Here is a 57,054-nt window from a genome sequence, read left to right on the forward strand (position 1 = left end):
GCTACGTCTGCCGCCGACGCCCCCGATGCACGGCTCAAGGACTGGGAGGCACAAAATGCCGAGCAGCTGGGCAGGGCAAAGAGCATGTTCGACGAGGTGAATGCACTCGAGGCCGACGACATGGCCTCGCTGTCGGTAGCATTGAGGCTCTTGAGGTCAATCGTCCGACGCTAGCAATCCGGCGTCGCAAATGGAGGTGCAGTGGCAATCTTTACGGACCCTATCAGGGAACATGCTGATTTCGGGCCGGGCGATGCCGAATGGCTGCACCTCCTGGTGGGGGACTGGCAGATGGTCGCGGACTTGGCGTTCGCCGACCTGGCGCTCTGGTTCCCCCACCCGGAGCTTGGCTACATCGCTTTGGCGCACGTACGCCCGTCCACCACGCACACGGCGTTCCACAGCGACTTCGTCGGCGAGGGAATCCGGTCAGACCTGCAACCGCTCGTGGACAAAGCCTGGAACTCCCGGTCCATTGAGCGCTCCAGCGAGACGAACTGGAACAGCGAGATGGCGCTGCGGGTGGAGGCCGTCCCCATGGTCCGCAACGGCCGGACCCTTGCGGTAGTCACCACTCATATGGACCTCTCCAGTTCACGCATGCCGTCACGGCTGGAGTTGACCTACCGCCAGTGCGCCTACGACCTCCTGCGGATGGGCACGCTTGGGTTGTGGCCCGACTTCGCCTCACCTACCGGCTCCCGCCGGGGCGCGCCCCGCGTAGGGGACGGCCTCATCCGGCTGGATGCCGATGGCGTGGTCCAGTACGCCAGTCCCAACGGAGTGTCGGCCTTCCGGCGCCTGGGTGACGGCGAATCCCTGGAAGGGCGCTCGCTCGCCGAAGTCACCGCCGGCCTGCTCAAGGACCGGCGCATGGTCGATGAGACCCTGCCGCTGGTTGTCACCGGACGCATGCCATGGCGCAGCGAGATCGAGTCCCGCGGGGTCAGCCTGTCCCTGCGGGCCATTCCGCTCCGGGACGAACAGCAGCGGTTCGGCGCCCTGGTTCTCTGCCGTGACGTCTCCGAGTTGCGCCGACGCGAAATGGAGCTGGTGACCAAGGACGCCACCATCCGGGAGATCCACCACCGGGTCAAGAACAATCTCCAGACCGTGGCTGCGCTCTTGCGGATGCAGTCCAGGCGCATGGTCAGCGATGAGGCGAAGCAGGGCCTGGAGCAGGCGATGCGGCGCGTTGCCACGATCGCGCTGGTCCACGAGACATTGTCGCAGGGCCTGACGCAAAGTGTTGATTTCGACGAACTGATCGGGCGCCAGTTCCGGCTGTCTGCTGAGGTGGCCTCCCCGTCGCAGCAGGTCCGGACCGAACGGTCAGGGACCTTCGGTGAACTTCCCAGCGATCTTGCCACCCCGCTGGCCCTCGTCATCAACGAACTGGTGACCAACGCTGTGGAGCATGGCCTTGAAGGAAGGGCAGGAACAGTCTGGCTTGTTGCCGACCGGTCCGAAGGGGACGACGGCGAAGAACTGACTGTGACCATCGCCGATGACGGGGTGGGGCTTCCGCAGACTCCGCACGTTGAGGGGCTCGGGCTTCAGATCGTGCGCACGCTTGTCACCAGCGAGTTGGGCGGGACCATCACGTGGGAGCGCCGCGAGGGCGGCGGGACTGAGGTCAAGATCCGGCTCAGCCTGGCCGGGAAGTAGGGGGTGCCGGTCCGGCCACAGATCCAAGGCCGGACGGTGAGTAATACAGACACCGTAGAACAGACAGAGGCCCCTGGACGATCCATGTGGATTGTCCAGGGGCCTCTATTCTGCGGTTGCTAGGTCAGATGCTGACAGGCCTGCGGTGCCGTGCCTTCCTAGGAGGCGCGACGTGCGCGGGCGGCGCGCCGTTTAAGCGCGCGGCGCTCGTCTTCGCTCATGCCGCCCCATACGCCGGCGTCCTGGCCGGACTCGAGGGCCCACTGCAGGCAGGTGTCTACGACAGGGCACCGGCGGCAGACGCTCTTGGCTTCCTCGATCTGCAGGAGGGCAGGTCCTGTGTTCCCAACGGGGAAAAACAGTTCCGGGTCCTTGTCAAGGCACGCTGCGCGGTTACGCCAATCCATGCTGATCAGTTGCTCCATTTCTGGGAAATGCCTTTGTGAAATTATTCACTAGTGGCTACAAAGGAAAGGGGCCCTCAGGGCCCCCTTGGTCATCTGCATCAAGCCTGTCATGTTAACGCTGTGTAAACAAGGGGTAAGAACGCTTGATATCCGCTGAAACCTGAGCGATGCATCACAGTGTCGGCTCCCGCCCTCACCAGTGTCCGACTATGTCCGGTAGGGTGCCAGTGTGTCAAGACCCCCGGTAAACCCAGCAGGCGCCCCCTCTTCTCCTGATGAGCCCCGTGACGGTGCTGACCCTTCGGCCGGCGATCGTCCGGCAACCGTGCCGGCCGCGGCCAAGGTGGTGGCCATTGTGACTGCTGCAGAGGCGACGGCTTTGCTGGCAGCCGCCGGGTGGTACGCCTACGAGCTGCTCAGCGGGAGCCCCGTGCTGTCCTTCTGGGGTGCCGTCTTCACCTTGGGGCTCCTGCTTGCTTTCTCCGCGTGGCTGTTTGCCGTGTCCGTCTTTTTGTACAGGGGCTACCGCTGGACCCGGGCGGCCGCATTGGTGGCCCAACTGTTCGTCCTGACCATAGGCGTACCTGCCATAACCAGCGGCCTGGTCCTTGCCGGGTTGGCGATGCTGGTACCCGCTCTTATCGCCATCGTCCTCCTGTTCTCCAACAACGTGATCAACCATGCCTCCCGAACCGGAAGTGCTCCGCCCGCACTTTGACCTGCAGCGCGGGGCCTGGCCGCCTCTCCGCGGGACGGCGTTCGACGGGCAACCGGCATGCTCAGCCTGTCGCGCCCGCCCAGGCCACCTGAACGGGGCAGGACCGCCCGCCGGAGATGAGGACGCCACGCCCCGGCGGAGCGTTGGACTCAACTTCGAACCTGATCCCAAACAGGTCGCCATCCGCCAGGGAACGTGGCCCCAGCAGAAGTCCGGCGCCGGCGCCCCTTGCGTTCATGACCAGCGGAACGCGTTGGAAAAGCAGTGGGCTGAAGGCAGCAGTGACCATCAGGGAGTGGCCCAAAGCGGCCAGCTGCTCCAGAGCCCTCAACGCCGGAAGGGCCAGCAGATCAACGTCGTCAACCAGCAGTACGGTCTCCCGCGAAAGCCCCCCGCTCTCCGCCTGCATAAGCACGTCCCGCCAAAAATCTTCTGCGCCTTCTGCCGGTACCGGACACGTGCACCACTGCTGTCCCGGGTTGAGTGCTGCCAGCGCGAGCAGGGTATTGCTTTTGCCGCTTCCCGGGTTGCCAAGAATGGCGGTGACTCCGCTGCCAGGCATCCGCAAGGACGCCGGAGCGGGTTCGTCTCCGGCTACGCCCAGGATGACGTTGCGTGACCGGCGGGGCGGTTCCGATAGTTCGGAGCAGTGCGTACCGCCAGGCGGGTCCTGGTCTGGGGACCGCAGGGCTCGCTGGGGTGTCCCCGCCGCCGACATGACCGCTGCGACCTGCCGGACCGTGATTTTCGCGGGGAGGGGTTCAATGCGGAATGGAGTCGATGCGGCTGGCGGATATCCGGCGCCTCTCCGGCCTGTGCCAGCCTGCAGATCGGGGGTGCGGTAGAACTGGCAGGCAACGGGGTTGCCGCCCGAGACAGGGCCGAAGGCTACAGCCCTGCCCTTGACGGCCGGAACGGCAGGCATCCGCGGCCACAGGGCGCGGTTCTCCCCGGTGGAGCAGGCTGGAAAAAAGAAACGATTGGGAAGCGCACCAAAGAACCTGGCGGTGACAAGCTCCCGCTCCCCATGGACCAGGAGCGTTATCCCTGCCCTGGCGCCGTCGCGCACGAGGTCCAGAACCAGATCTTCCGCCCAGGCCAGCGGTCCGGACCGGAATGCCGAAACCCAGGATCCCCAGCCGATGATGACGAGGACGAGAGGTACCGGATTGGAGGCGGGTTGACTCAACCGCTGCCCCAGTTCACGGACGAGCCGCTCCAGGATGCGCACTCCACGCCGCAGATCGTGCAAGGCGGCGTGGGCGCCCACCCGTGCTTCACCTGCCAGCGGGCAAAGACTCCCGTCCGCGTCCAGGACATAGAAATGGGCTCCATCAGGACTGGCCATTAGTTCATGGACAGTCAATTCCAGTGCCGATCCGGCCCCGGAAGTTGGACTGCCAATGAAGGCTGCGTGACCGTGCTTGGCATGGCTCCACAGAAGGGGCTGAAGTTCTTGTTGCTCGGGAACATCCATCAGGCCGAGGCAGATCTGGCCCGCCACAGCCACGGGTTCCAGGGCCAGTGAGTCAGCGGTTCCCGAATCCGAGGATGGCGCGTTCGGGTCGGGCTTTTCCAGTTCAGTCGGCAGTGGAGGTGCGACAGGCCTTCTCGGTGCTGGTTTCTGCTGGGCAGCGCACAGGCTCCTCACCAAGGCTGCCAGCGGTTCCACTGCCTGTGCGGGGGTGGGTGCAGGGGCTCGTCTGTCGCCTGGTTCGGCTGCCTGGCAGGCGAGATAGTCCATTGTCCGCTGGACAGACACGGCACTTGGCTGTTTGCGATCGGAGACTGACGACAGGGACGCGGCCTGGAACTCCTCGGCCGGCTCCGTTCCGCGCGCCAGGAAGGCGCGGCCGGGGGTATTAACACTGATGGCCGAAGCGTCCCTGGAATTGACGATGTCGACAGATTCCATGTCGGACTGCACGCGAAGTGCAATGTTCGAGGTGACGTTTGCACGGATGTCAGCTGTCAACGCTCCCTGCGGCCTCTGAGTGGCCATGATCAAGTGGATGCCCAGTGACCGTCCGATCGATGCTATCCGCAGCAGCTCACGAAGAACTTCCGGCGCGTCGTCAACCAGCATCCTGAACTCATCGATGACGATGACGAGGTGGGGGAGCACAAAATCCTTGGCCGCCGGTGCGGAGCGGTACGTGGAGACGTCAGGGACGCGGGCCGCGGCGAGGCAGCTCTCCCGCAGCCTCACTTCGGCGCGAAGCGATGTCAGTGTCCGCTCCATCTCGGAATCGGAAAGATCCGTCTGCAGTCCCACGCAATGAAAGAGCCCGCTGAGCGGACCAAGACCTGAACCGCCCTTGAAATCGATGAAGAAGAAGTTGACCCGGTCCGGCGGATAGGACAAGGCCAGCGCCAGGGCCATGCTCCGGAGCAGTTCCGACTTCCCTGAGCCTGTGGTGCCTGCCACCACGAGGTGCGGACCGTCGGCCAGGAGGTCGAAGGTCTTCGTTCCCGACCTGCAAACGCCCAAGGGTACGGGCAATCCGATGTTTCGGGCGCTGCAGTCCCATCTGCTTGCGGTAGCCGCGAGCGTCAGTGGCAGGACTTCGTCAAGGCTGCAGGAAGCGGGAACGGTCTTGGCCTGTTCCTTGTCACGAATCAGGGCACCGGCGAGGTGCCGGCAGAAAGCGGTAAAGACTTCGTCCGGGACCAGGTCAGGGACAAACACAGTACCGCGGTGGTTCTGCACCACGGTTGATGCGCGCTCGGACAGGAGGACGTCAGGTGCAGGCCAATCGCCGTCGTCAGGCAGGAAGTGAAGAACCTGCCACCCCCGCTGGAGCGCTGCTTCCCGGAGCGACTTTTCCACCACCGCTCCGGAGTTATCCCCCCGGATCAAAAGGACTCCCCGCCCGCAGCCCTGTTGCTCGCTGCCGTCCACTGCATTAAGGGCGGCGGACAGTGTTGCAGTGAGCGTCACTCTGCTGAGATACCGGGCTGCGAGGGGTAGGGCTTCCGGCAGCCCGTGGACGACGACATTCATCGTGCCCGTGCGCGGGTATGCCGCAAGTTGCATGAGAAGGGAGCGGAGGGTGCCATCGGTGGCAAAGCGCGGGCCGCCCAGGGTGGTGAGCGGGACGTCCGGGTCCAGAACGACGGGGACGATTCCTGCCCGTGGGATGGTCGCGGCAGCACCGGGCGGTTCAATCCTGACATTGGCCGGCTGTTCTGCCTGTCCCAGCCGCAGCCACACCCCGTCGCCGGGGGAATCCGGGCTGGACGTCCCTTCAGTCCGCCGGGCCGCAAGAGCAACGATGGACAGGGAAGGGGCGCACCGTCGTCGGCGTTCCCTGTCATCTTCAACAGCCGACTTCAGGGCCGCGGACAGGTCCCGCCTGTGCCGCCGTCCGCTGACCGCGGGCACCAGGACCGAAAACACCGAAACCGCGGAAAAGGCCAGAAACATCCACATGCCGGTGAGAAAGGCCAGCAGTACCCCAAGTGCCAGTGGGAGAATCGCGGTCAGAAGGAGTGCCGCGCGGTTTCCTGGATCAGGACGGCGGGACACCACGATAGGTTCCGCCACCGACTTTCCTGCTTCCGAGAGGACTCTATGGGGCACATCTGCAAACACCAGCGATAGGTTCGATTGACCGCACCTGATGGTTGAGTCCGTTGAGATAACCGTGTTCCGTATCCTTTGGCCGTCGACATACGTCCCGTTGGCGCTGTCCAGGTCAACCAATATGATCTCCGTGTCAGTGACCACCACACTGGCATGTTCACGGGACAACTCCGGGTCCGGGATGACAATCCGTGTGCCGCTTCGACCGATGGTGTAGGTGCCACGCCGTAATGGCACAACGGTTCCCGCTGCTGCTCCGCTGTCGATGGCGAGGACCAGGGGAGGGACGGCATCGGCAATTGGCGGGCGCCGTGGCCGCCTGCTCGAAGGTGGGGTGCCGCCGTCGACAAGGATTGCCGCCTCTACGAGCGGCGGCACGCCGAGGACCAGGGAACGCAGATCCTGCCCGTCCACTCTGACTGAGCCCGCACCGTACTTCCGGACCAACTGTTCGTGAATGACGTACCCTGCCGTGCCGGCCGGTGCATCAATGGACAGTTCCACGGGTGGCTGGGGACGCGGTGATCCCGGTCCGCCCACCAGAGTGCAATTAAGCGTCATGGGTAGTTGGTCCCTCGTGCATGGACCCACGCTAGCCACCGGGCTCAGTGCGGGGCATTGGCTTCTGCGCCTATGTGGATAAACCGCACTGGGATAACGGGGTCCTTCGCCTGCCCACCGGGACTCCGTGTGCCGGGTCACAGCGGGAATGCTGATTCGACGGGCCCTGCAGTCACTCGGGTAGGCTAGAGCAGCAGACACTGCGCACCATTGCGCTGCCCGCATTCGAACCAGGAGATTTTGTGACCGCTGACCTCGTCATCGTAGGGTCCGGCTTTTTTGGCCTGACAATCGCAGAACAGGCCGCCACTGAGCTCGGCCTGAAGGTCGTTGTCATCGACCGCCGCCACCACATCGGCGGAAACGCGTACAGCGAAAAGGAAGAGCAGACCGGGATCGAGATCCACCGGTACGGCGCCCACCTCTTCCATACCTCGAACGAGCGGGTGTGGGAGTACGTCAACCGGTTCACCACCTTCACTGACTATGTGCACAAGGTCTATGGCGTCCACAAGGGCGAGGTCTATTCGCTTCCCATCAACCTGGCCACCATCAACCAGTTCTTCCGGGCCAATCTCACCCCCGGCCAGGCCCGCGACCTCATCCAGGAACAGGCAGGGGAACTGGCGGGAACTGACCCCCAGAACCTGAACGACAAGGGCATCCAGCTGATCGGCCGCCCCTTGTACGAGGCCTTCATCAAGCACTACACCGGCAAGCAGTGGCAGACAGATCCCAAGGACCTGCCGGCCGGTATCATTTCGCGGCTGCCTGTGCGCTACAACTATGACAACCGGTACTTCAATGACAAGTACGAGGGCCTGCCGACCAACGGCTACACCGCCTGGATCGAAAAGATGGCAGAGCACCCCAACATCGAGGTGCGGCTCAATACCGACTTCTTCGACGAGTCCCACGAGTACAGCAAGAACAAGGTCGTGGGCAACATTCCTGTCGTCTACACCGGCCCGGTGGATCGGTACTTCGACTATGCCGAGGGCGACCTGTCCTGGCGCACCATCGACTTCGAGGAAGAAGTCCTTGAGATGGGCGACTTCCAGGGCACGTCGGTTGTGAACTACAACGACGCAGACGTCCCCTACACCCGCATCATCGAACCGCGCCACTTCCACCCGGAGCGCGACTACCAGACCGAAAAGACGGTCATCATGCGCGAATTCTCGCGCTTTGCCGAAAAGGGCGATGAGCCTTACTACCCGGTCAACACCTCCGCGGACAGGGAACGCCTCCTGAAGTACCGAGACCTCGCTGCGGCCGAAAAGGACGTATTGTTCGGCGGCAGGCTGGGCACCTACAAGTACCTCGACATGCACATGGCCATCGGCGCCGCTCTCAGCATGTTTGACAACAAGATCCGGCCGCACTTCGAAAGCGGCGTACAGCTTGAAAGCGGGGGAGTCGACGCATGAGCGTCCCTACCGACAACAAGACGAAGAACACCGTGAGGGCCGACGCTGTGAAGGACCGGGGAGCGTGGCAGACGCTTCAGCGTGTGATCCTGCCCAGTGCCAGCCAGATGGACACGGTGCCCCTCTATATGGACATGGGCACCGCGACGGGCATTCAGTTGCCCACCGCCGGCGACCGCGACGGTAAGACCGCGAAGCCCCGGACCATCAGCAGCCCCACCAAAGAAGCGCACGTTGAAGACTTCCTTTCGCGGCACTCAACGTCTGTCCGTTCCGGCGAACGGGTGTCTTTCGGCACCTACTTCAACGCTTTCCCCGCCAGCTACTGGCGTCGGTGGACGACAGTAGACAAGATTCGGCTCCAGGTCCGGACCCAGGGCGCGGGCTCGGTTATCGTCTACAAGTCAAACGCCCGCGGTTCCCTGCAGCGGGTGGACACCCGCCGGGTTGAAGGCAACGCGGAGAGCACGTTTGAACTTTCACTGGCGCCCTTCGGCGACGGCGGATGGTACTGGTTCGACCTGCTGGCCGGAACCGAGCCCTTGATCATGCTCGACGCGGAATGGCAGGGTCCGGCGGTCGAAACAACGCCGGGGTCCGTCACGCTCCAGATCACCACCCTGAACAAAACGGATTTCTGCCTCAACAACCTGCGGCTCCTTGCGGACAGCGAAGAAGCGCTGGCCCACGTGCAGGAAATCCTGATTGTTGACCAGGGCACACAGAAACTCTCCGACGCTGAGGGGTTCGACGACGTCAGGCGTTCCCTCAGGGGCAAGCTCCGCATCATCAACCAGTCCAACCTGGGCGGTTCGGGCGGGTTTGCGCGGGGCATGTTCGAGGCTGTCGAGAACGGCAGCGACTACGCCCTGTTGATGGACGATGACGTCGTTGTTGAGCCTGAGAGCATCATTCGCCTTCTGACGTTCGCGGACCGGTGCAAGACTCCGACCCTCGTCGGAGGGCACATGTTCGACCTCTACAACCGGACGGTCCTGCACACCTTCGGCGAAGTGGTAAACCCTTACCGGTTCCAGCCTTCGCTTCCCAGCGAGGACATGATCCTGGGCCACGACTTCCTGTCGTCCAACCTTCGCCAAACCCCGTGGCTGCATCGGCGTTGCGACGTCGATTACAACGGCTGGTGGATGTGCCTGATCCCCACCCAGGTGATCCGGGAGATCGGACTCTCACTCCCGCTGTTCATCAAGTGGGACGATTCCGAATATGGGCTGCGGGCCAAGGCGGCCGGATACCCCACGGTGTCGCTGCCGGGCTCAGCTGTTTGGCACGTGTCCTGGATTGACAAGGACGACCTCGTTGGCTGGCAGGCCTACTTCCACGCCCGCAACAGGGTGGTGGCCGCCCTCCTTCACAGCCCCTACGAGTTCGGCGGCAGGGTCATCAAGGAGTCGCAATACGCTGACGTCAAGCATCTGGTGTCCATGCAGTACGCCACGGCCCAGGGCCGGCAATGGGCCCTGGAGGATGTGTTGAAGGGGCCGGAATCACTGCCCGGGCTGCTGCCAGCCAAGCTGCCACAGATCCGCGAGATGATGGCCGCACATTCGGATGCAGTCTTCCGTCCTGATCCGGAAGACTTTCCGGCGCCTAAGATGGACAAACCGCCGCGGCGGGGCCACGGCCCGTCGCAGCCTGGCAAGCTGACCCTTCTTCCGTGGGCGGCCAAGACTGTCGTTCGGCAGTTGGCAAGCCCGGTCAAGGGCACCAGTGCAGAGCGTCCTCAGACAACGATTGCGCACCAGGACAACCGGTGGTGGCGCATGGCCCAGTACGACAGCGCTGTGGTGTCCAACGCTGAAGGCACCGGAGCCTCCTGGTACCGCCGGGATCCCAAGCAGTTGCGGAAGATGCTGGCAGAGAGCGCGCGGCTTCACTCTGCCCTGCTCAAGGAGTGGCCCGCGCTCAGCAGGAAATACAAAGCTGCCGTGTCGGACCTCACTTCTATGGAGTCCTGGAGGAAGACGTTCGAGCAGCATACCCAGAACGAGATCAAGTGAGTGAAGTCGCATCCGGGGAGTTGACCACGCCCGGACTGGGTGGTGGTCTCCGGGATATAAGGCAGTCAGGCTTCCTTCTTAAGCTGCTGGTACGGAAAGAGCTCAAGGTACGCTACCGAGGGTCTGTCCTGGGCCTGCTCTGGTCGTATGTGAAGCCTGGAGTGCAGTTCATCGTCTTCTACGTGGCTCTCGGGGTTTTTCTGGGCCTGGAACGAAGCGCACGGAACCCCGAAGGGTTGGCCAACTACGCCGTCTACCTGTTTTCGGGCATTGTGCTAATCAACTTCTTTTCCGAAGCACTGGGAAATGCAGCCAGGTCCATCGTCAACAACGGAAACCTCATCAAGAAGATCTATCTTCCGCGCGAACTCTTTCCTGTGGCGTCCGTTTGGGTTTCGGCTGTGCACTTCTTCCCGCAGCTGGTGGTGCTCGTCGTCGGGTGTCTCTTCGCCGGATGGCATCCCAACCTTTTTCAGCTGCTCGCGGCGGTGGCCGGCTTTGCTATCGTTGCCCTCCTTGCCACGGGCCTGGGTCTTCTGTTCGGCGCCGCCAACGTCTACTTCCGTGACTCCGAGAACCTGGTGGACATGCTCCTGATGGTCGCCACCTGGGCTTCCCCCGTGATGTATGCATGGTCCATGGTTCAGGAGAAGCTGGGGTCGGAATGGTTTGCCGTCTACCAGGCGAATCCGATCACGATCGGCGTGGAGCTCTTTCATTACGCGTTCTGGTTCCCGACGACTGACGGTTCCGTCGCCATGCCCCCCAATCTTTTTAGTCTTTGGCTGGTGGTTGGGATCGGCGTTGCCTTGGCGATCCTCGTCCTGGGCCAATTCACTTTCCGGCGCCTCGAGGGCCGTTTCGCGCAGGAGCTCTAAGTGGTCAACGCAATTGAAGTCTCTGACATCAGCAAGCAATTCGTCCTCCGCCATACGCGATCCATCAAGGAAGCCGTCGTTTGGCTCGTCAAGGGGCGCAAAGGGGATCTTTCGGAGAAGTTCCACGCGCTAAAGAACGTTTCTCTCAACGTCGAGGCGGGGGAAACAGTGGCGCTGCTGGGCCTGAACGGTTCCGGCAAGTCCACTCTGCTCAAGCATATTTCCGGGGTCATGCTTCCTGATTCAGGAACAGTAAAAACAAGGGGCAGGGTGGCGGGACTGATCGAAGTCGGCGCGGGCTTCCACCCGGACCTCTCCGGACGCGACAACGTGTTCCTTAACGGCGCCATCCTGGGAATGACCGAGCAGCAGATCAAGGACCGGTTCGACGACATTGTCGAGTTTTCCGAGATTGGCCAGTTCATAGATACCGAGGTCAAGTTCTACTCGTCCGGAATGTACCTGCGGCTCGCCTTTTCCGTTGCTGTGCACACAGACCCTGAGGTTTTCCTGATCGATGAGATCCTCGCAGTAGGAGATGAGCCTTTCCAACGGAAGTGCATCGACAAGATCCAGGAATTGGCGCAGGACGGCAAGACCTTGGTCGTGGTGAGCCATGACTTGGATCTTGTGTCGAGGATCTGCAAACGGGGTGTTCTCCTCAAACACGGAGAAATGATTTACGACGGGCCGATACATGAGGCTGTCGGCCTGTTGCGCAATTGACCTAATTTAACCTTTCGTCGCGGGCCTTACCAGGCCGTCCGTGACGTTTTCACACAGGCAGCCGCGGCAGGCAGAACATACCCGCGCTCCAGTAGCCGTACGGAGGACTTCTTGTCTTGGTTTGACGCAGTACCACAGTTTGTCCTCGCGGTGGCCCTGCTGATGATCCCCGGATTCACCGTCGGCATGGCCGCGCGACTGGGTGCCACCCGGGCCGCCGCCGCTGCTCCCTCTTTGAGCGTCTCAATAATTGCTGTGGCTGCAATCCTGGCACCCTTCGCTGGAATTGCCTGGTCGCTCCTGCCGGTCGTCGCCGTAACCATTGGGGTGGCCGCCGTAGCTCTTGCGGTGTCCCTCCTGCTCAGGAAGCGGGCCGGAGCGGTTGATGAAGGGTTGAAGGACAATCCGGGCCACTGGATCCTTGCCTCTTTGGCGGCATTGGCCATCGCAGCCATCCTGATTGGTCGTCGGCTGTTGAACGCCGCCGGTTCCCCGGAGTCGTTTTCCCAAACCTTCGACAATGTGTTCCACCTGAACGCTGTGCGGTACATTCTCGACACCGGCTCCGGCTCGTCCCTCACGCTTAATGCGATGACGGGGGCCGGTTCCTATCCCGCCGCCTGGCACGACCTGGTCTCCCTGCTCGTCGGCATTGGGGGAGGGGACATCACGGCATCCGTAAACGTCATGAATATTGTCGTGGCCTCCTTCGTCTGGCCGCTTGGGTGCATTTATCTCGCACAGGCCATTTGGGGGCGCCGTCCGGCCGTCAGCATCACTGCAGGCATTGCATCTGCTGCATTCGGCGCTTTTCCAATTTCCCTCTTGGACTTCGGTGTCCTGTACCCGAATTTTCTTGCGCTTGCCCTCCTGCCTATGGTGATTGCCTTGGGACTGGACGCACTTGGCCTGTCTGCCGTATCCAGCCGATCCAGGCTCCTGAGCCTGTTCCTGCTGCTTGCGGCTCTTCCGGGTATGGCACTTGCCCACCCAAGCGCCGCCATGGCGTGGCTGGCACTGATGTTGCCCCCGGCCCTCTACGTGTACACCCGCATTTTCACGACTACGGTTGCAACCCGGCGGGGCAAGGAACGAATCATCGTTTCAACGGCCCTGGCACTCGGCTTCGTTGTCGCCGTCGTACTGCTCCGAGTCTTGTGGGACGCGGTGCGTCCTCCAGCCGAGGCTGCCTTCTGGCCACCGGTAGAGTCGACGGGGCAGGCAATTGGAGAGGTGATCTCCAGCTCAGCAATTGGCCGTCCAGTTGCGTGGGGCATCATGCTCCTGACGCTGATCGGCATTTACTTGACTTTCCGGTCCGGGCGGCAGCTGTGGCTGCTGGGAACCTATGCGGTGGCTGCTTTTCTCTTCGTTGTGGTCAGCTCCTTTCCGGCTGACGACTTCCGGCTTTTCCTCACTGGCATCTGGTATAACGACCCTCCCCGGCTGGCGGCTCTCCTGCCCGTGGTGACGATTCCGCTTGCGTGCAGGGGTGCCGTCGCGGTGTGGAATCAGCTGTCCATCCTCGTGGCAAAGGGCGCCGGCCTGATAAGGGGCCGTTCTGTCCGGCCCACCGCGCCTGTGACGGGCGGGAAGACTTGGCGGCCGGAGATGTTGGGCGCCGTGGCGGCTACCGTCATGGTTTTGGCTTTGATTGTGGCGACTCAACGCGGCAATGTCAGCCAAGCCGAAGCGTCAATGGCAGGGTCTTACCGGTTGTCCGAGAACTCACCGCTGATCTCCAGCGACGAGATGGCGCTCATCAAGCGCTTGCCAGGCGAAGTGCCCCAGGACGCCCTTATGGTGGGCAATCCATGGAACGGAAGTTCCCTCGCGTACGCCTTTGCCGACCGGAAGCTCGTCCAACTCCACATCCTCAGCGCCGTTCCCCAAGGTGCAACTCCTTTGCTTAACGGTCCTGCTCCGGCCAAGGACGATCCCGCCGTATGCCCGACAGTTGAAAGCCTGAAGATCGAATACATCCTCGACTTCGGGCACCGGGAAGTCCATGGAAGGGACAGTGGCTATAAAGGACTGGACGCCCTCATAGCTGCAGGCATGGCCACACTCGAAGACTCCCAGGGTGAGGCGAAGCTCTACAAACTCGACCTGTGCCCTTCCCCTCCTGCGTAGAGGCTAAACCCGGCCTCTTAATTCAGCCCCGGAACGGTTGGTATCCGCTTTGCGGGAACTATGACCCCTGCTTAGCCCCGCATGTGTCGACGGAGTACCACAAGCTGGTAAGCCGCAACAAGGGCTTCGGATATGGCGACGGCCCAGGCCACCCCCACCACACCAAGGCTGATTGCTCCCGCTACGATCATCGGGGCACCTGCCAGGGCGCCGATGAGTGTCGATCTCGCTAGGTCCCGTGCCCGTCCAACTGCTACAAGGCAAGCCAGTCCCAGCACCTGTGATAGCGCCACCGCTGCAAAAGCCACTCCGATCGGTACGCTGAGGCTTGTGCCGAATGGGATGGGATCTTTGACAAGAACTTGAGCCGCAAACGGGCCAAGGATCGCCAGGGCCAGACCGCCTGCCACCCCAATCAAGGGCGCGGCCTGGGCTGCACGCCGGATTCTATGCTTCTGGTCCCGTACGCCACCTTCCGGTATCCAACCCTGAATAAATTGGAGAACGGGCGAGAAAGCTACGGCGCCGTATCGGAACAGCCGGTCCGCGAAGGCGTACACGTCCAAATGGGACGGAATCAGGATTGTGACGGCAAGAATCGGCAAATTCACGTAGAGGCTCCCAGTCGCCGCAGTGATGACGCCGTGCCGTTGCAACTGCATGCGCGACCAGGACCCACGGATGGAGAAGTCGAAGCTCAGGGTCGACTTAGCCGAGCCCAGCACCACGACTGCGCTGATCGCTACGGCAAACAGGCTGAACAGCAGTTGCGTCAGCACCATGAGAGTCAAATCTCTCGTGTTCGTAAGAACGAAAAGTCCAGCAACCGTACCGGCCAACTGCGGCAGCGCGTCAGCCAGAAAGAGGCGTGTTGGCTTTGCCTCGCCGATAAAGTACCAAGAGGCCCCAAGGAAGGGGAGAAGATACGTCAGGGAGGCCAGGAAGACAAAGGCGGCATGGGCCGGCTGCAAAGCAATCATGACACAGCCCATGATTGGTGCCGTCAACAAGTAGAGATAGCAGCGCGTTACGAGTGAGTCCGCGAAAAGTTGCGGACGTTCGGCCGCTGGCAGCGACGCGACCATCGACGGTCCGACGGTTCCCCATCCAAAGGCGACCAGTACACCGAACAGGGTGGCCAGCGATTGCACCAGCGCAAGGATGGCCCACAGCCCGGACCCGACAACGTCGGTGATGACAGGAATAGCTATTAGTCCGACGACGGTGCCGAGGCCAACGGTCAGGGCAAACTTCGCCAACCTGGCCAGCGCTGCGGCAATTGCTTTCATGCGGTTCTGTTCCTTCGACGTGCCTTTGTAAGCGTTGAGCGCCAAAGTATCCAGCTTAGAGTAGCCGGCGCCCCTCGCCGGACAAGGGGATTGTGCCCCAGGTCGACTACGATGTACCGGGAAGTTGATCTAAAAAGTCAGGAAATTTCATGTCCGTAGCTGCTGTCGTCGTCTCTTACAACCGTCTTGACTACCTGAAGAAGTGCCTGGCGGCTCTGGAACAGCAGACGAGGCCGCTCGATGAAATCATCGTCATTGAGAACGGATCCACCGACGGAAGCGCAGAGTACATACGCGACTCACACCCGACTGTCACGATGTTTGAGACAGGTGCCAATCTCGGTGGAGCCGGGGGCTTCGCCTGGGGAGTGGAGATTGCTCTTGCCCACGGCCATGATGCAGCGTGGCTCATGGACGACGACGCTGAACCCGAATTGGACGCACTGGCGCCGTTGATGGAAAAGTTCGAGTCCATGGCGCCCCGTCCCGCGTTCCTTGCGTCACTCGTGACGGCGGGCCGGGGGGAGTTCAATCCCAGGAATCCCCCCGTAGTGAGCCGGGACGCTCAAAAGCAGGTACGGGCCAGCGAACTGGGCGGTATCGCCATTGATGCCGCGACCTTCGTGGGCGTGCTGATCAACCTTCAGGTTGCCGCCGCCACGCATCTGCCGTTCAAGGACTTCTTTATCTGGATTGATGACTCCGAATACACCCATCGACTGTCCAAGATGGGCTTCGCGATGACCGTCAAGGAGAGCCAAGTCAACCACCCGGTTGCCAAGGGCATTGGAGAGGACATGGGATCACGGCTGTTCTTCCATGTCAGAAACAGCCTTTGGTACATCCGGGAACGGGGATTCCCGCTGGGTACCAATGTGTTCGATGTTCTGTTGTTGATCCAGCATTCTCTGCACCAGGGACTGGCCGCCCGGAGTAAGAAGGACTGGTTTGTGGCGGTTGCCAAGGGTTATGGGCAGGGTTTCTTCACCAAACCCACCCGTCAGATGCCCGGTGAACTGCTGGCCACCCTTACCACCGAGGCCCGGGAACGCATCAACTGCTGACGGTCCCGGTCACGTGCTGCGGCAGCACCGGACGCTCAAGGGGGCCTTGGAACCGAAGCACCGCGAGGGCGCCGGCGAACAGGTCAGTTGGTTATGTTCCGGCTGCTGATGGGTTTCACGAAGACCCCCAGCAAGATTTCCAGCACCCGCATCAAGGGAACATTTTTGCGTCGCCAACCCAATGCCAAAAGCTGGATCAGGCGTAGTGCCTTGGGCGCGGCATAAATTTCCAATGCACCCCGAAGGTCCGCAGGGATTGAACGTCCGTCGCTCTGAAGCCGCTGCAGGAGCGTCCGTGCCATCAGCGTCCGCCAGCCCAGCCCTGTCTTATAGATGAGTCGGCAGATACTTATAGGCGAAGCGTTGCCTTCGTAGCGGCGCACGAACCGGAACGTGTTACGTATCGAGCCCGTAAGACTCTGCCGGGATTCTCCCACAACGTTGCCGCCGTGCTGGATGTAGTCCTGGAGGACCAGGTCCTTCACGCGTGCGCCGTCTCCGGCCATAGCGCAGAGAGCGATCCAATGGTCGTGATACTGGGAAGGGGCGGCCAGCGACGGGAAGGGCAAAGCCAACTCAAGGACTTCACGGCGAAACACACAGAGTGCGCCTGTAACCTGGTTGTTGGCGACAAGATCAGCCGGCCCTACATTCTTCCGATCGGTCTGCGTACCCTTGGCTGGGTCCAGGTCTGTTGTTGACATCTCTGGTGATACGACGCGGGCTTGACACGTCACAAGCGCTGACTCCTCGAGGTAGGGGAGCAGCGTGGTGAGCTTTTCCGGATACCAGTAGTCATCCTGGTCGCTGAGGGCTACCCAGCGTGCCTCCGCAGGAACCGCATTGAGCGCACGCTCAAAATTGTGATGGAACCCAAGCCTGTCGTCGTATCCAAGCACCTTGAAACGCCTGTCGCCTCCGCAGGTCCGGCTGACAATGTCCTGGACGCGCTCAAAATTGCCATCAGCCGATATGAGGCATACAAAGGCGGTGTGAGTCTGGGCTTGAATGGACAAGAGCTGCCGAGCGAACATGGTTTCGTCGGGCTCGTAGGCGGCCATAGCTACAGCGCCAAATGCTTCAGAATAGTTACCCGCCTGAGCCGGCGAAGTTGGAGGCGAAGGAGCGGGGCTCATGTTGTCTGGGACTTCCGACGAAGGGCAACGAGGAACGCCCGGAGCAACATAATCCTGGCTCGGACGATTTTGGAGATGGGACGTCGCGATTTGGGTGTCGTGTTTTGTTCATGCAGGCGGCGTGCAACAGTGGCCGATTCCACATGTTCCATTTCACGATTAATGTTCGCCACGATCGCTATCCACTGGTCGTGGGTTTCCGTAAGAAACGTTGGAAAGGGAAGAATCAGACGCTTGGCATCTGCGCGGAAGGCCATGGTACAGCCATAGTAGGGTCGGATGCCGATCCACGTGGTAACCAGGTTCGATAGCCAACGCCCACTGTCGGCCTTCTTCAACTGCACTTTCTGCAGCTTGTTGGCGGGGCCGCCAAACACCGTGAAGTTGCTTGCCGCAAAGGCCTTGGTCTGCAGTGAATCCACCAGCTTTTCCACGCGCCCCGGCAACCAGATGTCGTCCTGGTCCGAGAGCATGATGTAGGCACCTTTGCTCGCGGCGATTGCCTTCTCGAAGCTGGAAACATACCCCATGTTTTCCTGGTTGGGAAGGAGGATGATACGGGAGTCATTGATGCTGCGGACGACGTCGATCGTCCCATCTTTGGAGGCATCGTCCACGACGATGAGTTCGTCCTCGGGCGACAGTTGGTCGAGAATGGACGATATCTGCTCCGCCAGGTAATCCTGTCCGTTATATGTTGCCATGCAGACAGATACCCTTTTTACCGCTTCCGCATTCATGAGCTGATCCGTTGCTGAAATGAGGGGTCAATCTTTCCGAGCCGTCCAAGCCAGCCGTCGAGGCAGCCGCGGGCCAAAGCACGGAGTTGCCCCTTGCGGTTTGCCCCATACAGCAGTCGAAAGATGTCGCTTTCCAATTGGAATCTGAGCCGTCGCAGGAGCCAGCCTGGGAATCGCGCACCGTATTGGCGCCAAAGGTAAATGCTGTTTCTGGTTATGTAGTACACCCGGAACGGCGCGTGCGAGTGGACGTGCCGTTTGGTGCCCAGAACGGACACATGCCATCCGAAAAGCATCATCGGCTGTGCATGCCCCAGGGCATGGGTCATATTGCAGCCCTTTCCTATCAGGGTGGCGAGGCCATGGGACCGGACGCGCAGATTGAATTCAGAGTCCACGCAATCGATGAAGAGTCTTTCATCCATCATTCCCACGGCTTTGAGGGTTGAGACAGGTATCAGAGCTCCAGATTGGAGGGGATCGAAGGCCTCAGGAAAGTGAGCTTTTTTGGTGAGAAGGGGAACGTTTAGGCCATTGTGCGACTGGGCGCTGACAAGTCCGGGATCTATTCCCTCGGCCTTCGCCGCCGTGAAGGTGTTGAGCGCAGCTTCAATGTAGCCGGGATCAAGCGCGGAGTCCTGGTCCAGGGTCAACACGAAGTCGGGGGACCACTTTTGAAGCGCCAGATCGATGCCGGTGTTCAGGGCGGCAGCAATTCCTGAATTTTCCGGCATCCGGAGCACAGTGCAGCCGATCTCTTCAAGCTCCTGCAGGACGGTGCTGGAATGGCTGATATCCGAGCCATCATCGACAACCACGGTGTGTGCCACCTGCTTGTTGAGTTCCAGGACTCTCTCGGACAGGTCCTCCGGCGGGTGGAATGCGGAAATAATGGCCACCACTCTGGCGTCATTCTGGCGCGTCACGTCTCACTGTTCCTTTTCGCTTATCCGAATTGACCGGCCCCAACTGAGGGAGCCGTCAGGCAGCAGGATCCAGTGTATCGTCGCCCGGAGGGAACAAGGCGTCAGTCATGAGACGCGGTAGACTAGCGTCTTTTGTCCAGACCAGGTCAGTTCTTTCTCCAGGGTCAAGCAAGAAGCGGAAAGTTCTCCGGATGCCGTGATGTGGGTAAGGCTTGGAAACGCCCCTTTCAGATCACAGGGGTCAATGTGGAGGATTGTCCTGTCTCCACCGTTGTTTGAGAAGGTCTTTGGCAGCCCAGGTGTCCAGGCGAATTGAATGAAGCCGCCGCCCCTGTTCCAGTCGTTGGCATATCGATGTTCGGGATCAAGAATGCTCCACTTACTTTGGTCGGGGCCGGAGCGCTGAACTCCCGTGAGTGAGGGCACGCCATTAGCAAGCAAGAGGGTGTCAACAGCCGACCTGTCGGTGGCCCAGAGAGTTCCTGCTTCGCGGCTTTCGCTCCCCTCGGAATATAAGTAGGTCGCTGCTGGTGACGCTCTGAGGTCGCCCAAGCCGAAAAGTAGAGGATTAGCGCCATAAACTGGAATCGCGGCAACGACAGCAGCAAGTCCGACGGGATAAATGGACTTGGGAAAGCGTGTGACAAAGAAGACGACTGCTGCAACGCCGGCAGCCGCGAGAAGCGCCTCCTTCCTTGACATGCCCGGCAGATAAGTGAGCTGAAGCTGGGAACCCGCATAGGCGGTTACCAGTCCTGTTGTGAGCCCTGCAGCAATGGGCAAGCGCCACCGGGGGCTGTCCTTGAGACGGGACAACAGCACGGCAACCAACAATGTGCCGATAATTCCGCAGACTTGGGCCGCCCTGGCAGGCTGGACATAGTTGAGCAGAGGGATTTGAGCCCCCACAGGGCCAAAATTAAAGGTGCACCACAGAAGCCACACAGCACCAAAGAAGGAAAGTATCAGGGGTACGACATTATCCCTCCATCTGCCGATTCCAGAGACGCCCAGCCATACCAGCACAGCCCAAAGGAAGGTTATGGTAAACGCGGTAGACATCTCGCTCTGGTTGCTGCCGACAGGGATTGCATCTTTGAGCTCCCCCAGGGATGGTGCACCAAAAAGGAACCCAAATGGCTGAGCTTCGCCAGTTGACCGTCGCGAACCTGGATATACCGTGTTCAGCAGGGCATTGATGCCCTCCCTGTTTTCCAGCAGCGTGCCTATCCCGAATATCAACGCTACGCCGGCTGTGAAGCCGAGGGCCTTGATCTTCGGCACCCAACTCTCCTTCCGGGAAAGGATCCAAAGGGACGTTGCAGCCACCACGGGAAGACCCAGAACCAAAGACCACGGAATGTAGAAGCTGGGGATGCCGGCGAGGAGAATTCCACCAGCAACGGACTGAGCGAGCGGGATGGGCAGGCGCCGCGATTTGAAGCCGCCATATGCGGAGAGCAGGAGACTCGACCCCGCGATCGTGTACGCGATTAGCTGGATCGGCATCATCGTCCACCAGGATGCGGCGGGGGAGAGCGCTATAAGGAAAGCAGCCAGCCATCCCATGTGCCGGGATGCCCCAATCTGCTGAAACCATTTGGGAAGGAAAAGGAAGAGCAGGAAGGCCGGGAGCCACCAGTGGGCTGCGAAAACCATCTCGTCGGGCAGAACCGCCGCGGACCGGAGCATGGTGGAATCAAAGTAGACGAACGTTTCGAAGAACCCGCCGGAAGGATACCTGTGAACGACATCAGCCGGCGCGGCAAGATAGCTGGTAGTCGGGGCTGCCCCCGTCGCCATGATGGAGATCGCAATCGGGGAGAATGCGTTGTACTCGTCAGAGCGAATAGCGGAGCTCGACCCCAGTTGGTTTCCTTCCGGGTGGGAAGGATCTTGTCGGAGTTCTGCCACTCCAATTGAAGAGGTCGTGGCTCCAGTGATCACCAGGAACGCATACACAGCGATGACGGCCATTCGCGCCATTCGGTCGGAAGCTGACACCCAACGCCAGGCATGCAAGCTGATGCTTTGAAGTCTGGACGACATCTGGGGTGACATTCTGCTCTTCCTTCTTGCCTAACGACTGCTGTTACCTTTGCCATAACCCGGGCACGACGCTGCACAGACAATTTCGACCGACTTGCATGGGATCCCTGCCGCCCATAGATCGCGGCTGGCGCCCAGACCAAGGGGACCAAAGGTGAAATCACCGGCTATGGCTCGATGCCGCAGAATGATGTGTTGTTGCTCCCCAAATTTCTGAAGCGCCGAATTAACCCCCGCGCCCCCGGCGAGGGCGCCACGTATGCAACGGCAACGCAAGTATAACGTCATGGAACCGGTCGAAGCCGTCGGCGCGAATGCGGCCTCGACCTCTTTGCCGGTAGCACCCCATGGACAGCCACCCGGTATGATGGCTTGAGCCCGACTGCAACCTGCGGGGGTATACGGAACTGGGAGTGGCTTGCAGACAACAGACAGTGCGCGATCAGTGAAGCATCGAGCACAGAAACTCGCTTCCCGGATCTCAGGGATCGTTGAGCGCAGTCACCTGATCAAGTTCCTGCTCGTTGGAGGCGCTTCCTTTGCAGTAGATCTTGCTCTACTGGCCCTCATGCATGAAGTCTTCGGAGTGGACCTCTGGATTGCCACGCCCATCGCTTTTGTCGCCAGCTTGGTGTTCAACTTCGCCCTCCAGCGCTCCTTTACGTTCCGTGCCAGAAACCGGAGCCATGTGAGCCTGCTTAAGTATCTGGCCCTGGTGGTTTTCAACATCGTGGCAATAGATGTCATCGTGAACGGCTTCGACGCCTGGGGAATTTCCTACGGAATAGGCAAAGCGTTCGCGACTGTACTGACCACATCTTGGAACTTTTGGCTCTATAAGGTATGGATTTTCAGGCATGAGCCCGGAAAAGTTCCTGCTCGTGCAGGAACTGTGACCGCTGAAGGCACGGACTAGCACTCCTCAAACGACCATCTGGCTCACGTTCGGACTAACCGCTGGCGGGCATCCGCTGGAAGACAAGAAAAGGATCTACCTGGCACATGGCCATTGATGTATTGCTTCCCTACTATGGGGACGTCGACCTGATGAAACTCGCTGCCCAGAGCGTCATGAGCCAGCAGTTCGAAGACTGGCGGCTCATCGTGGTGGATGATGGGTTTCCAAGCCCCGAACCTCAGCGCTGGTTCGAATCCATCTCCGACCCTCGGGTGAGCTACCAAAAGAACGAAAAGAACCTGGGTGCCAACGGAAACTACCGCAAGGCCCTGGACCTGGCTGAAGCCCCCATCGTCGTCGTCATGGGCGCTGATGACATCATGCTGCCGAACTATCTGGCAGTAGTATCAAAGGCTTTCGAAGCCTACCCACAAGCCAGCGTGGTGCAGCCAGGGGTCCAGGTGATCGATGAGAAGGGCCGAGTCGCGTCGCCTCTGGTCGACATCGTCAAGAAGGTCTATGCCCCGAGCGTCAAGGAACCGGTCCTCCTGCAGGGCGAAAGAATGGCAACCAGCCTTATGCGGGCAGACTGGGCTTACTTCCCGTCCCTTGCTTGGCGCACGGACGTGATTCGCCGCATCGGTTTCACCGAGGGGCTGCACGTCGTCCAGGACCTCGCACTATTGCTGGATATTGCTGCTGAAAACGGATCTATGGTGGTTGATCCAACCTTGGCATTCCTTTACCGCCGTCATTCAGCCTCAGACTCGTCAGTTAAGGCTCTGGATGGGAGGCGCTTCGATGAGGAGCGGGCCTTCTTCGAGGGCCAGGCGCGCCGATTCCGCGAACTCGGCTGGCAGAGGACAGCTCGCGCGGCTGCTTTCCATACGACGTCGCGTCTGAACGCCGCTACCCTGGTCGCGCGTTCCCTGGCGATTGGAAAGACCGATTCCCTGCCCCGGCTGTTGAAACACGTTATCTCTTAGGAGACTTAAATAATTCAGGTGGCTGCAGGCATTGACCGGCAGCCACCTGAATAGTTTAAGCAGTGGTTTCGGGTGGCCTTCCCGCGCTTGGCACCTCGTTGTCCGGTACAGATTGATCGCGTGTTTGGCCTTTTTCCAGTTCCTGTACTTTGAGCCGCAGAATTCCTACTTCTTCGGCCAGGACACGGATTTCGTCCTCAGCCTGGGACTGCTCGAAAGACAGATGAAGGCAGACCAGGACGAGCAAAAGCAATGCCATCGCGAAAAGAAGGTTTGAAGGCACTTGAACGCCGAGCACGCCGCTGGCCCAGAAAAGCAGCTGTGGGAACGCAACAAGGACCAGCATTCCAACACCGATGATGATCCAGAGGACTGCGTACTTTTCCCTCAAATGACGCCGGCGGAGCATCTCGAAGATAATGAGCAGAATGACCAGCACAAAGATGAAGCCAACAAGCGTGGCCATGTGAACTCCTAGTTGGATGACGGTTCGTTCTTCTTGCGCGTCAAAGCGAAGAGGAGGGCAAAAGCTGACCGGCCGAGGTAGATGGCTGCCTTCAATGGGTCGTGGCTCGGCGTCCCGCCCTGCCGCTCCCGCATTGACACTCCAACCTGGCGCACGGTGCACCCAGACCGGATCGCAACAACCAGGGAATCAATGGTGTCCCCGAGGTACTCCGCAGGGTAGTGGTCTACGTATTGTCGGATGGCCTTCGTGTTCGCAGCGCGGAAGCCTGACGTGACATCCGTGAGCCGGGTTCCTGCGACCCTCGATATCGTCCACGCCAGGACGTTCATGGCCCACTTACGGGGCCCGCGGACTGTGTAATTGCCCTTATCGGCGAAGCGGGCACCGATGACGATGTCTGCTTCCTGGAGCCCATCGAGGACGGCTTTTATATCCCGGGGATCGTGCTGGCCATCCGAATCCACTTGGATGACCTGGGTGTAGCCGTGCATCTTTGCGAATTTGAACCCGGTTCTCATGGCACCGCCAACGCCCATGTTGAACGGTAGCTGCACAACCAGCGCGCCTGCATCACGGGCTACCTGTGCCGTGTCGTCCCGTGAACCGTCGTCAACTACCAGGACATCGCAATCCGGGCCAAACTCGAAGACCTCACGAATCGTGTTGCCGATGGCCTCCGATTCGTTCCAGGCCGGCATGATCACAAGGGTGTGCTGCGTCTGATCTACAGGTCTCATGCCTTATCGTTTTCCAACTTCAGATAGGCTGCCAGCCGCTCGTCGGCATCAGGTATGTCGAAACCCGTAGAGCGCGTCTTTGCCAAGTCGAGCGTGCTGGAAAGTGGCCGCGGGGCCGCTGCCTTGTCCTTGAAATATTCGGCAGTGGTGATGCCAGTGACGTCACTGCCGGATGCCCCGCACTGCTCGAACACATCCCGCGCAATATCCTCCCAGCTCCTGACGGGCCCGTCATTGCTGAAGTTATACAAACCGTAGGTTGCATCCGACTCCAGCAAATGTCGAATGAAAGCCGCAATGTCCTGGGTGAAGCTCAGGCGGCCTCTCTGGTCATTCACGACGGAAGGCTTGACCCCTTTTCGCGCCAGGCTGGCCATGGTGCGGACGAAGTTATTTCCTTCTCCAATAACCCAACTGGTCCGCACAATGTAGTGGCGGGGAACCACGCTGACTACCGCGTCTCCGGCGGCCTTGGTCTGCCCATAAACGCCCAAGGGAGAGCAGAGCTCGTCCTCGTCGTGGATATCGCGGCTACCGTCAAAGACATAGTCCGAGGAAATATGGACCAAAGTGAGATCATTCTCGACGGCGGTGCGCGCCAGTTGCGCTACGGCCGCGACGTTGATGGACCAGGCGGAGGCCCGCCCATCTGCGCTTTCCGCTGCGTCGACAGCAGTGTAGGCGGCGGCGTTGATAATCGTCGAGTAGTTCTTCCAGTTCCTGCTTTTGAAACTGTTCGCGTTGGTGAGATCGAACTCAGCGCGGCCTGCAAACTCAACCGAGGTATCGCCGTCGTACTGGGCACGAAGTGCCTTGCCCAGCTGCCCCCCGGCACCTACCACAAGGATCTTCTTGGCTGCCATCGGGACCACGTCGGCCATCCGCGGGTGCGCTTTGTCCTTGTCAGAGAGTTCCGCCTGGGTGAGCGGAATCGGCCACTGGATCGCAGCCGTCTCATCGGCGAGGTTAAGGAAGGTGTATTGACCTTGAGCGTCCGCGGACCAGTGGTCGTTCACCAAGTACGTGTAGGCGGTATTGTCCTCCAGCGTCTGGAACGCATTGCCGACTCCGCGGGGGATGAAGATTGCCTGGCTCGGGTCGAGTTCAGCCGTGAAGACCGCACCGAACGAGGGGCCCTCCCGAAGATCAACCCACGCCCCGAAGATGCGGCCGGTGGCCACCGAAATGAATTTGTCCCACGGCTCGGCATGGATCCCACGGGTGGTTCCGGCCTTTTCGTTGTAGGAGATGTTGTTCTGCACGGGCCGGAAGTCAGGCAACCCGAGAGCAAGCATCTTTTCCCGCTGCCAGTTCTCCTTGAACCATCCCCGGTTGTCGCCGTGGACCGGGAGGTCGTAGAGAACGACGCCGGGAATGGGGGTTTGGTGGGCAGCAAGCTTCTTCGAGAACTCCAGCGACATGGATTACTGGCCCTGTTCCTTGTATTTTGCTTCGGTGGCAGCCTTCTGCGGGCGCCACCAGTCTTCGTTATCCCGGTACCAGGCGATTGTGTCTTCGATGCCCTCGTCGAAGTCGGAGAACTGAGGTTTCCACCCGAGTTCGTCGCGCAACTTGGTGGAATCGATGGCGTAGCGGAGGTCGTGACCTGGCCGGTCGACCACATGGTCGTAGGCATCCGGGGCCTGTCCCATGTGCTTGAGGATCAGCTCTACGACGTCTTTGTTGTTCTTCTCGCCGTCCGCGCCGATCAGATAGGTCTCGCCAATCTTTCCCCCGGCGATGATTGCAAGCACAGCGGAGGAATGGTCGTTGGCGTGGATCCAGTCCCTGACGTTCTCGCCCTTACCGTAGAGCTTGGGGCGAATGCCGTCGATGACATTGGTGATCTGCCGGGGGATGAACTTCTCCACGTGCTGGTACGGACCATAGTTATTGGAACAGTTGCTGATGGTGGCCTGCAGGCCGAAGGAGCGTACCCATGCCCGTACCAGCAGATCGGAACCGGCCTTGGTTGACGAGTACGGGCTTGAGGGGTTGTAAGGCGTTTGTTCGGTGAAACGCTCCGGGTCATCCAGCTCCAGGTCTCCGTAAACTTCGTCCGTGGAGATGTGGTGGAAGCGTTTGTTGTGCTTGCGCGCTGCCTCAATGAGCGTATAGGTGCCGATGATGTTGGTGTCCAGGAAAGGGCGTGGGTCGTGCAACGAGTTGTCGTTGTGCGACTCGGCAGCGTAGTGAACAACGACGTCGGAATCGGCAACAAGACCATCTACAAGGGCTGCGTCCGCGATATCGCCCCGGACGAAGGTGAAACGTTCCTCCGGAAGGCCCTTCAACGACTCGAGGTTACCTGCGTAGGTCAGCTTGTCCAGAACCGTTACGTGGTCGTCGGTGTTTTCCAAAACGTAGTGGACAAAGTTCGAGCCAATAAAGCCGGCTCCGCCGGTTACGAGAAGTCGCTGCATAATTCCCTAGACTACCGGATTTGCTGCTGCTCCCAGCGAAGGGAAAGATGGGGACATGCGCGGAATAATACTGGCCGGCGGAACCGGCTCCAGGCTTCATCCCATCACGCTGGGTGTCAGCAAGCAATTGGTACCGGTCTACGACAAGCCGATGATCTACTACCCGCTGTCCACGCTGATCCTGGCTGGGATCCGGGACATCCTCATCATTACCACTCCCCACGACGCGGAGCAGTTTGAACGCTTATTGGGGGATGGGTCCCGGTTCGGCGTCTCCATCACCTACAAGCAGCAGCCTTCTCCTGACGGACTGGCCCAGGCATTTGTGCTCGGTTCGGACCATATCGGTGATGACAGCGTTGCTCTGGTCCTGGGTGACAACATTTTCTATGGCCAGGGCATGGGCACTCAGCTGCGCAGGTTCAAGACCATCGACGGGGGAGCAGTCTTCGGATACTGGGTCAAGGATCCGTCTGCTTACGGGGTGGTGGAATTCGATGACGATGGCAAGGCTTTGTCCCTGGAAGAGAAGCCCGCGGCACCCAAGAGCCACTACGCAGTTCCAGGGCTCTATTTCTATGACAACGATGTTGTTGACATCGCCAAGAACCTCAAGCCGTCCGCCCGCGGTGAACTCGAGATCACCGACGTGAACCGCGTCTATCTGGACGCCGGTAAGCTGCAGGTCGAGATCCTGCCCCGGGGAACTGCTTGGCTCGACACCGGGACCTTCAACGACCTAAACGATGCCTCCAATTTCATTCGGACGGTGGAGAACCGGCAAGGCTTGAAGATTGGAGCGCCCGAAGAGATCTCGTGGCGGCTGGGGTTCCTGACCGACGATGAACTCCGCGAAAGGGCCGAACCCCTCGTCAAGAGCGGTTACGGCTCATACCTGCTCGAGCTCCTCGCCGAAAAGTAGATTTCTACAAACAGAAAAGGGTTGAAGCGGCTGCTTCAACCCTTTTCTGTTCTGAATCCAATAGCTTCTGACCGTGGCTCCTGCCTCTCGCAGCAGGAGCCACACCGGTTACCGGCGCACTGTGCTTGCGCTTGCCCCAGTTGTGGGGCTCCAGGTGATGGACCCGCCCTGGTAGTTCTGGAAGCAGCCTCCGTTGGCCAAGGTGCAGGAAGTCGCCGCGATGGGATAGCCGAGGAAGCTGTTCTCGTAGCCAAGGCTGGCGTACTTCGTGCGGATTGGTCCAGTGCTGGGCTGAGCCCCCGTTGCCTGCGACCACAGCATCGCTCCGCCTTGGAAATTCTGGTAGCAGCCCCCGTCCCTGATGCCGCAGACCACACCGCCCGTAGGGTATCCCAACTCGCTGAGCTCGTAGCCCATGGAGCCCCACTTGGATCTGATGGGTCCGTTGGGGCTTATCTGCGCGCCCGTGGCGGGAGACCAGAGAATAGCCCCGTTTTGGTAGTTCTGGTAGCAACCACCGTCTTTCAAACCGCAGACCTGGCTACTGGTGGGGTATCCGAGAGAACCGTTTTCGTATCCTGTCGCAGCCCAGAGTGTGCGGATGGGCCCTGCAGGGCTCGGCTGGGCGCCCGTGGCCGCCGACCAGAGAACGGCGCCATTCTGGAAGTTCTGGTAGCAGCCTCCTCCGACAAGTCCGCAGACTTGGGTTGCGCTGGGGTAGCCAAGTACTCCGGACTCGCGCCCCTGAGCTTTCCACGAGGCAAAAATTGGGGACATGACCCGCAAAACGCCTCTGCCGGAAGTCCACGTAAGTGAGCCGTTCTGGAAATCCTGCGAGCAGCCCCCGTCGGGTAGCCCGCAAACTTCATTTGCGGTGGGGTAGCCCATGGCACCGTTCTCAAAGCCAGTTCGAGCCCATTCATTTCTGATGGGACCAGCCTTGCTCAGCTGCGCACCGGACGTCGCAGACCAAATAATGGCCCCGCCTTCGAACTCCTGGAAGCAGCCGCCGTTGACGAGCCCGCATGTTTGAGGCCCGGTGGGATATCCCATCAGACCGCTCTCACCCCCTTGCTGAAGCCACAACGTGCGGATAGGTCCGGCGGGGCTCAATTGGGCTCCAGTGGAGGGTGACCAGACGGTGGCACCCTTTTCGAACAGTTGCCGGCACCCCCCGTTCTTGAGGCCGCAGACTTCATCTGCAGCGGGGTAGCCCAGGGGTCCTGCTTCCCGGCCACCTGCCCTCCAGGCCGACTCCATCTGGCCCCAAACGATGTGTGCTCCATTGGTGATTGAGGACGCGATGCTGCCTGTTTGGAAACTTTGGAAGCAGCCGCCGTCCCGAAGACCGCAAAGCGTGTCGCTGGTCGGGTAGCCAAGTGGCCCTGACTCGAAGCCTGTCTTTTGCCAAGCCGCCCTAATGGGTCCGTTGAGGCTGCGCTTGGCCCCGGTAGCAGGAGACCACAAGACCGCGCCCGACTGGAAGTTTTGGTAACAACCCTGTGCGGCGAGGCCGCATGTTTGACCTCCGGTGGGATATCCCATAACGCCGTTTTCAAAGCCTGTTGCTGCCCAGGCAGTTCGAATTGGTCCGCTCACGCTGATTTGCGCGCCAGAGCCAGAACTCCACAGGATGGCACCGTTCTGGAAGTCCTGAAAGCAACCGCCATTCTTCAGGCCGCATACGACAGCAGACGTTGGGTAGCCCAGTATTCCGTTTTCGAAACCGGATGCTTGCCAGACGCCACGGATAGGGCCCGTAGGGCTTGGCTGTGCTCCGCTGGCAGGCGACCAGATCACAGCGCCATTTTGATAGTTCTGGTAGCAGCCGCCGTCGCGCAGACCACAAACTATTGCCGATGTCTGGGCCCCCAGCTCCGGCGTGCGGGCTCTGACGTCACTAATACCCTGACTTGCTGCAAGCGGAATAGCGGTCCCAGCGAATGCCTTGAGTCCCGCATAGTCCCCGTTCCAAACGTTGGAGTCCCCAGCAAACGGCCCGGTGCTGCTGTACTGCCAGATGCTGTAGGTGTCCCAACTCCCTGTCGGAATGGCGCCCGCATCGTTGGTTGCCGAGTACGGGTAGGCCGCAACCCACAAGGGATAGTCCCCAAAACCGGTGGGATTGCCCAGGCACTGGTTCCACCAATTTGTATTCGTATAGATCATCGGCAGTCTGCCGGTGAGGGACCTCATCGTGTTTCCGAAGTCCTGGACCCAGGATGTCAGTTGCGCCTGGGACATGCCATAGCAGGTGTTGCCAAAGTAGAAGCCGTTGATCGTCCGACCCTCGTAGGGGTTGAACTCGAAGTCGAGAACCGGCGGCATCGTATAGCCGTCGCCGGACCATCCACCACCGTTGTTCACGAAATAGCGCGCCTGATCGGCGCCGGAAGACCAGTTGGGGATCGCGAAGTGGTATGCGCCCCGGAGCATCCCCACGCTTCGTGCGCCTTGGTACTGTGAGCCAAACAGATCATTCGTGAAGTAATTGCCTTCAGAGGCTTTCACATACGCGAACCGGGCACCCATGTTCCACTGCTGCTGCCAGTCGACGCTGGTTTGGTGTCCACTGACGTCAAGCCCCTGTATCCCAAAGGAGGGCATCCATGTGCCCTCTGTTGCGAGCGATTCGGCGCTGAGCTTCTGGGCGGTGGGCGACGGGGAAGCAGAGGTCACTCTCTTGGACCTCTGCCCCATTTCCGCCCCGCCGGGGCCGATGGCCTGGGCCATTGACTGGGGAGCAGCCGACGTCGGCGAACTGGCTGCGATGGAAGGCTGCGGCGACGCTGTGGTTGTTGGTGCCGGCGTCGCCTGTGGCAGCGTAGTGGCAGTTTGGGACGGGGCAGGCGTTGGTGTGGGACTGGGCTCCAAAGCGGAAGCTGCTCCGATCAGGCCAGGGCCGGTCAGCAAGGAGGCAGCTAATAAGCCGGCCCCAAGGGACATCATGATTGGGCGACGGGACTGAGACAGGTTCCGCTTCATATGTGCTCCGGAGACAATGCGGCGCTCCCCCAAGCGCCTCTTTGGATACTGCTCAGGTGATTTCCCCCAGGAAGGCACCTGATAGTGCTATTTCGATAAATAACGCGCTCACCATAGCACCAGTGTTACTGGCGCAACCAGTGATTCTGGTGTTACTTATGTGAATCCTGTGGTCTTCGAAGCGAAATCTTGAGCCCTACTAAGGGGAATCTTGAGGGTCGTCAGTTATCCACAGGAGTGCTGAATGACTTGTTGCGGCAGGACGCTCTACTTAAGCTGTACCCAGTCGAACTGCCTCCGCTGGGGGCGGCAGTTGTATGGGGGAACATATGGACGCGCTGGAAATTGTCGAGGACGAAGTCCGCGAGCTCATCCGCCGTCGTGGGCTGGACCCACTGAGGCAGGCAGGAGAGGTCCGTAGGCTGGTGGAAGCAGCCGTCACTGACTATGACGAGCGCGCCCTTATGGGGCCTCTTCCACCCCTTGGCCCGTTGGATGCTGCCCGTAGGTTCCTGTTCGATGCCGTAGCCGGCTTTGGAGTGCTCCAGCCACTCCTCGACGATCCTTCAATAGAAGAGATCTGGCTCAACGCGCCAAACGAAATATATGTGGCACGCAACGGGGAGTCAGAGCTGACCTCGCTGAGCCTCTCCGAGCAACACGTGCGTGACCTCGTAGAACGCATGCTCAAAAGCTCCGGCAGGCGGCTGGACATGTCGTCCCCTTTTGTGGACGCGGCACTGCCGGACGGATCCAGGCTCCACGTAGTCATTCCGGATGTAACCCGCCGGCACTGGGCCGTGAACATCCGCAAATTCGTCGTGAAGGCCAGCCGACTGGAACACCTGGTCGAGTTGGGAACGCTGACACCGCAGTCGGCACGATTTCTCGGCGCAGCGGTGTCCAGTGGCCTCAACATCCTTGTGTCGGGGGCCACCCAGGCAGGCAAGACAACCATGCTGAACTGTCTGGCGGCGAGTATAGGTAGCCGGGAGCGTGTCATCACGGTCGAGGAGATCTTTGAACTTCAGTTTCCGCTCCGGGACGTGGTGGGTCTGCAGTGCCGGCAGCCGAACCTCGAAGGTGAGGGCGAAATTCCACTCCGTCGCCTGGTCAAGGAAGCGTTGCGGATGCGTCCGGACCGGCTGGTGGTAGGGGAGGTGCGGGAAGCCGAGAGCCTGGACATGCTGATTGCCCTTAACAGTGGCCTGCCCGGAATGTGCACCGTCCATGCGAACTCGGCGCACGATGCTGTGACCAAGATCTGCACGTTGCCGCTGCTGGCGGGGGACAACATCTCCAGTGCGTTCGTGGTCCCCACCGTTGCATCCTGCATCGACCTTGTAGTGCACTGCAGCAGGCATCCCGATGGGCGTCGGCAAGTGACCCAAATCCTATCGTTGGGGCGCCGCGTGGAAAACGGCATCATCGAGTCGTCACTGGTTTTCGCCCTGGAGAATGGAATCCTGCAACCACGGGCCAACGCCATGCCGGCAGCTGAGAAGTTTTCGCGTGCAGGATACGACCTCGCCACGCTGCTGGATCCGCGATGATCCCGGCGCTGATGGGGGCGGCGCTAGGGATGGGCCTCTTCCTCATTTGGTGGTCCTGTTGGGAAACGCCGGACCCCGGGAACCGCGTGCGAAAGCCCGGCCACCTGGCTGACCTGCTCGCGGTTGCCGGGGTCGACAGGGTCTCAGCCCGCGGTTTGGCCGGTACTTGCTTGGGCCTCGGGGTTTTTGTAGCACTGGTGTTCTACGGGCTTAGCCATTCGTGGCCCATTGCCGGCTGCTTCGGACTTTTCGGCACATGGCTTCCCGTCACCATCCTCAGGTGGCGGGCCAAAAAGAGGACGGCCCTGCTGCGCCAACTCTGGCCTGACGTCGTGGATCATCTGCGCTCTGCGATCCGTGCGGGCCTGCCCCTGCCCGAGGCCCTCATTCAGCTTGGAGAAAAGGGACCTGAGGAATTGCGGCCCATTTTTCGTGAGTTCGGCGCTGACTATCGCGCCGGAGGCCAGTTTGATGGGTCTCTAAACAAGTTGAAGCAGCGATTGGCTGACCCGGTGGCCGACCGCATCGTCGAAGCGCTCCGGCTGACCCGGGAGGTAGGCGGTTCGGACCTGGGGAAGCTCTTGGGCACCTTGGCGGAATTCCTGCGGGAGAATGCCCGGACCCGCAGCGAGCTCGAGGCGCGGCAGTCGTGGACCATCAATGCCGCCCGGCTTGCCGTCGCGGCTCCCTGGATCGTGATGATCCTGCTTGCCAGCAGGCCGGAGGCGATCCAGGCCTACAACACGCCTATGGGCGCCGCAGTCCTGCTCGGCGGCTTGGTGGTCTCGCTTGTTTGCTACACGGTGATGTTGAAGATCGGGGCCCTGCCACAGGACGAAAGAGTGCTCCGATGATCATCATCCCGCCTGCAGCAGTAATCTGCGGTATCGGCCTTGGCCTTGGTTTGTGGCTCGTGATCTTCCGGTCACCTCCCATGCGCGCCCTGACGCTTTCCCAACGCATAGAGCCCCAACTTAAGTCGCAAAACCTGGAGTCGAGGCTCCTGCACGCCGGCGAGCAGAACCTGACACCTTTCGGCCCCCTCGAACGAATTTTCCGTCCCGTCTTCCGGGACTGGCTGTCCGCATTGGGAAGACTGAACCCCACGCCTGGTGCCACGGGCCGGCGGCTGGCCCAGGCAGGAATCAACAAGTCTGCCATCGACTTCCGCGCTGAACAGTTGCTGTGGGCTGCTGCGGGTTTTGTCCTCTCAGCGACTTTCATGCTCATTGGAGCCGCAGCGGGCAGGTTCAGTCCGCTCTTGGCAGCGGCGGTAATTATCGGCAGTACCGCAGCGGGTTTTGTGTTGCGGGATTACTGGCTTGGCGCCCAGGTCCGCCGGCGGGAAGCGCGGATGATGGCCGAGTTTCCCAGCCTTGCCGAACTGATGGCCCTGGCCGTCGGCGTAGGGGAGAGCGCAACAGGCGCATTGGATCGCGTCTGCAGGAGTGCCAACGGTGAGCTGTCCAAGGAATTTTCGAAGATCCTCGCGGAGACCAGGGCCGGCAAGCCGCTGATTCTGGCAATGCAGGAGTTCTCTGCGCGCACCGACCTTGCGCCGCTGGTCAGGTTTGTTGACGGCATCATCGTTGCGGTGGAAAGAGGAACACCCCTTGCGGACGTGCTTCGCGCGCAGGCGCAGGACGTGCGCGATTCGGCCAAGCGGGACCTGATGGAAGCTGCCGGGAAAAAGGAAATCGCAATGATGGTGCCCCTGGTTTTCGGGGTGCTTCCCCTGACCGTGGTGTTTGCTGTCTTCCCCGGCCTGGCCGCCATCAACCTGGGCTTCTGATGGGGAGAAAGACCCGAAGCCCGGACCCGCTGCCATTAGTTAAAGCCCACCTTAGGAACCAGGAATAGGACTCAAGATGAAAACCATGGGAACCCGCTGTGCACTGCTGCTTCTTGGCCTTGCCGCTTTACTGCAGCTCAAGGTGCCCGCGACAGCCGGGAGGGGGCGCCCTATCGGTGCACAGTACACCGAAGGCAGGGAAGACCTTCAGGTGCCTCCGACCATCGGTAACGATAACCCTGAACGAGGTGACGTTCCGGGATGGGTGATGATAACCCTGATGTCCGCGGTCCTGGTTGCAGCCCTGCTGGCGCTCGCGGGCCCCGCCTTGGAGGCCATGTTCAACCAGGCAATGGACAAGGTGGGGAACTGAACCATGCTGCCGTCCGCTCACGGACCCGTGCAGCCAGTGCTGCCCAGGCCGGGCGAGCGGGGTTCAGCCGTGGTGGACTTCGTCCTGGTTGGCGGGTTGCTGACGATGTTCTTCCTTGCGATTATTCAGCTGACCCTGGTTCTGCATGTCCGGAACACACTTATTGATGCTGCTGCCTCTGGTGCCCGGTACGGCACACTCGCTGACCGCAATGCCGCCGACGCGCAAGAGCGGACCCGCAGCCTCATCAGCATGGCCCTGAACGAAGGCTTTGCTGACCAGGTCAGTACGCAGGAAGTAACTGTCCAGGGGATGCGCACCCTGGAAGTGACTGTCCGGTCCCCAATGCCGGTCATCGGCCTGATTGGGCCCCGGGACCTGCTGGAGGTGAAAGGGCATGCGGCTGTCCAGCCTTGATCCGTTCAGCGCCAGCCCGTTGCCCCACCCCGACGGACCACCCCGCGCCAGTGCGCAGTCCTGTTCCAGTGCCCAGTCCCGCTCCAGCGCACAGTCCGGTTCCAATCTGTTCCTGGTCAAGGCCCGCGTGGCAGAAGTGCTCTGCAGGGAGCGTGCCGGGGGCACGCACGTGGGCGACCCATCCCACTGCCCCAGGCCTGCTCGCGGGGAGCACCAGCAGCAGGGCTTTGTGCATGAGGAGCAGGGGAGCGGACACGAGCAAGGAAGTGCGGTAGTCGAGTTCACGTTCCTTGCACTTCTGCTGATGGTCCCGCTGGTGTACTTCGTGATCACCGTCGGGCAAATCCAGGGCGGTTCCTTCGCTGTGGTGGGTGCCGCGGACCAGGCGGCGAAGGTTTTTGTGGCACAGCCGGATTCCTCCACAGCCCAGGCAGCTGCGGAGCAGGCCGTGGCCCTCGCCCTTTCCGACTTCGGGCACTAGGCAGACAGGGCCCGCATGGCCACGACCTGCAACCCTGCTGACTGCCAGGCCGCCGGAACCACGGTGACTGTCACCGTAAGCCTGAGCGTACCGCTGCCGTTCATTCCGTTCGCCGACGGATTATCAGCCACGGAGGTTGAGGCGTCTTCCACCCAATTGGTAGGCCGGTACCGGTGAAACGCCGGGAATCGGACCAGAGCGGCCAGGTCATGGTGATGATTCTCGGCTACATCACCCTGGCACTTCTGGTGGCGACGGTCGTCGTCGGCATATCTGCCGTCTATCTGGAGCACAAGCGCCTGCTGTCCCTGGCAGACGGGGCATCGCTTGCGGCGGCCGACAGCTACACCCTGGGTGAAGTCACATCCCAGGGTGGAAGCCCCTCGGCTGTCCTTAATCCCGCGCGCGTCCGCAATGTAGCTGCCGACTTCGTCTCGAGGAGCCCAGCCTCGCAGCGTTTCTCAGGCCTCGCCGTCGCCGCTACAACGGGTACACCTGACGGTTCCACCGCCGTCGTGGTCCTCACGGCAGACGTGCACCCACCTGTGGTGAACTTCCTTGTCCCTGATGGCATCCGAATCGAGGCGACGTCCACCGCCCGCTCACGCCTGACCCGCTGAGTCATGCACCCGCTGAGCCAATGATCCTGGCAGCGCCGGGCCGTACCGCTCCATAGCGTAGGCTTAAACAACCATGGCCAATATTGATTTTTCCGCTGAAATCCGGGCGCTGCGCGCCACCTACGAGTCCATTGAACGCGTCAGCGACGTGGAGACACTCAAGGAAGACATCGCCGAACTCAGCGAGCGGGCAGGGGAGCCGGACCTTTGGGACGACCCCGCGGCCGCGCAGAAAATCACCTCCCGGCTTTCCCACCGCCAGTCCGAACTGGAGCGACTCACCAGCCTGGCATCCCGGATCGACGACCTTGAAGTCCTCGTTGAGCTTGGGCAGGACGAGGACGACGCGGACTCGATGGGGGAGGCCGCGACAGAACTTGAGTCCATTAGGAAAGCCCTCAAGGACCTGGAAGTGGTCACCCTGCTGTCCGGCGAGTACGACGAACGCGAAGCCGTGGTCTCCATCCGCGCCGGCGCGGGAGGTGTGGACGCCGCAGACTTCGCCGAGATGTTGATGCGCATGTACCTCCGGTGGGCCGAGCGGCACGGCTACCCCACCACCGTCATGGACACGTCCTACGCGGAGGAGGCCGGGCTCAAGTCGGCCACCTTCGAGGTGAAGGCTCCCTACGCGTACGGCACGCTCAGCGTGGAAGCCGGAACCCACCGTCTCGTCAGGATCAGCCCGTTCGACAACCAGGGCCGCCGCCAGACGTCCTTTGCCGCCGTGGAAGTCATTCCGCTGATCGAGCAGACGGACTCCATCGACATCCCGGACAACGAAATCAGGGTGGACGTGTTCCGTTCGTCGGGCCCCGGCGGCCAGTCGGTCAACACCACGGACTCCGCCGTCCGCCTCACCCACATCCCGACCGGCACGGTGGTTTCCATGCAAAACGAGAAATCGCAGCTGCAGAACCGCGCCGCCGCCATGCGCGTGCTGCAGTCCCGGCTCCTGCTGCTGAAGAAGGAGCAGGAGGATGCGGAGAAGAAGGCGCTGGCCGGCGATGTTAAAGCTTCGTGGGGTGACCAGATGCGCTCCTACGTTCTGAACCCGTATCAAATGGTGAAGGACCTGCGCACCGAGCACGAAGTGGGCAACACGTCCGCAGTGTTCGACGGCGAGATTGACGACTTCATCGATGCGGGCATCCGCTGGCGTACTGACAACCGCAACGCCGAAAAGTAGGCCTGCCGGCCCCGCCGTCCTGCAGCTGATCCAGCGACACGCCCCCGAAAGCAGGTCGAAGCACGGGGGACCCTGCGTATAGTCGAGGGGCCGGGGCCCTACTTTCCCCAAACTAAAACCCGTGCACCGGCTGCAGAACTGGGCTGCATCACAAGAATCAGCCATGCCCTGCAGGGTACTTAGGGCCATGATCCGATTCGAAAATGTCACCAAGGTTTACGACCAGAAAGCCCGTCCGGCGCTGGACTCTGTCACCCTTGAGATTGACCGCGGCGAATTCGCCTTCCTTGTCGGTGCGTCCGGCTCCGGAAAATCCACCTTCCTCCGCCTGGTGCTGAAGGAAGACCGCGCCACCTCCGGCGCTGTTTACGTGGCGGGCCAAAACGTCGCGAAGATTTCCAGTTGGCGTGTTCCGCGCCTCCGCCGGGGCATCGGCGTCGTGTTCCAGGACTTCCGCCTCCTGCCCCAAAAGAATGTCTTCGCCAACGTGGCGTTCGCCATGCAGGTCATCGGCAAGAGCCGCAGCGTCATCCGCGACACCGTCCCGGAGGTCCTGAAGACCGTCGGCCTCGAAGGCAAGGAACACCGCATGCCGCACGAGCTGTCCGGCGGCGAGCAACAGCGCGTGGCCATCGCGCGTGCCGTGGTCAACCGGCCCGGGATCCTCCTCGCGGACGAACCCACCGGAAACCTGGACCCCACCACGTCCATGGGAATCATGGGCGTCCTGGACAAGATCAACCAGAACGGAACCACCGTGGTGATGGCCACCCACGATGACGACATCGTCAACGAAATGCGCAAACGGGTGGTCGAACTCAGGAACGGCGTGGTGATCCGCGACGAAGCCAAGGCCTTGTACACCTCGATGATTCCCGTCGTCGGCCAGTCCAGGCGCCTTAAGGACGCCAGTGGCAGGGAAACGCCCGACGGCGGGCTGCCGGGCAACGGCGCTGAAGGCGAGGCCCAGCGGTGAGGCTCGCATTCATCCTTTCGGAAATCGGCAGCGGGCTGCGCCGCAACCTTTCCATGGTGGTCTCGGTCATCCTGGTGACGTTCGTGTCCCTCACCTTCGTGGGTGCGGCCGGAATGCTGCAAATGCAGATCAACCAGATGAAGGGCTACTGGTACGACAAGGTCCAGGTGGCGATCTTCCTTTGCAGTGAAGGTTCGACGGCGCCGGGTTGCGCTTCCGGGCCAGTCACCCCTGAGCAGCAACAGGGCTTGAACGCGCTCCTTGAGTCCCCGGCCGTGGCGCAGTACATCAACGACTTTCAGTTCGAGTCCAAGGATGAGGCCTACAAGCACTTCAAGGACCAGTTTTCGAACTCTCCGATCGTCGATTCCGTGACGCCGGACCAGCTGCCCGCATCGTTCCGGATCAACATGAAGGACCCGGAAAAGTACCAGATCATCAGCGAGACGTTTTCCTCCCAGCCAGGCGTGGAAACGGTGATCGACCAGCGCCAGCTCCTCGAACGCCTCTTCTCGGTGATGAACGGTGCGTCCCTTGTGGCGGTCGGCATCGCAGGGGTCATGATCGTCTGCGCCATCCTGCTGATCGCCACCACCATCAGGCTCTCCGCGTTCAGCCGGCGCCGCGAAACCGGAATCATGCGCCTGGTCGGTGCCTCAAAAACCGTGATCCAGCTGCCGTTCATCCTGGAAGGCGTCATAGCAGCGGTCATCGGCGCTGCCCTGGCCTCGGGCACCCTGTGGGCCGTAGCGCAATACTTCCTGGGCGACTATATGTCGCGGCAATACCCGGATACGGCCTTTATCTCATCCGGGCAGACCCTGATCATCGCCCCGGCGCTGATAATCCTTGGCGGATCCTTGGCAGGAATTTCGTCTCTCTTGACCTTACGTAGATATTTGCGCGTTTAGGCTGTGCACACCGCGACCTAGGAATGCCCATGAACCTCATTCACCAAACCTTGCCCCGCCCCCGGCACAGCCGAGGGCGGGCCGCTGCCCGCCGTTTGGGGATCGTCAGCGGCGTGCTCACCGTCATCCTTTCGGCCGGGATGGCCCTTGCCACACCCGTCGCTTTCGCCGACGACCTCGAAGACCGCCAAGCCGCGCTCGAGGCCGAAGCCGCACGCGTCCAGGCATCCCTCGAATTCGTCGATTCCCGGATCGCCAAGGCCGCCAGCGACCTGGTGATCTACCAGGGACAGTTGCCCGGTGCCCAGCAGGCACTCCTTGAGGCACAGGGGCGGGTAGCCGGGGCTGTCAAGGAGGTAGAGGCGCTGTCGGCCCGCGTGGACATGGCCCAGCAGAACAAGGCCAAGATCACCCAGCAGCTGGAGACGGACAAGCAAAAGATCGCGGACACCAAGAAACTGATTGGGCAGATCGCCACCCAGGCCTACAAATCCGGCGGCGTTCCTTCGAACCTGTCGCTCTTCTTCGGCTCCAACAGCGGCAGCAGCCTGACCGAAACCATGGACCTTGCGGACCAGGCCATGCGCAGCCAGAACGCAGCCATGGACAAGCTCAGCCAGCAGAACGCCACCAACGTCAACTCCGAAGCGCGCCTGCAAGCTGTCGAAGCTGAGATCAAGGACCTCAAGGCCAAGGCCGACGCCGCCCTGGAGCGGGAGAAGGCCGCCCGCGACGAGGCTGCGGCCAAGAAGGCCCAAGTCGACCAGCTCATTGCGGACACCACCCGCCTCGATGCCGAACTCCAAGCGGCAAAGCCCGGCATCCAGGCCCAGTTGGCCGGCGTCCAGGCCAACCAGAACCAGGTGGCCAACGAGATCGCCGAACGCGACCGCAGGGCCCGTGAAGCTTGGGAAGCCGAGCAGCGCAGGCAGGCGGCTGCTGCTGCCGCTGCGGCGGCCGCGGCCGCGGCCGCCGCAAACCGCCCGGCCCCGCCCGCGCAGCCGTACGTCCCGCCCGCCGCGGGGTCGCCGTCGGCGTTTGGCCTCCGCCACCCCTTCGACGGCAGCATCCCCATCACCTCCGGTTTTGGCTACCGCACCACCCCGCCGGGAACCATCGACTTCTATGGCACCGGTGGATACATGCACACCGGAATCGACTTTGGCGCAGCCTGCGGCACGCCCGTGTATGCGGCAGCTGCCGGTGAGGTCTTCAGCTCAGGCTGGAATTCCGCCGATGGTGGCGGTTGGCGCGTCAAGATCGATCACGGCGTGGTGCAGGGCAATACTCTCACCACCATCTACTACCACAACTCCAGCATCGTGGTTTCGAATGGGCAGAGGGTCTCCCAGGGCCAGCTCATTGCCTACTCCGGCAGCACCGGCAACTCCACGGGTTGCCACGCCCACTTCGAAACCTGGCTCAATGGTGCCGCCGTCGACCCCATGGGATTGCTGTAGGGGCGAAGCGCTGCTGCCGTAGACTGGTATAGCTCCGCGCCGCAGGCCCGGAGGCACCCGACCTGAACCCGAGGAGTTTCCCCGTGCCTAAAGAAAGTGGCCGTAGGGTAGTGGCCACCAACCGCAAGGCCCGGCACGATTACCACGTGCTGGACACTTACGAGGCCGGCATCGCGCTGATGGGCACCGAAGTGAAGTCCCTGCGTGAGGGCCATGCCTCCATGGTGGACGGATTTTGCACGTTCTATAACGACGAACTGTGGATGGAAGCCATCCACATTCCCGAATACAACCAGGGCAGTTGGACCAACCACGCGGCACGCCGGCGCCGCAAGCTGCTGCTGCACCGGGAAGAACTCATCAAGATCTCCCACAAGGTCCGGGAGTCCGGCTACACCATTGTTCCCCTCCAGCTGTACTTCGTGGACGGCAAGGCCAAGGTGGAAATCGGTGTTGCCCGCGGCAAGCGCGAATACGACAAGCGGCAGACGCTGCGGGAACAGCAGGACAACCGTGAAGCCCAGCGTGAGATGCGCGAGCGCAACCGGCGCCGGTAGGAATTATTTCCACGGGTCATGCGTTAGTATGGATAGTCCGGCAGGCTTGCCAGCCGGTTTGGTAACAAAATACGGGGATGATCGGTTTCGACGGTGTTAGTCGCGACAGGTGAAGCGGGCCGAGGATGCAGAATTATCTCGTAAACGCTTTCTGCAAACCAATAAGTGCCGAATCTAAGCGCACTGACTTCGCTCTTGCTGCCTAAGCAGTAAGACAGTCCGTCAGCCCGGGGTTGCTATCGCCCCGGATCCTGGCGTCATTTAGATAGCCACTGCTGTTTGCTCCCGTCATCGGAGTAAACGGGACTTTTAGATGACTGGGCCCGGATCAGCCAGCTGTTTGCAGCATGGCTGGGGCCGAGAAAATCCGACGCAAACTGCGCCCGGAGAAGCCCTGACAACACGACATCGGACGGGGGTTCAATTCCCCCCATCTCCACCCACGGGTAAAACACCCCGGTCTTCGGACCGGGGTGTTTTTCTTTGCCTGTCAAGGCAAAGGGACCCGGGCCTAAATGCTCTACCGGGCTGGCCCCGCAAGCCGTTACCTTCGACTGCATGCACAACGATCCACCGCAAACGCCTACCGAAGTCCTGGACGCCGGAACGTGCTGGGACCTCCTGCGTGGAGTATCCGTCGGCCATTTGGCAGTGCTGGTGAACGGATACCCGGAGGTGTTCCCGGTCAACTACAAAGTGGACCACGAATCGCTGGTCTTCCGGACGGGGGAGGGAACGAAACTGCGCGCAGCAGGCGGGCCGCTCGCCGTCGCCCTGGAAGCCGACGGCCATGATGCCGCCAAAGCATGGAGCGTCCTGGTCAAAGGCAAGGCCGTCATCCTCGAGCCATCGGAGGAACTGATGAAGGGAGCAGGGCTTACCCTGTTTCCCTGGCAGGCCGGTGAAAAGGAGCACTTTGTCCGGATCGTTCCCAACTCCGTAACGGGCAGGCGTTTTTCCATCACGTCCCCGTTGACCTGGTGGAGCCACGTGGGGCACACAGCCGGCGCAAAGACATAGGGTTCCAGTGGCCGCGTCGTGACCCGGCGGCCGCGCCGGGCCCTAGGGCCCTGTCCGGAATGACCGCTTTGCTGGTACCACTGACCTATGATCGGGTCGCCCACCGCCGCTGCTGCCAAGCCACCGTTTGACGCCGTCATCTTCGACCTGGACGGGGTGGTCACCAATACAGCGCTGGTCCACCAGGCTGCCTGGAAAGATGCGTTCGACCGGATCCTGCGTGACCCAAGAGTCCCTGCCGGCGCCAACCGTGCCCCGCTCAGCAGGAATGACTACCTCACCTTCATCGACGGGATGCCGCGGGAGGAGGGGGTGGTACGGTTCCTGGCTGCCAGGGGAGTGCAGGTTGAGAAGGGAAACGAGACGGACGAAGCCGGCGCATGGACCGGGTTCGGCCTGGGTGCCTGGAAGAACGAACTGTTCCTGAAACACCTCCGGACCGACGGCGTCCAGAGTTACCCAGGCACCCTGGATTTGCTGCAGAGGCTTGCGGGCGCGGCAGTGCCCACTGCTGTGGTCACCTCAAGCCGGAACGCCGGGTTGGTCCTGGAAGCGGCGGGCATCCAGGATCTCTTCAGGGTGGTGCTGGACGGAACGACGGCGGCCCGGCTCGGCCTGCGCGGAAAACCGGCGCCGGACGTCTTTCTTGCGGCCGCATCGCGGCTTGGGGTCTCCCCGCCACATGCGGTGGTGATCGAGGACTCCGCGGCGGGGGTTGAGGCCGGCCGCCGGGGTGACTTCGGCCTCGTTGTCGGAATCGACCGGACCGGCAACCGCCGGCAGCTTGAGGCAGCCGGCGCCCATACCGTCCTCAACGACGTGGGGGAGCTGGATCTGGGCCAGGTCATCGGCAACGCCTGGCACCTCGTCTATGAAGGTTTCGACGCCGCACACGAGGGACACCGGGAAGCCCTGACCACGCTGGGCAATGGTTACATGGGCGTCCGCGGGGCGGCGCCCGAAGGCGGCAGCTTCAGCTACGCGGGCATGTACCTCGCCGGCGTCTACAACCGTGTCCGCGCGGAAGCCGGCGGCGAGACGCTGCTGGAAGAACACATGGTCAACGCCCCCAACTGCCTGCCGCTCGACCTGCGCCTGCCGGGCCAGCAGTGGTGGTCGGAGGGCGGAATGACCTCGGTCCGCGAGCACAGGGTCCTGGACCTCAGACGGGCGGTACTGGAGCGGCGGCTGCTGCTGGAGACAGCGGACCACCGCAGGCTGGAAGTAGTGCAAACCCGTTTCGCGTCCATGGCCGAGCCCCATCTGCTGGTCCTTGAGACGGTTATCACCGCGCTGGGCTGGAGCGGTCAGGTGGAGGTCCGCAGCGGTGTCAACGCCGGGGTCCGCAACGCCAACCTCCCCGAACACGCCGAGGGTTCGGACGTCCACATCGCTGACAGGACAGCCTCCCACCGCTCCATCCCTGAGCCGTCCGCGCTTGCTGCCTCCGTCGTCGAAGTGGAAACTACCCAGAGCCTCATCCGCATCGCCGCGGCCTATCGGACACAGGTATTCCCGGAAGCGGAGGGAGTTGAGGAGGGCAGGAAAGGGGCCTTCCATTTCCAGACTCTCCTGCTGTCCCTCAGTGCCGGCGCCGCGGTGCGGATCACCAAGACGGTGGCAGTGGTGACGTCCCGTGACCGTGCCATATCCTCTCCGGAAGCCGGTGCCCGTGCGGTCCTGGCGCGTATCCCCGGGGACTTCGATTCGCTGCTGACGGCGCACGAGGAAGCGTGGCGGCGCGAGCTGCGGCCGTTCATGGTGGAGATCGATGCCCCGGTCCAGGTGCGCCTTGTCCTGAACCTGCACATATTCCATCTGCTGCAGACACTGACACACCATACGACCGAACTGGATGCCGGCGTGACGGCGCGTGGACTCCACGGCGAGGGCTACCGGGGCCACGTCTTTTGGGATGAGCTGTTCGTCCTGCCGGTACTCGCCTCGAGGACGCCTGAGGTTGCGCGTGCCGTCATCGATTACAGGTGGCGGCGGCTTCCCGCCGCCCGGCATGCCGCGGCCCTGGAAGGTCTGGCAGGGGCGAAATTTCCGTGGCAAAGCGCCAGCGCCGGAACCGAGGAAACGCCCAAATGGTTGTACAACGACAGGTCCGGCAGGTGGGTCAAGGACCACTCGCACCTGCAGGTGCACTCCGGACTTGCTGTCGCGTTCAATGCCTGGCAGTACTTCCAGACCACTGGTAACAAGATCTGGCTCCTGCAAAAGGGGGCGGAACTGGTGATCGAGGTTGCCCGTTTCTTCCGCTCACTGGCGGACTACGACCAGCAGGAGGGCCGTTACCACCTGCGCGGCGTCGTGGGACCGGACGAATACCACACCGGCTATCCCGGCAGCGACGGACCCGGCCTGGACGACAATGCCTACACCAATGTCATGGCGGCATGGGCCTGCTCCACGGCAAGGGGAATCATGGCCTTCCTGCACGGCAGCGAACGTGCCGTACTCATGGAACGCCTGGGTGTCACAGAGGAGGAAACCGCCGGGTGGGCGCACGTGGGATCGGCGATGTACGTCCCCTTTCACGAGGACGGCGTCATTAGCCAGTTCGAGGGCTACGGGTCGTTGAAGGAACTCGACTGGGACCACTACCGGGACAGGTACGGCGACATTGAGCGGCTGGACCTCATCCTCGAGGCCGAAGATGACAGTACCAACTGCTACAAGCTGGCAAAGCAGGCCGACGTCCTGATGCTCCCGTACCTGTTGGGGCACGACGGACTGGTCAGCATTCTTCGGCGGCTTCAGTATGCATTCACGGCGGAACACCTCAACAAGACGATCGAGTATTACCTGGCCAGGACGGCGCACGGCTCCACCCTGAGCAGGGTTGCCCACGCGTCCGTCCTTGCGGGCCTGGACGCGGACCGGGCGTGGGACAGTTTCCGGGAAGCGCTCGACGCCGATCTTGACGATACCCAGCACGGCACCACGCGCGCGGGCATCCATTTGGGCGCGATGGCCGGAACCATCGACGTGGTCCAGCGCAGCTTTGCGGGGCTCCGGTTCAGCGGTGACACGATCCTGTTTGCACCCAACCTCCCCACCGGGCTGCGCGCCGTTGCCTTTGAGGTCCTCTACCGGGGACACCGCCTCCGCATACATCTCAAGGACGGGGACATGAGCATCGCCTCTGCTCCCGGTGACGCCGGCCCCATCAAGGTGCAGGTGCATGGCAATGACGAGGTCCTTCCTCCCGGGCAAACCCTCCATTTTCCGTTGCCTGTCCGGGCTTCGGGGGTGGTGGTCCGGTGAAGCGGCTGGGGATCCTCACCAGTGGCGGTGACTGCCCGGGCGTGAACGCGGTCATCCGGGGAGCCGTGCTGGGCGGACACGTTTCGCATGGCTATGGATTCATCGGGTTCCGGGACGGTTGGCGGGGTGTGTTGGAGCAGGACATTTACCCTTTGCCCCGTACGAGTGTCCGTGGGATCGCCCGCCTGGGTGGAACCATCCTGGGCACGTCCCGGACCAACCCGCTGGTGGGCAATGGAATCGAGGGTGTCCGTGCCTGCGTCCGGCACAACGAACTGGACGGCCTGATTGCCATTGGGGGAGAGGGAACACTGGCAGCCGCCCGGGAACTCTGCTCCCAGGGCATCAACGTGGTGGGAGTGCCCAAGACCATCGACAATGACCTCGGCGCCACCGACTACACCTTCGGCTTTGATTCTGCGGTGCAGACCGCCACCGAAGCCATCGACCGGCTCCGGACCACCGGCGAGTCGCACCACCGGTGCATGGTGGCCGAGGTCATGGGCCGCAGTGCGGGCTGGATAGCACTGCATTCCGGGATGGCATCGGGCGCGCACGCCATCCTGATACCTGAACATCCGGTGTCCCTGGACCAAATTTGCTCGTGGGTGCTGTCAGCCCGTGACCGGGGCAGGGCTCCGCTCGTGGTGGTGGCCGAGGCCTTCGCTCCTGAAGGCCACGAAGCACCGTACGCGCCCCGTGGCCTGGATACTTTCGGACGCCCGCGGCTGGGAGGCATCGGACTGCTGCTTGAAGGAGAACTGCAGCTGCGGACCGGCATCGAAACGCGCGCCACCGTCCTGGGTCACATCCAGCGTGGCGGCGAACCCACGGCCTTCGACCGTGTCCTTGCCACCAGGCTGGGCCTGGCCGCCGTCGAATCGGCAGCCGCCGGCAGGTGGGGCACCATGGTTTCGCTGCGCGGCACGGACATTGTCAACGTCGACCTTGAAGAAGCGCTGGGGGAACTGAAGGTGGTCCCTGAAGCGCGGTACCAGGAGGCCGCCGTCCTGTTTGGATGAGAGGCTACTGTTCCGGCCGGACCCGCAGGACTGCCGAACCGGTAATCCTGTCGGCAGCCAGGTCCTCAAGTGCCTTGGCCGCAGCCTGGAACGGGTAGGCCGTGGTGGTGAGGGTAAGCGAAAGCCTGGCTGCGAGAGCCAGGAACTCACGCCCGTCAGCCCGGGTATTGGCTGTCACGCTCCGCACCTGCCGTTCAAAAAAGAGCTCCCTGGTGTAATTGAGGGCCGGGATGTCGCTTAGGTGGATTCCGGCGATGGCCAGCGTTCCGCCCCGGTCCAGGGCGCGCAGCGCAGCGGGGACAAGGTCTCCAACCGGTGCGAAAAGAATGGCGGAATCGAGCGGTACCGGCGGCTGGTCATAAGCGTCCCCCGCATAATCAGCTCCCAACTCCAGGGCGAGCGACCGCGCGCCGTCAGACCGGGTCATGACATACACGGAGGCGCCCTGTTTAAGCGCCAACTGGGCGGTGATGTGGGCAGAGCTGCCAAAGCCGTAAATGCCAAGGCGGCCACCCACGGGAAGGGCGGCGCGCTTCAGCGCGCGGTACCCGATGATGCCCGAACACAGCAGTGGTGCCGCCTGCTCATCCGGGAAGGCTGGAGGTACCGGGTAGGCAAAGTCCTCCGCAACCGTCAAGTACTCGGCATAGCCGCCATCCCTGTCCCAGCCGGTGAAGACGGGCGACTGGCACAGATTTTCATCACCCCGGCGGCAGTAGTCGCACCTGCCGCAAACCCCGCCAAGCCACGCCACACCCACCCTGTCGCCAGTCCTGAACCGGGAGCAGGCAACTCCTGCCTCAACAACCACGCCGATTGCTTCATGCCCGGGCACAGTCTGCGCACGGTGCGGTGCCAGGTCTCCTTCAGCGAGGTGGAGGTCGGTGCGGCAAACACCGCAGACAGTCACTTCCACCAGGAGTTCGTTGGCCGCAGGCGTGGGAGTGGCACGGAGTCCCTGAACCAGCGGGTGGGTGGATATGGGGCCCGGCCCGTTCACCCACCATGCGCGCACGGTGTCTCCTGCCCGTAATTCCTACTCGAAACCGGCGCGGGTTGCGTCGTCCAGCGAGGTTTGCCACAGCAGTGGTGCGTCCACCGTGAAGCGCCTCCCCGTTATCGACTCCGGCGTGATGCGGATGAAGTGCTCCTGCCCCACGCCCTGCCATGGAAACAGCGCCCGCTTGACGTCGTCCAGGTCAGGGCCCGTGGGCGTCGCTTCAACAGCCGTGCCTTTGACCACGACGCTCCATGCGAGCCCGAATTGGGAGCTGACCGCATCTGCTTCGAGGGCCACGGTGGCTTCCGACTGGAGGGCCTGGTGCTTGGTACCGCCGCCGGTGCGGAAAACCAGCGTCCTGCCGTCCACCTTGTAATTGACGGGAAAGACATCCGGATGGCCATCGGCGATGACGGCCAGGCGCCCCACCCCGGTCTGGGCGAGGAGCGTCCAGCACTCGTCCGCGTCAAGGATTTCCGGCACAGGCACGTTCGTTTTCTCAGTCATAGGCCACAGCGTAGGCAACTCTCCCGCCTCCCGTAAGGGCATAAAGGCCCGGCCTCCAAGGAAGGACCAATGCCCAAGGAAGGACCAATGGCACTTGGGGTCCGGCCGGCCCAATGGGACGCTGTGGGGACGCCCGGGAAACGCTCATCTTCCGGTGAAAGGTGGCCCATGCTGACCCATCTGTTCCTCAACCGCCTGCTGTGGGCTGTTGCCGGACTGCTGGCGCTCGCCGCTGCGGCAACGGGGCTTTGGCGGCCCGGAATCTACAACAGGGTGGTTGCCGCTGACCTGATCCCCGGCGCCTACTCCCAGGACCTGCTCTCCGTCGCGGCCGGGCTCGCGTTGCTGTACTTGGCCTACGCGGTTGGCCCGCACAGGGCCAAATACCAGATCGTGGCACTGGGGCTCCTTGGCTACCTCTTCTACGCATACGGGATCTACGTCATTGAGCGGACGTACAACGGCCTGTACCTGCTCTACATGGCAGTCTTCGCAGTGTCATTCTGGGCCATGGTCACCGCCGGGGCCACTATGGACCGCGACGCGCCATCCGCCTCCCTTCCCCGTGCACTGAGGCTGGTGTCAGCGGCCGGTGCCATCCTTCAGCCGCTGATCTTCTACCCTCTGTGGATCGGGATGCTCCTGCCCCTGATGCGGAGCGGCGAGCAGATTGACTCCCTCTACTCGATCTTCATCCTGGACCTTTGCTTCATCATGCCCGGGTTCCTGATCCTGTCCTTCCTCACGTACCGGGGCCACCGTACGGGACTGCTACTTCTCCCGGCCCTGTATGTCCTGGGTTTCACCCTCATTTTCTCCCTGGCGGTGGGTGAACTGGTCAAACCCCTGTTCGGTGCAGAACCAAGCCTGGCCGCCTTGCTGCCCGCCCTTGGGCTCTCGGGGCTCTTCCTGGTGCTCGGAAGCCTGCACATAGCCAAACTCCAGGCACTGGATCCGCCGGCAGCCAGTCCCGCCGGCCCGCAGCCCAACCATCAGCTGTCCGCGCAAGCCGGCGGCGAACGTCGGAGAATCCGTCCCACACAGTAAGGAGAGACACATGAAAGCCCTCGTCTACGGCGGACCGGGTGACAAGTCATGGACTGATGTCCCCGACCCCCGGATCCAGCAACCCGGCGACGTCATCGTCAAGGTCGATACCACCACGATCTGCGGCACCGACCTGCATATCCTCAAAGGTGACGTACCCGCCGTCGAAAAGGGCCGGATCCTGGGACATGAGGCGGTGGGAACCATTGTGGAAACCGGGCCTTCCGTGACCGGCCTGAAGGTGAATGACCGTGTCATCATCTCGTGCATCAAATCCTGCGGCCACTGTGCCAACTGCAAGACCGGACTCTATTCGCACTGCCTGGGAGGCGAGGGCCAGGAAGGCACCGGGTGGATCTTCGGACACCTGATCGACGGGACCCAGGCGGAGTATGTCCGCGTGCCGTACGCCGAAAACTCGCTGCACCTGCTGCCCTCGGGCGTCAGCGACGAACAGGCCGTCATGCTCTCCGATATCCTCCCCACCGGATTCGAAATAGGTGTCCAGTACGGCCGGGTGAAGCCCGGCGACACCGTGGCCGTTGTTGGTGCCGGGCCGGTGGGCCTGGCGGCGATCACCACGGCAGGACTGTACGGCGCAGCGACTGTGGTGGCCATCGACCTGGACGCCAACCGCCTGGCGAAGGCAAGGGAGTTCGGCGCCACGGACACTGTCCTTTCCGGCAGCAGTGACTGGAAGGAACAGGTCCTGGCCCTGACCGGCGGACAGGGCGTCGATGTGGCCATCGAAGCTGTTGGCGTGCCGGCAACATTTGGCATGTGCACCGACATAGTGCGGCCGGGTGGATCGGTGGCGAACGTTGGGGTGCACGGAAAACCGGTGGAGCTGCACCTGGAAAACCTGTGGATCCAAAACATCAACATCAGCATGGGGCTGGTGAATACCAACACGACGCCCATGCTGCTCAAGCTTGTGGCCCAGGGAAAGATCAGGGCGGAGAAGTTCGCCACGCACCATTTCAGTTTCGACCAGTTCCTTGACGCCTACGACACGTTTTCCCGGGCAGCCGAAACCAAGGCCCTCAAAGTGATCATCACGGCGTGAGACCGGAGGCCGCTACAGCCAGTCGGCGGAAAAATCGACCGGCGGCCACCAGCGGGTCCGCGGCGTGACAGCGAAACGGCGGCCGGTGATATCGGTGGGGGTAATGGCCACCAAGTGGTCCTTGATCCCCGGTTCCCAAGGTTCCCGGTCGGCGTCTTCCTCCGGAAGCTTCATGCTGGCTTCATCGAATGGCTGCGGCCTGCCCTTGGCGACAACGCTCCAGACCTGAGTGGCGTATGGGTTGAGGCCGTCCACCTCCAAGGCGGCAACCGAGCCGCTGAGCAGGGCACGGAGCTTGGTCCCCGGCGCCGTGCGGAACAGCAGGGTGTCGCCGGCGACCGAAAAATTCACGGGAAAAATCTCGGGAACGTCACCGTTGATGACCGCCAGCCGCCCGATATAGGAGGACCGAAGGTACCGCCAGCACTCCTCAGCGTTCAGTATTTCCGTTTGAGACCCTGCAGGGGAGTCAGTCATGCTCCGATCCTAAAGCCTTGACAGCCGCACCGCACCGCAATGCCGGCGTTCACCCACGGCGTAGCTCCACCGGGAGTGGACCGTGCCCGGCCATTGTTGTCTCCCGTAAGGACCCGTAAAGGGCATGGATTGCCGGAAGCGGCACCAGACCGGAGGTGCGTCATGGAACAGGCGCGGGAACCCATATCCACCGGAGACGAGGACGTCCTGGACTCGTACTCGCAAACGGTCATGCGTGTCGCGGCAGCGGTTACGCCCCACGTGGCAGCCATCGAGATGACCGCGAATAGGGGCAACGGCAGGGTGAGGGTGGGCGCCGGCTCGGCCGTTCTCTTCACGGAGGACGGATACCTGCTCACCAACTCACACGTCGTGGCAGGCACCCGGCACGGTTTTGCGGTGTTTGGAGACGGGAGCCGGATGGAACTGGAACTGGTGGGAGCCGACCCCCTGTCCGATCTTGCAGTGGTTCACGGTTCGCGGCCCAAGGTGCCACCTGCTCAGTTCGGCGCGGCCGAGACCCTGCGCGTGGGCCAGCTTGTGATTGCCGTCGGAAACCCACTGGGCCTGGCGGGGTCAGTCACCGCGGGCGTGGTCAGCGGTTTGGGCAGGGCCATTCCAGTCTGGGCGGGCGGCAACAGGAGGGTGATCGAGGACGTTATCCAGACGGACGCAGCGCTGAACCCAGGCAACTCCGGTGGAGCGCTGGCGGACACGCACTCCAGGATCGTCGGCATCAACACCGCAGTGGCGGGCGCTGGGCTGGGGCTCGCCATACCAATCAATGCCACCACCCGCAGGATCATCTCCGCGCTCCTGTCAGACGGGAGGGTACGCCGTGCCTACCTGGGCCTTGTCAGCACGCCCATCCGGCTCAACCCCAGCGCTGTGATCCGCAGCGGGCTGCGCGAAGGGCTCCGCGTCGTGGAGGTGCTGCCCGGCTCGCCGGCGGACAAAGCAGGCCTTGCCGCGGGTGACATTATCGTCACCGCCGGAGGCCGTCCCGTCAGCAACGCCGAAAGCCTGCAGCGGCTCCTCTTTTCCGATGCCATCGGCGAGCCGCTGGACGTGAAGGTACTCCGCGACGGCACCGAGTTGCACCTCACCGCCGTCCCGGAAGAAATGACAGGCAACGGCGCAGGATAATGCCCGACGCCGGACCGAAGGTACCCGGGGCACGTCACCTGGGGCGGGCCTAGGGACGGACTGGAGGCGCTTCCACGTCCGCGATGCCCACGAAACGGGTCCCCACGCCGTCGTACTCGCTGCGGACGCACCCGGGGCGGACGGCGGGAACATCGGAAGGCGCATGATGGCTGCATACCACGTAGGTGAAGTCCGGCCACCACTTCTTGGGCCGGGCCGCCTCCTCATAGCCACAGACGGCGCATTCCAGGTGCACCCACACCGGCCGCTTGCCCGTCCGGTTGGCGCGTGACTGCACCAGCCATGGCGGAGGATTGTCGAGGATGGCGCGGAGTTCGGCCTCCGTCATCCACTTCGGCAGGCCGTGGCGCTGCGCCATCTCAAGGGGAACATCAAGGGTTATTGCGGCGTCGCGTCTGCTGATCATCACCTTCCACCATACGGGAGGCCGCCAAATCGCCGGCCGGGCCCCCAACGGGAACAGCGTCGCTAGGAAGCCAGTGCACTGCCAGCGGCCGCGGCAGCAAAGCCAAGGCCCAGGTTGACCGCCAAGTTCAGGGCCGCGGCGCCGAACCGTGCTTCGCTGAGCAGGCGGATGGTGGCGGTGGTCCACGAACTGAAGGTGGTAAGTCCGCCGGCCAGTCCGGTGGCCAAACCCACCTGCCATTCCGCGCCCAGTCCCAGCCCGGCGGTCAGGCCGTGTGCCAGACCGATGATGAAGCAGCCGACGACGTTGACCAGCAGGGTGGCCCAGGGCCAGTGCAACGCCGCACGGCCATCGGTGCGGACGCTGCGGATGCTGCTGTGGTGTGCGAACCAGCTGTCGATCCCGAACCGCAGCAGCGCCCCGGCCACGCCAAACACTCCCACCAGGGCTGCCGTGATCATGCCGGGCCCCGGTTCCGGGCGATGAGCCTTCCGGTGCGCCAGCCCAGGCCTGCCGCCGAAAGGCCGAGCAACAGCGACAAGCCCAGGTAAAGGAGCCATACGGGGTGCTCACCCGCGCGTGCCAACTGGTCGGAGGCGAAAATGACCGCGGAAAAGGTGGTGAAGGAACCCAGCAGGCCCGGCCCGATGCCGGCGCGCAGCCAGAAGGCCGTGTGCGGGCGTGCCATCCAGACGGTGGTCAAAGCCGCGAGGACGAAACTGCCGCTGATGTTGATGCCCAGCGTGGCCCACGGGACCGAACCGGGCGCGTCCGGAAACGCCAGGCCCAGCCCGTAGCGCAGCTCACTGCCGATCAGTCCGCCGGCGGCGACAGCCAGCCAGGCACGGGCGGTGGGCAACGCCACGTCAGAGCCCGTCCAGGGCGCAGCCGGCATGCGGCGCGTCGCTGGAGACCCAGAGCGCCGAGGCGATTTCCTCAGCGAAATCGTACTCACGGGCGCCGCCGGGACCACCGATCCGCACCACCAGGGCTCCGCCGAAAGGCCGCCGTCCCACCACCTCGACGTCCGCATCAAGGTCGATGGCCTGGGCGGCCAGGTAGCGCAGCAGTTCCGGGTTGTCGTCGCTGATCCGGGTGATCCTGCCGGTATGTCCCTGGTCCAGCTCGGCGAGGAGGTGCGCGCGCGGCATCAGCACCTGCCCGTCCGCCGTGGGGATTGGATCGCCGTGCGGGTCACGCTTCGGGTCCCCGAGCTTGGCGGCGACCCGTTCGATGAACGTGTCCGATACGGCGTGTTCGAGTTGTTCAGCCTCATCGTGGACTTCGTCCCAGCTGTATCCGAGCCGCTGGACAAGGTATGTCTCGATCAGCCGGTGGCGCCGGACCATGGACAGCGCCAGCCGCAGGCCGGCCTCGGTCAGCGTGACGGCGCTGTAGGGCTTGTGGTCCACCAGGCCCTGGTCCTTGAGTTTGCGGACCATTTCCGAAACCGAGGAATTTGCCACCCCCAGCCGCTGTGCGAGCTGGGAGGACGTGATGGGCTTGTCCTGCCATTCGGTAAAGGAATAAATGACCTTGACGTAATCCTCGATCGAGGAGGAGGGCGCGCTGGTCTTCACGAATCCAAGCCTACCGGCTCTGCAGGCGCCATACGGGATGCGCCGTCATGCCTTGACGGCCCGCCAAGCCAGGGTGAGGTAGGGAAGGTCGATTTCCTGGTCAGGGGTGTAGGCAAGGTGTTCGTGCAGGTACCAGTCCAGGTTGGCCAGGACCTTGGCCCGCGTTGCCTCGCCGGCCCGGAGGTAGTAGCTGCGGGATTTAGTGAGTTCCATCAGGTCCGTGGTGTCCACTGTGTCCTGCCAGTGGGTGACATGCCCTTCGAGCCCCTGGAACTCCGGGCCGATGACGGGCTTGTGCCCCGGCCGGTAGACGTCGCCTGCGTGCATGATCCGGGAGAGCCGGTGCACCCAGGGCACTGAGGTGTCCAGCTGGTTCCACACCAGGCCGAGGGTTCCGTGCGGGCGCAGCACGCGGGCCAGTTCGGTGCTTGCCGCCAGGGCGTCGCACCAGTGCCACGCCTGGGCTACGGTGACGACGTCGAAGCTGGCGTCGGGCAGGCCTGTCGCCTCGGCAGTCCCCGGCATCGCCGTGGCAGCCGGGTAGTGTTCCGTGAGCTGGGCGAGCATGTCCGCCGAGGGGTCCACGGCCGTGACGTCCAGCCCCATGTCCAGCAGCAGCGCGGTGAACTTTCCGGTACCGGCACCAACGTCGAGGGCTTCATGGGCGTCGGCGGGCACCAGCCACCGGGCTGACTCCTCAGGGTAGCCGGGCCGGACGCGCTGGTAGTGCCTGCCGCCGTCCTGGAAGCTCTGGCCCAGTTCCCTGCGCCGCCCGTGATCAAGCTTGGGGCCACCCCGAACCACGCGTGGCCTCCTTCAGCTGACGTCCTGCGGTACCTTTCGAATTTACCGCATTCCCCTGGCACACGGTCAGCCGGCTGAAACAGGAGTGGCGGTTTCCGGCGTCAGTCGTCGATGCAGGGCGCTGCGCCGGCTGTTCCAGGGGTGTTGGGCGCCCAGTGCGGGTAGGTGCGGGTGTCGTTGGCAGGGACCCAGCGGCCTGCGTCCACCACGTAGTCCCAGCCCAGCCCGTTGCTCCGGAGCGCCTGGATGCCGGCCAGCAGGCGCTCGGCATCTTCCAGGCGCGAACCGACGCCGAAGCTGGCGCGGAGGGAACCGGACGGCAGGCCCAGGCGCTTCAGCAGGGGATGGGCGCAGAAGCGCCCGTCACGCAGGCCCACGCCATGCTCTGCCGAAAGGTACGCCGCCACCAGTCCTGCGTCGTAACCCTCGACGGAGAAGTTGACCACCCCGATGGTGTCCGTTTCGGGGTTGGTGTCCTTGAAGATCTGGTGAACCGTGACGCCGTCGATCCGCTGGAGTCCCTCCACCATAAAGGAGCGGATGGCGGACTCGTGGGCGTGCCAGCGTGCCTGGTCCAGGCCTGCAATGACCTGGGTGGCGCGGGCCAGCGTGGCGGCCCCCAGGACGTTCGGCGAGCCCCCCTCATGGCGGGCCGGGCCGGTGGCCCAGCTGACGCCGTCGAGCCTGGCTTCCTTGACGGCGCCGCCGCCGGCGAGGTGCGGGACGCCGGCGTCCAGCCAGTCCGGGCGCCCCACCAGGACGCCGGCGCCGAAGGGCGCGTACAGCTTGTGGCCTGAGAAGGCGAGGTAGTCGACGTCATCCGCGCTGATGTCTATGCGGCGGTGCGGCGCGAGCTGGGCCGCATCCACCACGATCCGTGCGCCATGTTCGTGGGCCAGCGCGGCCAGCGCCCGGATGGGGAGGATTTCGCCGGTCACGTTGGAGGCCCCCGTGACCGCGACCAAGCTGACACCGCCCTGTCCAAGCTCGGCACGTACGGCCTCAAGGGTGCCGGTGATGGTGTCGGCGGCGACGATGCTGCGGTGCGGGACGCCCTGCCACGGCAGGAGATTGGCGTGGTGTTCGATGTCCAGGTACAGCACTTCGCCGTCGTGGCGGCCATCGGTCACGGGAAGGCAGCCGGCCAGCAGGTTCAGCGAATCCGTCGTGTTGCGGGTGAAGATGACCGAATCATCCGGGCGGCCGCCCACGAAATCCCTGACGATGCTGCGCGCGTTCTCGTACACGGAGGTGCTGATCTGGGATGCGTATCCTGCCCCGCGGTGGACGCTGGCGTAGTAGGGGAGGATCTCATTCAGGTAAGCGGATACTACGGACAGTGCCGGGGCGGAGGCGCCGTAATCGAGGTTGGCGTACCGCACGTGGCCGCCTGAAATCAGGGGCGCCTGGATTTCGGCGCCGGTGACGGCAGCGAGCGGCCGGCCGGCTGCGGCGTGGCGTGCATGGGGGACGGCAGCTTCGGCAATGACGGGCTGGGGGGAGACGGTGGCAGTTGTCACAGAGACCTCACTTGGTACAGGACTCCGGCATAGTGGAATCCGCGCTTGCCGCATCCGCTCCGGACCGGCCTGGTCGTCACCCGGGGCACCCCACCGCGAATGGAGGGTTGCCGGCCAGCAAACCGGGGTTTTGCGCTGGCACTCGTGACCTGCATAAAAGCGTAGGACATGGGGCGGCCAGGACTGAAGCCGCGGCAATTGTTAAGGGCTTTGTTACGCGCCCCCGAATAAACGACGCCGGGCACCTGCCTTGGGAGGTGTCCGGCGTCGCATTATTCGTTCAAACGTGGAAAGCGCGTGAGTTACAGCAGATCGTCCAGGTACGGGTTCAATCGGTGCAGGACCTCCGAGTGCAGGATTGAGTTCGTGGCCAGGGCGTTCCCGCCGAACGGGCCGTCCTCGCCTTCCAGGGATGTGAACCGGCCGCCGGCCTCCACCACGATCGGCACCAGGGCAGCCATGTCATAGAGGTTCAGCTCGGGTTCGCAGGCGATGTCCACGGAGCCCTCGGCCACCATGCAATACGACCAGAAATCCCCGTAGGCCCGGGTCCGCCAAACGTCCTCGGTAAGGCCGAGGAACTCGTCAAGGTTTCCGCGTTCCTTCCACCCGCCCAGGCTGGAGTAGGAGAGGGAGGCGTCGGAAAGCTTCGACACGTTGGACACGCGGAGGCGGGTGGCGGCGGCAAGGGACCTGCCCATGTACGCGCCCATGCCTTTCGCCGCCCACCAGCGCTTGCCCAGGGCCGGGGCGCTGACGACGCCCACCACCGGTTCGCCCTCATCCACGAGGGCGATCAGCGTGGCCCATACGGGAACGCCGCGGACAAAGTTCTTGGTTCCGTCAATGGGGTCGATGATCCAGCGCCGGGAACCGTGGCCGGTGCTGCCGAATTCCTCGCCCAGGACGGCGTCGCGTGGGCGTGAACGGGAGAGCTGGCCCCGGATGGCTTCCTCGGCGGCCTTGTCCGCGTCGGTGACCGGCGTCAGGTCCGGCTTGGTCTCAACGTGGAGGTCCAGGGCCTTGAAGCGGCTCATGGTCTGGTCGTCCACGGAGTCGGCCAGGACATGGGCCAGGCGCAGGT

General features: G+C 62.4%; 53 protein-coding genes, 1 other RNA gene and 1 riboswitch (2 of these 55 only partly in view). Of the genes, 32 read left to right on the top strand and 22 right to left on the bottom strand.

The genetic code is table 11. The annotated features are described in order from the left end of the window. Both AC6JAM_RS15980 and AC6JAM_RS15985 read left to right on the top strand, forming a co-directional pair. Nucleotides 1–174, top strand: the end of a protein-coding gene (locus AC6JAM_RS15980) for an NAD-glutamate dehydrogenase (protein ID WP_056388080.1). It extends 4,680 nt beyond the left edge of the window; 174 of the gene's 4,854 nt are visible here — the last part of the coding sequence; its start codon lies beyond the left edge, outside the window; it ends in the stop codon at nt 172–174. Between the two features lie 27 nt (nt 175–201). Then, on the top strand, nt 202–1,668 hold the full coding sequence (locus AC6JAM_RS15985) for a sensor histidine kinase (RefSeq protein WP_018768501.1): 1,467 nt from the start codon (nt 202–204) through the stop codon (nt 1,666–1,668). A gap of 158 nt (nt 1,669–1,826) precedes the next feature. Here the strand turns inward: AC6JAM_RS15985 and AC6JAM_RS15990 are convergent, their stop codons facing one another. Continuing rightward, nucleotides 1,827–2,075: a WhiB family transcriptional regulator gene (locus tag AC6JAM_RS15990; protein WP_003804966.1), complete on the bottom strand. Its 249-nt coding sequence runs from the start codon at nt 2,073–2,075 to the stop codon at nt 1,827–1,829. Between the two features lie 325 nt (nt 2,076–2,400). Between AC6JAM_RS15990 and AC6JAM_RS15995 the strand changes: the two genes are divergently transcribed. After that, entirely contained in the window at nt 2,401–2,793 is a 393-nt protein-coding gene (locus AC6JAM_RS15995) for a hypothetical protein (RefSeq protein WP_497935971.1), read from the top strand. 61 nt (nt 2,794–2,854) lie between these two features. Here the strand turns inward: AC6JAM_RS15995 and AC6JAM_RS16000 are convergent, their stop codons facing one another. Beyond that, on the bottom strand, nt 2,855–6,940 hold the full coding sequence (locus AC6JAM_RS16000) for an FtsK/SpoIIIE domain-containing protein (protein WP_497935240.1): 4,086 nt from the start codon (nt 6,938–6,940) through the stop codon (nt 2,855–2,857). 242 nt (nt 6,941–7,182) lie between these two features. Here AC6JAM_RS16000 and glf point away from each other — a divergent pair, with 242 nt between their 5' ends. From glf to AC6JAM_RS16025, 5 genes are all read left to right on the top strand, one after another. Beyond that, complete coding sequence (glf, locus tag AC6JAM_RS16005; protein WP_018768498.1) at nt 7,183–8,370, top strand: UDP-galactopyranose mutase; 1,188 nt, start codon at nt 7,183–7,185, stop codon at nt 8,368–8,370. Further along, nucleotides 8,367–10,391, top strand: coding sequence for a glycosyltransferase (locus tag AC6JAM_RS16010; protein ID WP_134163806.1), 2,025 nt, complete (start codon nt 8,367–8,369; stop codon nt 10,389–10,391). The genes glf and AC6JAM_RS16010 overlap by 4 nt, the downstream gene beginning before the upstream one ends. After that, complete coding sequence (locus AC6JAM_RS16015; protein WP_134163807.1) at nt 10,388–11,269, top strand: ABC transporter permease; 882 nt, start codon at nt 10,388–10,390, stop codon at nt 11,267–11,269. Before AC6JAM_RS16010 ends, AC6JAM_RS16015 begins: the two co-directional genes overlap by 4 nt. Then, entirely contained in the window at nt 11,270–11,995 is a 726-nt protein-coding gene (locus AC6JAM_RS16020; protein ID WP_018768495.1) for an ABC transporter ATP-binding protein, read from the top strand. Between the two features lie 162 nt (nt 11,996–12,157). Next, nucleotides 12,158–14,128, top strand: a complete 1,971-nt coding sequence (locus AC6JAM_RS16025) for a DUF6541 family protein (RefSeq protein ID WP_497935972.1) — start codon at nt 12,158–12,160, stop codon at nt 14,126–14,128. Nucleotides 14,129–14,199: 71 nt separating this feature from the next. On the opposite strand, the gene AC6JAM_RS16030 is transcribed toward AC6JAM_RS16025, so the two are convergent. Further along, complete coding sequence (locus AC6JAM_RS16030) at nt 14,200–15,417, bottom strand: lipopolysaccharide biosynthesis protein (RefSeq protein ID WP_497935241.1); 1,218 nt, start codon at nt 15,415–15,417, stop codon at nt 14,200–14,202. 149 nt (nt 15,418–15,566) lie between these two features. On the opposite strand from AC6JAM_RS16030, the gene AC6JAM_RS16035 reads away from it, so the two are divergent. After that, a complete protein-coding gene (locus AC6JAM_RS16035) occupies nt 15,567–16,481 on the top strand; it encodes a glycosyltransferase family 2 protein (RefSeq protein WP_497935242.1) in 915 nt (304 codons plus the stop codon). Nucleotides 16,482–16,564: 83 nt separating this feature from the next. Here AC6JAM_RS16035 and AC6JAM_RS16040 read toward each other — a convergent pair whose 3' ends face one another. From AC6JAM_RS16040 to AC6JAM_RS16055, 4 genes are all read right to left on the bottom strand, one after another. Beyond that, a complete protein-coding gene (locus AC6JAM_RS16040; RefSeq protein WP_018768491.1) occupies nt 16,565–17,542 on the bottom strand; it encodes a glycosyltransferase in 978 nt (325 codons plus the stop codon). Nucleotides 17,543–17,613: 71 nt separating this feature from the next. Further along, nucleotides 17,614–18,357 carry a glycosyltransferase gene (locus AC6JAM_RS16045; RefSeq protein WP_497935243.1) on the bottom strand — a complete coding sequence of 248 codons (744 nt, stop codon included), beginning with the start codon at nt 18,355–18,357 and terminating at the stop codon, nt 17,614–17,616. After that, nucleotides 18,354–19,283: a glycosyltransferase gene (locus AC6JAM_RS16050; RefSeq protein WP_497935244.1), complete on the bottom strand. Its 930-nt coding sequence runs from the start codon at nt 19,281–19,283 to the stop codon at nt 18,354–18,356. Before AC6JAM_RS16050 ends, AC6JAM_RS16045 begins: the two co-directional genes overlap by 4 nt. Nucleotides 19,284–19,388: 105 nt before the next feature. Then, the gene (locus tag AC6JAM_RS16055) at nt 19,389–21,344 is read right to left on the bottom strand and encodes a DUF7657 domain-containing protein (protein ID WP_056388066.1); all 1,956 of its coding nucleotides are present in this window, start codon (nt 21,342–21,344) and stop codon (nt 19,389–19,391) included. 433 nt (nt 21,345–21,777) lie between these two features. Between AC6JAM_RS16055 and AC6JAM_RS16060 the strand changes: the two genes are divergently transcribed. Continuing rightward, a complete protein-coding gene (locus AC6JAM_RS16060) occupies nt 21,778–22,248 on the top strand; it encodes a GtrA family protein (RefSeq protein WP_223992078.1) in 471 nt (156 codons plus the stop codon). 86 nt (nt 22,249–22,334) lie between these two features. Further along, a complete protein-coding gene (locus AC6JAM_RS16065) occupies nt 22,335–23,216 on the top strand; it encodes a glycosyltransferase family 2 protein (RefSeq protein WP_018768486.1) in 882 nt (293 codons plus the stop codon). A 55-nt stretch (nt 23,217–23,271) separates the two neighbouring features. Here AC6JAM_RS16065 and AC6JAM_RS16070 read toward each other — a convergent pair whose 3' ends face one another. Genes AC6JAM_RS16070 through rfbB form a run of 4 tightly spaced genes read right to left on the bottom strand, consistent with a single transcriptional unit; the run spans nt 23,272 to nt 26,845 of the window. Next, entirely contained in the window at nt 23,272–23,682 is a 411-nt protein-coding gene (locus AC6JAM_RS16070; RefSeq protein WP_018768485.1) for a DUF2304 domain-containing protein, read from the bottom strand. An 8-nt stretch (nt 23,683–23,690) separates the two neighbouring features. Next, complete coding sequence (locus AC6JAM_RS16075; protein WP_018768484.1) at nt 23,691–24,422, bottom strand: glycosyltransferase family 2 protein; 732 nt, start codon at nt 24,420–24,422, stop codon at nt 23,691–23,693. Further along, nucleotides 24,419–25,843 carry a sugar nucleotide-binding protein gene (locus AC6JAM_RS16080; protein ID WP_497935245.1) on the bottom strand — a complete coding sequence of 475 codons (1,425 nt, stop codon included), beginning with the start codon at nt 25,841–25,843 and terminating at the stop codon, nt 24,419–24,421. Before AC6JAM_RS16080 ends, AC6JAM_RS16075 begins: the two co-directional genes overlap by 4 nt. A gap of 3 nt (nt 25,844–25,846) precedes the next feature. Further along, entirely contained in the window at nt 25,847–26,845 is a 999-nt protein-coding gene (rfbB, locus tag AC6JAM_RS16085) for a dTDP-glucose 4,6-dehydratase (RefSeq protein ID WP_497935246.1), read from the bottom strand. Nucleotides 26,846–26,900: 55 nt separating this feature from the next. Here rfbB and rfbA point away from each other — a divergent pair, with 55 nt between their 5' ends. Then, nucleotides 26,901–27,767, top strand: a complete 867-nt coding sequence (rfbA, locus tag AC6JAM_RS16090; RefSeq protein WP_497935247.1) for a glucose-1-phosphate thymidylyltransferase RfbA — start codon at nt 26,901–26,903, stop codon at nt 27,765–27,767. 108 nt (nt 27,768–27,875) lie between these two features. On the opposite strand, the gene AC6JAM_RS16095 is transcribed toward rfbA, so the two are convergent. Beyond that, a complete protein-coding gene (locus AC6JAM_RS16095) occupies nt 27,876–30,374 on the bottom strand; it encodes a GH25 family lysozyme (protein ID WP_497935248.1) in 2,499 nt (832 codons plus the stop codon). A gap of 4 nt (nt 30,375–30,378) precedes the next feature. Here AC6JAM_RS16095 and AC6JAM_RS16100 point away from each other — a divergent pair, with 4 nt between their 5' ends. From AC6JAM_RS16100 to AC6JAM_RS16180, 17 genes are all read left to right on the top strand, one after another. Then, nucleotides 30,379–30,735 carry a hypothetical protein gene (locus AC6JAM_RS16100; RefSeq protein WP_488315895.1) on the top strand — a complete coding sequence of 119 codons (357 nt, stop codon included), beginning with the start codon at nt 30,379–30,381 and terminating at the stop codon, nt 30,733–30,735. A 346-nt stretch (nt 30,736–31,081) separates the two neighbouring features. Then, nucleotides 31,082–32,305, top strand: coding sequence for a TadA family conjugal transfer-associated ATPase (locus AC6JAM_RS16105; RefSeq protein WP_488315896.1), 1,224 nt, complete (start codon nt 31,082–31,084; stop codon nt 32,303–32,305). Next, entirely contained in the window at nt 32,302–33,159 is an 858-nt protein-coding gene (locus tag AC6JAM_RS16110) for a type II secretion system F family protein (RefSeq protein ID WP_134163814.1), read from the top strand. Before AC6JAM_RS16105 ends, AC6JAM_RS16110 begins: the two co-directional genes overlap by 4 nt. Then, nucleotides 33,156–34,097, top strand: a complete 942-nt coding sequence (locus AC6JAM_RS16115; RefSeq protein ID WP_497935249.1) for a type II secretion system F family protein — start codon at nt 33,156–33,158, stop codon at nt 34,095–34,097. Before AC6JAM_RS16110 ends, AC6JAM_RS16115 begins: the two co-directional genes overlap by 4 nt. Before the next feature lie 76 nt (nt 34,098–34,173). Beyond that, the gene (locus AC6JAM_RS16120; protein ID WP_018768475.1) at nt 34,174–34,470 is read left to right on the top strand and encodes a hypothetical protein; all 297 of its coding nucleotides are present in this window, start codon (nt 34,174–34,176) and stop codon (nt 34,468–34,470) included. Between the two features lie 3 nt (nt 34,471–34,473). Beyond that, on the top strand, nt 34,474–34,887 hold the full coding sequence (locus AC6JAM_RS16125; protein ID WP_018768474.1) for a TadE family protein: 414 nt from the start codon (nt 34,474–34,476) through the stop codon (nt 34,885–34,887). After that, entirely contained in the window at nt 34,868–35,368 is a 501-nt protein-coding gene (locus tag AC6JAM_RS16130) for a hypothetical protein (RefSeq protein ID WP_497935250.1), read from the top strand. Before AC6JAM_RS16125 ends, AC6JAM_RS16130 begins: the two co-directional genes overlap by 20 nt. Before the next feature lie 173 nt (nt 35,369–35,541). Next, nucleotides 35,542–35,988: a pilus assembly protein TadG-related protein gene (locus AC6JAM_RS16135; RefSeq protein ID WP_018768472.1), complete on the top strand. Its 447-nt coding sequence runs from the start codon at nt 35,542–35,544 to the stop codon at nt 35,986–35,988. Nucleotides 35,989–36,061: 73 nt separating this feature from the next. Continuing rightward, nucleotides 36,062–37,177: a peptide chain release factor 2 gene (prfB, locus tag AC6JAM_RS16140; RefSeq protein WP_018768471.1), complete on the top strand. Its 1,116-nt coding sequence runs from the start codon at nt 36,062–36,064 to the stop codon at nt 37,175–37,177. A gap of 187 nt (nt 37,178–37,364) precedes the next feature. After that, entirely contained in the window at nt 37,365–38,153 is a 789-nt protein-coding gene (gene ftsE / locus AC6JAM_RS16145) for a cell division ATP-binding protein FtsE (RefSeq protein WP_018768470.1), read from the top strand. Next, nucleotides 38,150–39,064: a permease-like cell division protein FtsX gene (gene ftsX / locus AC6JAM_RS16150; protein ID WP_018768469.1), complete on the top strand. Its 915-nt coding sequence runs from the start codon at nt 38,150–38,152 to the stop codon at nt 39,062–39,064. Before ftsE ends, ftsX begins: the two co-directional genes overlap by 4 nt. A 29-nt stretch (nt 39,065–39,093) precedes the next feature. Beyond that, nucleotides 39,094–40,524, top strand: a complete 1,431-nt coding sequence (locus AC6JAM_RS16155; protein ID WP_018768468.1) for a M23 family metallopeptidase — start codon at nt 39,094–39,096, stop codon at nt 40,522–40,524. Between the two features lie 83 nt (nt 40,525–40,607). Next, entirely contained in the window at nt 40,608–41,081 is a 474-nt protein-coding gene (smpB, locus tag AC6JAM_RS16160) for an SsrA-binding protein SmpB (protein ID WP_134163818.1), read from the top strand. A gap of 73 nt (nt 41,082–41,154) precedes the next feature. Next, nucleotides 41,155–41,523: a transfer-messenger RNA gene (gene ssrA, locus AC6JAM_RS16165) on the top strand. 116 nt (nt 41,524–41,639) lie between these two features. After that, complete coding sequence (locus AC6JAM_RS16170) at nt 41,640–42,101, top strand: pyridoxamine 5'-phosphate oxidase family protein (protein ID WP_144599907.1); 462 nt, start codon at nt 41,640–41,642, stop codon at nt 42,099–42,101. Between the two features lie 87 nt (nt 42,102–42,188). Continuing rightward, nucleotides 42,189–45,374, top strand: a complete 3,186-nt coding sequence (locus AC6JAM_RS16175; protein ID WP_497935252.1) for an HAD-IA family hydrolase — start codon at nt 42,189–42,191, stop codon at nt 45,372–45,374. Further along, nucleotides 45,371–46,396 (top strand): ATP-dependent 6-phosphofructokinase, encoded by a 1,026-nt coding sequence (locus AC6JAM_RS16180; protein WP_018768464.1) that lies wholly within the window; start codon nt 45,371–45,373, stop codon nt 46,394–46,396. Before AC6JAM_RS16175 ends, AC6JAM_RS16180 begins: the two co-directional genes overlap by 4 nt. Before the next feature lie 4 nt (nt 46,397–46,400). On the opposite strand, the gene AC6JAM_RS16185 is transcribed toward AC6JAM_RS16180, so the two are convergent. Together AC6JAM_RS16185 and AC6JAM_RS16190 are read right to left on the bottom strand one after the other, a co-directional pair. Then, complete coding sequence (locus tag AC6JAM_RS16185; protein ID WP_478223201.1) at nt 46,401–47,411, bottom strand: zinc-dependent alcohol dehydrogenase family protein; 1,011 nt, start codon at nt 47,409–47,411, stop codon at nt 46,401–46,403. A gap of 21 nt (nt 47,412–47,432) precedes the next feature. Then, on the bottom strand, nt 47,433–47,903 hold the full coding sequence (locus AC6JAM_RS16190; protein ID WP_018768462.1) for a pyridoxamine 5'-phosphate oxidase family protein: 471 nt from the start codon (nt 47,901–47,903) through the stop codon (nt 47,433–47,435). A 168-nt stretch (nt 47,904–48,071) separates the two neighbouring features. Here AC6JAM_RS16190 and AC6JAM_RS16195 point away from each other — a divergent pair, with 168 nt between their 5' ends. Continuing rightward, the gene (locus tag AC6JAM_RS16195) at nt 48,072–48,950 is read left to right on the top strand and encodes a hypothetical protein (RefSeq protein ID WP_134163821.1); all 879 of its coding nucleotides are present in this window, start codon (nt 48,072–48,074) and stop codon (nt 48,948–48,950) included. 10 nt (nt 48,951–48,960) lie between these two features. Continuing rightward, the gene (locus tag AC6JAM_RS16200; protein ID WP_134163822.1) at nt 48,961–50,016 is read left to right on the top strand and encodes a zinc-dependent alcohol dehydrogenase family protein; all 1,056 of its coding nucleotides are present in this window, start codon (nt 48,961–48,963) and stop codon (nt 50,014–50,016) included. A 12-nt stretch (nt 50,017–50,028) separates the two neighbouring features. Here the strand turns inward: AC6JAM_RS16200 and AC6JAM_RS16205 are convergent, their stop codons facing one another. Beyond that, on the bottom strand, nt 50,029–50,493 hold the full coding sequence (locus AC6JAM_RS16205) for a pyridoxamine 5'-phosphate oxidase family protein (RefSeq protein ID WP_018768459.1): 465 nt from the start codon (nt 50,491–50,493) through the stop codon (nt 50,029–50,031). A gap of 162 nt (nt 50,494–50,655) precedes the next feature. Between AC6JAM_RS16205 and AC6JAM_RS16210 the strand changes: the two genes are divergently transcribed. Continuing rightward, nucleotides 50,656–51,639 (top strand): S1C family serine protease, encoded by a 984-nt coding sequence (locus tag AC6JAM_RS16210; protein WP_497935254.1) that lies wholly within the window; start codon nt 50,656–50,658, stop codon nt 51,637–51,639. Between the two features lie 49 nt (nt 51,640–51,688). Here the strand turns inward: AC6JAM_RS16210 and AC6JAM_RS16215 are convergent, their stop codons facing one another. From AC6JAM_RS16215 to hisN, 7 genes are all read right to left on the bottom strand, one after another. Beyond that, entirely contained in the window at nt 51,689–52,066 is a 378-nt protein-coding gene (locus AC6JAM_RS16215; RefSeq protein WP_018768457.1) for a hypothetical protein, read from the bottom strand. Nucleotides 52,067–52,128: 62 nt separating this feature from the next. Next, nucleotides 52,129–52,527 (bottom strand): fluoride efflux transporter FluC, encoded by a 399-nt coding sequence (locus tag AC6JAM_RS16220; protein ID WP_478223203.1) that lies wholly within the window; start codon nt 52,525–52,527, stop codon nt 52,129–52,131. Next, nucleotides 52,524–52,961 carry a fluoride efflux transporter FluC gene (locus AC6JAM_RS16225; protein WP_134163824.1) on the bottom strand — a complete coding sequence of 146 codons (438 nt, stop codon included), beginning with the start codon at nt 52,959–52,961 and terminating at the stop codon, nt 52,524–52,526. Before AC6JAM_RS16225 ends, AC6JAM_RS16220 begins: the two co-directional genes overlap by 4 nt. Further along, the gene (locus AC6JAM_RS16230; RefSeq protein WP_018768454.1) at nt 52,933–53,646 is read right to left on the bottom strand and encodes a metal-dependent transcriptional regulator; all 714 of its coding nucleotides are present in this window, start codon (nt 53,644–53,646) and stop codon (nt 52,933–52,935) included. Before AC6JAM_RS16230 ends, AC6JAM_RS16225 begins: the two co-directional genes overlap by 29 nt. A gap of 45 nt (nt 53,647–53,691) precedes the next feature. Continuing rightward, nucleotides 53,692–54,450, bottom strand: a complete 759-nt coding sequence (locus AC6JAM_RS16235; RefSeq protein WP_142072213.1) for a class I SAM-dependent methyltransferase — start codon at nt 54,448–54,450, stop codon at nt 53,692–53,694. A 101-nt stretch (nt 54,451–54,551) separates the two neighbouring features. Continuing rightward, nucleotides 54,552–55,970 carry an aminotransferase class V-fold PLP-dependent enzyme gene (locus AC6JAM_RS16240; protein ID WP_497935257.1) on the bottom strand — a complete coding sequence of 473 codons (1,419 nt, stop codon included), beginning with the start codon at nt 55,968–55,970 and terminating at the stop codon, nt 54,552–54,554. Between the two features lie 36 nt (nt 55,971–56,006). Further along, nucleotides 56,007–56,120, bottom strand: a riboswitch (SAM riboswitch). A 152-nt stretch (nt 56,121–56,272) separates the two neighbouring features. Then, nucleotides 56,273–57,054: the 3' portion of a histidinol-phosphatase gene (gene hisN / locus AC6JAM_RS16245; protein ID WP_018768451.1), read on the bottom strand. Its footprint extends 31 nt past the window's final position; only the last 782 of its 813 coding nucleotides appear in the window; its start codon lies off the right edge, out of view; it ends in the stop codon at nt 56,273–56,275.

This window comes from Arthrobacter sp. GmRoot5-12 (assembly GCF_059739365.1).

Bases quoted from the DNA above. Each gene is read 5' to 3' on its own strand.
- AC6JAM_RS16105 (WP_488315896.1), top strand. From the start codon at position 31,082: ATGGACGCGCTGGAAATTGTCGAGGACGAAGTCCGCGAGCTCATCCGC.
- AC6JAM_RS16110 (WP_134163814.1), top strand. From the start codon at position 32,302: ATGATCCCGGCGCTGATGGGGGCGGCGCTAGGGATGGGCCTCTTCCTC.
- AC6JAM_RS16095 (WP_497935248.1), bottom strand. From the start codon at position 30,374: ATGCCCTCCTTTGGGATACAGGGGCTTGACGTCAGTGGACACCAAACC.
- AC6JAM_RS16025 (WP_497935972.1), top strand. From the start codon at position 12,158: ATGATCCCCGGATTCACCGTCGGCATGGCCGCGCGACTGGGTGCCACC.
- AC6JAM_RS16120 (WP_018768475.1), top strand. From the start codon at position 34,174: ATGAAAACCATGGGAACCCGCTGTGCACTGCTGCTTCTTGGCCTTGCC.
- AC6JAM_RS16040 (WP_018768491.1), bottom strand. From the start codon at position 17,542: ATGGCCGCCTACGAGCCCGACGAAACCATGTTCGCTCGGCAGCTCTTG.
- AC6JAM_RS16000 (WP_497935240.1), bottom strand. From the start codon at position 6,940: ATGACGCTTAATTGCACTCTGGTGGGCGGACCGGGATCACCGCGTCCC.
- AC6JAM_RS16210 (WP_497935254.1), top strand. From the start codon at position 50,656: ATGGAACAGGCGCGGGAACCCATATCCACCGGAGACGAGGACGTCCTG.
- AC6JAM_RS16170 (WP_144599907.1), top strand. From the start codon at position 41,640: ATGCACAACGATCCACCGCAAACGCCTACCGAAGTCCTGGACGCCGGA.
- AC6JAM_RS16200 (WP_134163822.1), top strand. From the start codon at position 48,961: ATGAAAGCCCTCGTCTACGGCGGACCGGGTGACAAGTCATGGACTGAT.
- AC6JAM_RS16175 (WP_497935252.1), top strand. From the start codon at position 42,189: ATGATCGGGTCGCCCACCGCCGCTGCTGCCAAGCCACCGTTTGACGCC.
- AC6JAM_RS16190 (WP_018768462.1), bottom strand. From the start codon at position 47,903: ATGACTGAGAAAACGAACGTGCCTGTGCCGGAAATCCTTGACGCGGAC.
- AC6JAM_RS16010 (WP_134163806.1), top strand. From the start codon at position 8,367: ATGAGCGTCCCTACCGACAACAAGACGAAGAACACCGTGAGGGCCGAC.
- AC6JAM_RS16045 (WP_497935243.1), bottom strand. From the start codon at position 18,357: ATGAATGCGGAAGCGGTAAAAAGGGTATCTGTCTGCATGGCAACATAT.
- prfB (WP_018768471.1), top strand. From the start codon at position 36,062: ATGGCCAATATTGATTTTTCCGCTGAAATCCGGGCGCTGCGCGCCACC.
- AC6JAM_RS15990 (WP_003804966.1), bottom strand. From the start codon at position 2,075: ATGGATTGGCGTAACCGCGCAGCGTGCCTTGACAAGGACCCGGAACTG.
- AC6JAM_RS16055 (WP_056388066.1), bottom strand. From the start codon at position 21,344: ATGTCACCCCAGATGTCGTCCAGACTTCAAAGCATCAGCTTGCATGCC.
- AC6JAM_RS16115 (WP_497935249.1), top strand. From the start codon at position 33,156: ATGATCATCATCCCGCCTGCAGCAGTAATCTGCGGTATCGGCCTTGGC.
- AC6JAM_RS16125 (WP_018768474.1), top strand. From the start codon at position 34,474: ATGCTGCCGTCCGCTCACGGACCCGTGCAGCCAGTGCTGCCCAGGCCG.
- AC6JAM_RS16225 (WP_134163824.1), bottom strand. From the start codon at position 52,961: ATGCCGGCTGCGCCCTGGACGGGCTCTGACGTGGCGTTGCCCACCGCC.
- ftsE (WP_018768470.1), top strand. From the start codon at position 37,365: ATGATCCGATTCGAAAATGTCACCAAGGTTTACGACCAGAAAGCCCGT.
- AC6JAM_RS16080 (WP_497935245.1), bottom strand. From the start codon at position 25,843: ATGTCGCTGGAGTTCTCGAAGAAGCTTGCTGCCCACCAAACCCCCATT.
- AC6JAM_RS16155 (WP_018768468.1), top strand. From the start codon at position 39,094: ATGAACCTCATTCACCAAACCTTGCCCCGCCCCCGGCACAGCCGAGGG.
- rfbB (WP_497935246.1), bottom strand. From the start codon at position 26,845: ATGCAGCGACTTCTCGTAACCGGCGGAGCCGGCTTTATTGGCTCGAAC.
- AC6JAM_RS16205 (WP_018768459.1), bottom strand. From the start codon at position 50,493: ATGACTGACTCCCCTGCAGGGTCTCAAACGGAAATACTGAACGCTGAG.
- AC6JAM_RS16195 (WP_134163821.1), top strand. From the start codon at position 48,072: ATGCTGACCCATCTGTTCCTCAACCGCCTGCTGTGGGCTGTTGCCGGA.
- AC6JAM_RS16130 (WP_497935250.1), top strand. From the start codon at position 34,868: ATGCGGCTGTCCAGCCTTGATCCGTTCAGCGCCAGCCCGTTGCCCCAC.
- rfbA (WP_497935247.1), top strand. From the start codon at position 26,901: ATGCGCGGAATAATACTGGCCGGCGGAACCGGCTCCAGGCTTCATCCC.
- AC6JAM_RS16035 (WP_497935242.1), top strand. From the start codon at position 15,567: ATGTCCGTAGCTGCTGTCGTCGTCTCTTACAACCGTCTTGACTACCTG.
- AC6JAM_RS16030 (WP_497935241.1), bottom strand. From the start codon at position 15,417: ATGAAAGCAATTGCCGCAGCGCTGGCCAGGTTGGCGAAGTTTGCCCTG.
- AC6JAM_RS16070 (WP_018768485.1), bottom strand. From the start codon at position 23,682: ATGGCCACGCTTGTTGGCTTCATCTTTGTGCTGGTCATTCTGCTCATT.
- AC6JAM_RS16215 (WP_018768457.1), bottom strand. From the start codon at position 52,066: ATGATCAGCAGACGCGACGCCGCAATAACCCTTGATGTTCCCCTTGAG.
- AC6JAM_RS16075 (WP_018768484.1), bottom strand. From the start codon at position 24,422: ATGAGACCTGTAGATCAGACGCAGCACACCCTTGTGATCATGCCGGCC.
- AC6JAM_RS16220 (WP_478223203.1), bottom strand. From the start codon at position 52,527: ATGATCACGGCAGCCCTGGTGGGAGTGTTTGGCGTGGCCGGGGCGCTG.
- AC6JAM_RS16065 (WP_018768486.1), top strand. From the start codon at position 22,335: ATGGCCATTGATGTATTGCTTCCCTACTATGGGGACGTCGACCTGATG.